The organism is Paraburkholderia sediminicola (genome assembly GCF_046027355.1).
In the GTDB taxonomy this organism is placed as follows: domain Bacteria; phylum Pseudomonadota; class Gammaproteobacteria; order Burkholderiales; family Burkholderiaceae; genus Paraburkholderia; species Paraburkholderia sediminicola_B.
In genome coordinates this window covers 287,949-343,511 of the sequence record NZ_JAQQEK010000006.1, presented here as the reverse complement: position 1 = coordinate 343,511, position 55,563 = coordinate 287,949, and the positions used below count along the sequence as shown (strand labels likewise).

Annotated in this window: 57 protein-coding genes and 4 pseudogenes (2 of these 61 running past the window's edge); 24 read left to right on the top strand and 37 right to left on the bottom strand. The window is 62.2% G+C overall.

Translation table 11 applies throughout. The features are described from left to right. Positions 1-68: the 3' portion of a LysR substrate-binding domain-containing protein gene (locus PQR42_RS13720; protein ID WP_074764203.1), read on the top strand. The gene continues 865 nt to the left of window position 1, outside the view; only the last 68 of its 933 coding nucleotides appear in the window; the start codon falls outside the window, past its left edge; the stop codon is at positions 66-68. Between the two features lie 67 nt (positions 69-135). On the opposite strand, the gene PQR42_RS13715 is transcribed toward PQR42_RS13720, so the two are convergent. Beyond that, positions 136-1,524, bottom strand: coding sequence for an 8-oxoguanine deaminase (locus PQR42_RS13715; protein WP_408384273.1), 1,389 nt, complete (start codon positions 1,522-1,524; stop codon positions 136-138). Between the two features lie 537 nt (positions 1,525-2,061). Between PQR42_RS13715 and uraH the strand changes: the two genes are divergently transcribed. The 4 genes from uraH (at position 2,062) to PQR42_RS13695 (ending at position 5,825) form a co-directional block, all read left to right on the top strand. Continuing rightward, positions 2,062-2,415 carry a hydroxyisourate hydrolase gene (gene uraH, locus PQR42_RS13710; protein ID WP_095419140.1) on the top strand — a complete coding sequence of 118 codons (354 nt, stop codon included), beginning with the start codon at positions 2,062-2,064 and terminating at the stop codon, positions 2,413-2,415. A 337-nt stretch (positions 2,416-2,752) separates the two neighbouring features. Next, positions 2,753-3,946 (top strand): urate hydroxylase PuuD, encoded by a 1,194-nt coding sequence (locus PQR42_RS13705; protein WP_408204296.1) that lies wholly within the window; start codon positions 2,753-2,755, stop codon positions 3,944-3,946. A gap of 266 nt (positions 3,947-4,212) precedes the next feature. After that, positions 4,213-4,479 (top strand): helix-turn-helix domain-containing protein, encoded by a 267-nt coding sequence (locus PQR42_RS13700; protein WP_011488637.1) that lies wholly within the window; start codon positions 4,213-4,215, stop codon positions 4,477-4,479. Next, entirely contained in the window at positions 4,476-5,825 is a 1,350-nt protein-coding gene (locus PQR42_RS13695; RefSeq protein ID WP_408384275.1) for a type II toxin-antitoxin system HipA family toxin, read from the top strand. Before PQR42_RS13700 ends, PQR42_RS13695 begins: the two co-directional genes overlap by 4 nt. Before the next feature lie 121 nt (positions 5,826-5,946). Here the strand turns inward: PQR42_RS13695 and PQR42_RS13690 are convergent, their stop codons facing one another. The 10 genes from PQR42_RS13690 to PQR42_RS13645 all read right to left on the bottom strand — a co-directional run bounded on the left by PQR42_RS13690 (position 5,947) and on the right by PQR42_RS13645 (position 15,088). Then, the gene (locus PQR42_RS13690) at positions 5,947-6,459 is read right to left on the bottom strand and encodes an ureidoglycolate lyase (protein ID WP_408384277.1); all 513 of its coding nucleotides are present in this window, start codon (positions 6,457-6,459) and stop codon (positions 5,947-5,949) included. Next, a complete protein-coding gene (gene alc, locus PQR42_RS13685; RefSeq protein WP_408204293.1) occupies positions 6,456-7,469 on the bottom strand; it encodes an allantoicase in 1,014 nt (337 codons plus the stop codon). The genes PQR42_RS13690 and alc overlap by 4 nt, the downstream gene beginning before the upstream one ends. Positions 7,470-7,541: 72 nt before the next feature. Beyond that, entirely contained in the window at positions 7,542-8,063 is a 522-nt protein-coding gene (uraD, locus tag PQR42_RS13680; RefSeq protein ID WP_408176129.1) for a 2-oxo-4-hydroxy-4-carboxy-5-ureidoimidazoline decarboxylase, read from the bottom strand. After that, the gene (puuE, locus tag PQR42_RS13675; protein WP_408204292.1) at positions 8,060-9,010 is read right to left on the bottom strand and encodes an allantoinase PuuE; all 951 of its coding nucleotides are present in this window, start codon (positions 9,008-9,010) and stop codon (positions 8,060-8,062) included. Before puuE ends, uraD begins: the two co-directional genes overlap by 4 nt. Before the next feature lie 238 nt (positions 9,011-9,248). After that, complete coding sequence (locus tag PQR42_RS13670) at positions 9,249-10,115, bottom strand: aspartate/glutamate racemase family protein (RefSeq protein WP_408384279.1); 867 nt, start codon at positions 10,113-10,115, stop codon at positions 9,249-9,251. Positions 10,116-10,141: 26 nt separating this feature from the next. After that, positions 10,142-11,623: an NCS1 family nucleobase:cation symporter-1 gene (locus tag PQR42_RS13665; protein WP_408204290.1), complete on the bottom strand. Its 1,482-nt coding sequence runs from the start codon at positions 11,621-11,623 to the stop codon at positions 10,142-10,144. Between the two features lie 335 nt (positions 11,624-11,958). Then, positions 11,959-12,699 (bottom strand): GntR family transcriptional regulator, encoded by a 741-nt coding sequence (locus tag PQR42_RS13660; RefSeq protein WP_408204289.1) that lies wholly within the window; start codon positions 12,697-12,699, stop codon positions 11,959-11,961. Between the two features lie 313 nt (positions 12,700-13,012). Continuing rightward, positions 13,013-13,939 carry a muramoyltetrapeptide carboxypeptidase gene (gene ldcA / locus PQR42_RS13655; RefSeq protein ID WP_408204288.1) on the bottom strand — a complete coding sequence of 309 codons (927 nt, stop codon included), beginning with the start codon at positions 13,937-13,939 and terminating at the stop codon, positions 13,013-13,015. Positions 13,940-13,967: 28 nt separating this feature from the next. Beyond that, positions 13,968-14,546, bottom strand: a complete 579-nt coding sequence (tadA, locus tag PQR42_RS13650) for a tRNA adenosine(34) deaminase TadA (RefSeq protein WP_408384617.1) — start codon at positions 14,544-14,546, stop codon at positions 13,968-13,970. 140 nt (positions 14,547-14,686) lie between these two features. After that, positions 14,687-15,088: a DnaJ family domain-containing protein gene (locus PQR42_RS13645; RefSeq protein ID WP_132374168.1), complete on the bottom strand. Its 402-nt coding sequence runs from the start codon at positions 15,086-15,088 to the stop codon at positions 14,687-14,689. A 262-nt stretch (positions 15,089-15,350) separates the two neighbouring features. Between PQR42_RS13645 and PQR42_RS13640 the strand changes: the two genes are divergently transcribed. Continuing rightward, complete coding sequence (locus tag PQR42_RS13640) at positions 15,351-15,584, top strand: hypothetical protein (RefSeq protein WP_408204286.1); 234 nt, start codon at positions 15,351-15,353, stop codon at positions 15,582-15,584. Positions 15,585-15,628: 44 nt separating this feature from the next. Here PQR42_RS13640 and PQR42_RS13635 read toward each other — a convergent pair whose 3' ends face one another. Beyond that, positions 15,629-16,234, bottom strand: a complete 606-nt coding sequence (locus PQR42_RS13635; protein WP_408204285.1) for a 2'-5' RNA ligase family protein — start codon at positions 16,232-16,234, stop codon at positions 15,629-15,631. 332 nt (positions 16,235-16,566) lie between these two features. On the opposite strand from PQR42_RS13635, the gene PQR42_RS13630 reads away from it, so the two are divergent. Then, the gene (locus PQR42_RS13630) at positions 16,567-17,775 is read left to right on the top strand and encodes a putative DNA modification/repair radical SAM protein (protein WP_408384282.1); all 1,209 of its coding nucleotides are present in this window, start codon (positions 16,567-16,569) and stop codon (positions 17,773-17,775) included. A 9-nt stretch (positions 17,776-17,784) separates the two neighbouring features. Beyond that, positions 17,785-19,254 carry a UdgX family uracil-DNA binding protein gene (locus PQR42_RS13625; protein WP_408384284.1) on the top strand — a complete coding sequence of 490 codons (1,470 nt, stop codon included), beginning with the start codon at positions 17,785-17,787 and terminating at the stop codon, positions 19,252-19,254. 62 nt (positions 19,255-19,316) lie between these two features. On the opposite strand, the gene PQR42_RS13620 is transcribed toward PQR42_RS13625, so the two are convergent. From PQR42_RS13620 to PQR42_RS13585, 8 genes are all read right to left on the bottom strand, one after another. Further along, positions 19,317-19,832 (bottom strand): Ohr family peroxiredoxin, encoded by a 516-nt coding sequence (locus PQR42_RS13620; protein ID WP_408384286.1) that lies wholly within the window; start codon positions 19,830-19,832, stop codon positions 19,317-19,319. A 23-nt stretch (positions 19,833-19,855) separates the two neighbouring features. Beyond that, positions 19,856-20,611, bottom strand: a complete 756-nt coding sequence (locus PQR42_RS13615; RefSeq protein WP_408493648.1) for an SDR family oxidoreductase — start codon at positions 20,609-20,611, stop codon at positions 19,856-19,858. Positions 20,612-20,852: 241 nt separating this feature from the next. After that, the gene (locus tag PQR42_RS13610) at positions 20,853-21,863 is read right to left on the bottom strand and encodes a LysR family transcriptional regulator (RefSeq protein ID WP_408204280.1); all 1,011 of its coding nucleotides are present in this window, start codon (positions 21,861-21,863) and stop codon (positions 20,853-20,855) included. Positions 21,864-21,965: 102 nt separating this feature from the next. Continuing rightward, positions 21,966-22,373 (bottom strand): cupin domain-containing protein, encoded by a 408-nt coding sequence (locus PQR42_RS13605; protein WP_408384290.1) that lies wholly within the window; start codon positions 22,371-22,373, stop codon positions 21,966-21,968. A gap of 71 nt (positions 22,374-22,444) precedes the next feature. Beyond that, positions 22,445-22,924 carry a carboxymuconolactone decarboxylase family protein gene (locus PQR42_RS13600; protein ID WP_408204278.1) on the bottom strand — a complete coding sequence of 160 codons (480 nt, stop codon included), beginning with the start codon at positions 22,922-22,924 and terminating at the stop codon, positions 22,445-22,447. 186 nt (positions 22,925-23,110) lie between these two features. After that, a complete protein-coding gene (locus PQR42_RS13595; protein WP_408384292.1) occupies positions 23,111-23,992 on the bottom strand; it encodes an RNA polymerase sigma-70 factor in 882 nt (293 codons plus the stop codon). A gap of 11 nt (positions 23,993-24,003) precedes the next feature. Next, complete coding sequence (locus PQR42_RS13590; protein ID WP_408204276.1) at positions 24,004-24,441, bottom strand: hypothetical protein; 438 nt, start codon at positions 24,439-24,441, stop codon at positions 24,004-24,006. A gap of 195 nt (positions 24,442-24,636) precedes the next feature. Continuing rightward, positions 24,637-25,539: an AraC family transcriptional regulator gene (locus PQR42_RS13585; RefSeq protein WP_408384294.1), complete on the bottom strand. Its 903-nt coding sequence runs from the start codon at positions 25,537-25,539 to the stop codon at positions 24,637-24,639. A gap of 98 nt (positions 25,540-25,637) precedes the next feature. Here PQR42_RS13585 and PQR42_RS13580 point away from each other — a divergent pair, with 98 nt between their 5' ends. After that, positions 25,638-26,381 (top strand): SDR family oxidoreductase, encoded by a 744-nt coding sequence (locus PQR42_RS13580; protein ID WP_408384297.1) that lies wholly within the window; start codon positions 25,638-25,640, stop codon positions 26,379-26,381. Positions 26,382-26,686: 305 nt separating this feature from the next. On the opposite strand, the gene PQR42_RS13575 is transcribed toward PQR42_RS13580, so the two are convergent. Further along, on the bottom strand, positions 26,687-27,205 hold the full coding sequence (locus PQR42_RS13575; RefSeq protein ID WP_408384299.1) for a hypothetical protein: 519 nt from the start codon (positions 27,203-27,205) through the stop codon (positions 26,687-26,689). A gap of 30 nt (positions 27,206-27,235) precedes the next feature. Then, positions 27,236-27,694 (bottom strand): annotated as a pseudogene (locus PQR42_RS13570) (UdgX family uracil-DNA binding protein); the annotation flags it as partial. A gap of 289 nt (positions 27,695-27,983) precedes the next feature. Between PQR42_RS13570 and PQR42_RS13565 the strand changes: the two are divergent. From PQR42_RS13565 to PQR42_RS13555, 3 genes and pseudogenes are all read left to right on the top strand, one after another. Continuing rightward, positions 27,984-28,583: a ParB-like protein gene (locus PQR42_RS13565; RefSeq protein ID WP_408204273.1), complete on the top strand. Its 600-nt coding sequence runs from the start codon at positions 27,984-27,986 to the stop codon at positions 28,581-28,583. Positions 28,584-28,635: 52 nt separating this feature from the next. Further along, entirely contained in the window at positions 28,636-29,508 is an 873-nt protein-coding gene (locus tag PQR42_RS13560; protein ID WP_408384300.1) for an endonuclease/exonuclease/phosphatase family protein, read from the top strand. A 154-nt stretch (positions 29,509-29,662) separates the two neighbouring features. Then, a pseudogene (locus PQR42_RS13555) lies at positions 29,663-30,520 on the top strand (YihY/virulence factor BrkB family protein). 193 nt (positions 30,521-30,713) lie between these two features. Here the strand turns inward: PQR42_RS13555 and PQR42_RS13550 are convergent. Further along, complete coding sequence (locus tag PQR42_RS13550; protein ID WP_408204271.1) at positions 30,714-30,977, bottom strand: DUF2934 domain-containing protein; 264 nt, start codon at positions 30,975-30,977, stop codon at positions 30,714-30,716. 74 nt (positions 30,978-31,051) lie between these two features. Between PQR42_RS13550 and PQR42_RS13545 the strand changes: the two genes are divergently transcribed. Next, positions 31,052-31,375, top strand: coding sequence for a hypothetical protein (locus PQR42_RS13545; RefSeq protein ID WP_408384302.1), 324 nt, complete (start codon positions 31,052-31,054; stop codon positions 31,373-31,375). Between the two features lie 327 nt (positions 31,376-31,702). Beyond that, positions 31,703-32,047: a hypothetical protein gene (locus tag PQR42_RS13540; RefSeq protein WP_408204269.1), complete on the top strand. Its 345-nt coding sequence runs from the start codon at positions 31,703-31,705 to the stop codon at positions 32,045-32,047. Between the two features lie 373 nt (positions 32,048-32,420). Here the strand turns inward: PQR42_RS13540 and PQR42_RS13535 are convergent, their stop codons facing one another. Together PQR42_RS13535 and PQR42_RS13530 are read right to left on the bottom strand one after the other, a co-directional pair. Then, positions 32,421-33,086 carry a protein-L-isoaspartate(D-aspartate) O-methyltransferase gene (locus tag PQR42_RS13535; protein WP_408204268.1) on the bottom strand — a complete coding sequence of 222 codons (666 nt, stop codon included), beginning with the start codon at positions 33,084-33,086 and terminating at the stop codon, positions 32,421-32,423. Positions 33,087-33,286: 200 nt separating this feature from the next. Beyond that, positions 33,287-34,471 carry an acyltransferase family protein gene (locus tag PQR42_RS13530; protein WP_408384304.1) on the bottom strand — a complete coding sequence of 395 codons (1,185 nt, stop codon included), beginning with the start codon at positions 34,469-34,471 and terminating at the stop codon, positions 33,287-33,289. A 104-nt stretch (positions 34,472-34,575) separates the two neighbouring features. Between PQR42_RS13530 and PQR42_RS13525 the strand changes: the two are divergent. Then, a pseudogene (locus PQR42_RS13525) lies at positions 34,576-35,042 on the top strand (sodium-independent anion transporter); the annotation flags it as partial. 117 nt (positions 35,043-35,159) lie between these two features. Here PQR42_RS13525 and PQR42_RS13520 read toward each other — a convergent pair. The 4 genes from PQR42_RS13520 to PQR42_RS13505 form a co-directional block, all read right to left on the bottom strand. Further along, a complete protein-coding gene (locus PQR42_RS13520; protein ID WP_165923826.1) occupies positions 35,160-35,318 on the bottom strand; it encodes a hypothetical protein in 159 nt (52 codons plus the stop codon). 27 nt (positions 35,319-35,345) lie between these two features. Then, the gene (phbB, locus tag PQR42_RS13515; protein WP_408384305.1) at positions 35,346-36,089 is read right to left on the bottom strand and encodes an acetoacetyl-CoA reductase; all 744 of its coding nucleotides are present in this window, start codon (positions 36,087-36,089) and stop codon (positions 35,346-35,348) included. A gap of 157 nt (positions 36,090-36,246) precedes the next feature. After that, positions 36,247-36,816 carry a TIGR01841 family phasin gene (gene phaP, locus PQR42_RS13510; RefSeq protein ID WP_408204264.1) on the bottom strand — a complete coding sequence of 190 codons (570 nt, stop codon included), beginning with the start codon at positions 36,814-36,816 and terminating at the stop codon, positions 36,247-36,249. A 235-nt stretch (positions 36,817-37,051) separates the two neighbouring features. Then, the gene (locus PQR42_RS13505) at positions 37,052-37,249 is read right to left on the bottom strand and encodes a hypothetical protein (protein ID WP_408204263.1); all 198 of its coding nucleotides are present in this window, start codon (positions 37,247-37,249) and stop codon (positions 37,052-37,054) included. A 1,252-nt stretch (positions 37,250-38,501) separates the two neighbouring features. On the opposite strand from PQR42_RS13505, the gene PQR42_RS13500 reads away from it, so the two are divergent. Further along, positions 38,502-38,789 (top strand): hypothetical protein, encoded by a 288-nt coding sequence (locus PQR42_RS13500; RefSeq protein WP_408384307.1) that lies wholly within the window; start codon positions 38,502-38,504, stop codon positions 38,787-38,789. A 350-nt stretch (positions 38,790-39,139) separates the two neighbouring features. On the opposite strand, the gene PQR42_RS13495 is transcribed toward PQR42_RS13500, so the two are convergent. Then, positions 39,140-39,412 (bottom strand): hypothetical protein, encoded by a 273-nt coding sequence (locus PQR42_RS13495; protein ID WP_132374139.1) that lies wholly within the window; start codon positions 39,410-39,412, stop codon positions 39,140-39,142. A 295-nt stretch (positions 39,413-39,707) separates the two neighbouring features. Here PQR42_RS13495 and PQR42_RS13490 point away from each other — a divergent pair, with 295 nt between their 5' ends. Beyond that, a complete protein-coding gene (locus PQR42_RS13490) occupies positions 39,708-40,427 on the top strand; it encodes a hypothetical protein (protein ID WP_408204261.1) in 720 nt (239 codons plus the stop codon). Positions 40,428-40,551: 124 nt separating this feature from the next. On the opposite strand, the pseudogene PQR42_RS13485 reads toward PQR42_RS13490, so the two are convergent. Continuing rightward, positions 40,552-41,430 (bottom strand): annotated as a pseudogene (locus PQR42_RS13485) (GlxA family transcriptional regulator); the annotation flags it as partial. Here PQR42_RS13485 and PQR42_RS13480 point away from each other — a divergent pair. Continuing rightward, positions 41,406-41,636 carry a hypothetical protein gene (locus PQR42_RS13480; protein WP_408204260.1) on the top strand — a complete coding sequence of 77 codons (231 nt, stop codon included), beginning with the start codon at positions 41,406-41,408 and terminating at the stop codon, positions 41,634-41,636. The pseudogene PQR42_RS13485 and the gene PQR42_RS13480 overlap by 25 nt on opposite strands. A 166-nt stretch (positions 41,637-41,802) precedes the next feature. Here PQR42_RS13480 and PQR42_RS13475 read toward each other — a convergent pair whose 3' ends face one another. From PQR42_RS13475 to PQR42_RS13465, 3 genes are all read right to left on the bottom strand, one after another. After that, on the bottom strand, positions 41,803-43,284 hold the full coding sequence (locus tag PQR42_RS13475) for a diguanylate cyclase domain-containing protein (RefSeq protein WP_408384308.1): 1,482 nt from the start codon (positions 43,282-43,284) through the stop codon (positions 41,803-41,805). Between the two features lie 569 nt (positions 43,285-43,853). Beyond that, a complete protein-coding gene (locus PQR42_RS13470; protein ID WP_408204258.1) occupies positions 43,854-44,336 on the bottom strand; it encodes a cupin domain-containing protein in 483 nt (160 codons plus the stop codon). Positions 44,337-44,455: 119 nt separating this feature from the next. Beyond that, positions 44,456-45,403: a LysR substrate-binding domain-containing protein gene (locus PQR42_RS13465; protein WP_408384310.1), complete on the bottom strand. Its 948-nt coding sequence runs from the start codon at positions 45,401-45,403 to the stop codon at positions 44,456-44,458. 97 nt (positions 45,404-45,500) lie between these two features. On the opposite strand from PQR42_RS13465, the gene PQR42_RS13460 reads away from it, so the two are divergent. Together PQR42_RS13460 and PQR42_RS13455 are read left to right on the top strand one after the other, a co-directional pair. Further along, on the top strand, positions 45,501-47,558 hold the full coding sequence (locus PQR42_RS13460; RefSeq protein ID WP_408384312.1) for an FAD-dependent oxidoreductase: 2,058 nt from the start codon (positions 45,501-45,503) through the stop codon (positions 47,556-47,558). A 42-nt stretch (positions 47,559-47,600) separates the two neighbouring features. Next, complete coding sequence (locus PQR42_RS13455) at positions 47,601-49,184, top strand: ABC transporter substrate-binding protein (RefSeq protein ID WP_408204255.1); 1,584 nt, start codon at positions 47,601-47,603, stop codon at positions 49,182-49,184. A 97-nt stretch (positions 49,185-49,281) separates the two neighbouring features. Here the strand turns inward: PQR42_RS13455 and PQR42_RS13450 are convergent, their stop codons facing one another. After that, the gene (locus PQR42_RS13450; protein WP_408204254.1) at positions 49,282-49,704 is read right to left on the bottom strand and encodes a hypothetical protein; all 423 of its coding nucleotides are present in this window, start codon (positions 49,702-49,704) and stop codon (positions 49,282-49,284) included. A gap of 277 nt (positions 49,705-49,981) precedes the next feature. On the opposite strand from PQR42_RS13450, the gene PQR42_RS13445 reads away from it, so the two are divergent. Together PQR42_RS13445 and PQR42_RS13440 are read left to right on the top strand one after the other, a co-directional pair. Next, complete coding sequence (locus PQR42_RS13445; RefSeq protein ID WP_408384314.1) at positions 49,982-50,449, top strand: GNAT family N-acetyltransferase; 468 nt, start codon at positions 49,982-49,984, stop codon at positions 50,447-50,449. Then, a complete protein-coding gene (locus tag PQR42_RS13440; protein WP_408384315.1) occupies positions 50,446-51,120 on the top strand; it encodes an FMN-dependent NADH-azoreductase in 675 nt (224 codons plus the stop codon). Before PQR42_RS13445 ends, PQR42_RS13440 begins: the two co-directional genes overlap by 4 nt. Before the next feature lie 99 nt (positions 51,121-51,219). Here the strand turns inward: PQR42_RS13440 and pdxR are convergent, their stop codons facing one another. After that, positions 51,220-52,749: a MocR-like pyridoxine biosynthesis transcription factor PdxR gene (gene pdxR, locus PQR42_RS13435; RefSeq protein WP_408384316.1), complete on the bottom strand. Its 1,530-nt coding sequence runs from the start codon at positions 52,747-52,749 to the stop codon at positions 51,220-51,222. A gap of 190 nt (positions 52,750-52,939) precedes the next feature. Between pdxR and PQR42_RS13430 the strand changes: the two genes are divergently transcribed. Next, the gene (locus PQR42_RS13430; protein WP_408204250.1) at positions 52,940-53,692 is read left to right on the top strand and encodes an SDR family oxidoreductase; all 753 of its coding nucleotides are present in this window, start codon (positions 52,940-52,942) and stop codon (positions 53,690-53,692) included. A gap of 104 nt (positions 53,693-53,796) precedes the next feature. After that, positions 53,797-54,507: an SDR family NAD(P)-dependent oxidoreductase gene (locus tag PQR42_RS13425; protein WP_408384318.1), complete on the top strand. Its 711-nt coding sequence runs from the start codon at positions 53,797-53,799 to the stop codon at positions 54,505-54,507. A gap of 318 nt (positions 54,508-54,825) precedes the next feature. Here the strand turns inward: PQR42_RS13425 and arsH are convergent, their stop codons facing one another. Beyond that, positions 54,826-55,563, bottom strand: the 3' portion of a protein-coding gene (arsH, locus tag PQR42_RS13420; RefSeq protein WP_408384319.1) for an arsenical resistance protein ArsH. 27 nt of this gene lie beyond the right edge of the window; the window shows 738 of its 765 coding nt (coding positions 28-765); its start codon lies beyond the right edge, outside the window; it ends in the stop codon at positions 54,826-54,828.

Here is a 55,563-nt window from a genome sequence, read left to right as displayed (position 1 = left end):
CCGACGAAGTGCGCTGGCTGCGCAGTCTGGTCGCCGAAGCGACCAAGACGTTGATCGACAAGCCTTAAAGTCTTTGCGTTTGTGGGTTATCGGCGGCGCTGTGCGTCTCATCACCGATAACCCTGCTCTCTTCCGTTACGCCGCAGCTTCGTAAAGCGTCTTCGCCAACCGGTTGTGCTGCTCGATGACCGGTCCGAGTTCCAGCGTCGTCAACTGTCCTTCCTTCACAACCACCTTGCCGCCGATCACGCTATAGCTCACTTGCGACGGCGCGCAGAACACGAGCGCCGCGACCGGGTCATGCAACGCGCCCGCGAACAGCGGTTGACGCAAATCGAACGACACGAAATCCGCCGCCATGCCGGGCGCCAATGCGCCGATGTCGTCGCGATTGAGCACCTTCGCGCCGCCGAGCGTCGCGATTTCCAACGCCTCGCGCGCGGTCATTGCATCCGGCCCGAAGCCGACTCGCTGCAATAGCAGCGCCTGACGCACTTCGGCGACCATCTGCGCGCCGTCGTTCGACGCCGATCCGTCGACGCCCAGACCCACCGGCACGCCCGCCAGACGCATGCGCCTGACCGGCGCGATGCCCGACGCGAGCCGCATGTTCGAACACGGACAATGCGCGACGCCGGTGCCGGTGCGCGCGAACAGTTCGATGCCCGCGTCATCGAGTTGCACGCAGTGCGCATGCCACACGTCGCGACCGACCCAGCCGAGGTCTTCCGCGTACTCTGCCGGCGTCATGCCGAACTTCTCGCGGCTATACGCGATGTCGTTGACGTTCTCCGCCAGGTGCGTATGCATCGACACTCCATACTGCCGCGCCATGACCGCCGATTCACGCATCAGATCGCGGCTCACCGAGAACGGCGAGCATGGCGCGACCACCACGCGCAGCATCGCGTAACGCCCTTCGTCGTGGTACGTCTCGATCAGCCGCTGCGTGTCCTTCAGAATGTCCGCCTCACGTTCGACCACCGAATCCGGCGGCAGGCCGCCGTCTTTCTGCCCCACACTCATGCTGCCGCGCGCCGCGTGAAAACGCATGCCGATCCGGCGCGCCGCCGCGATGCTGTCGTCGAGACGGCTGCCGTTCGGATAGATATACAGATGGTCGCTCGAAGTCGTGCAACCGGACAGCAACAGCTCGGCCATGGCTGTCAACGTCGAGACTTCGATCATCTCCGGCGTGAGGTTCGCCCACACCTTGTAGAGGCTGGTCAGCCAGCCGAACAGTTCGGCGTTCTGCGCGGCGGGAATCGCGCGTGTGAGGCTCTGATACATGTGGTGGTGCGTGTTCACGAGGCCCGGAATCACCAGATGCCCGCGCATGTCCAGCACTTTGTCGGCGGTTTGCGGCAATTCCGCCGTCGGTCCGACCGCGACGATGCGGTTGTCCTCGATATACAGGCCGCCGTCGCGCAGTTCGCGCCGGGCGCCGTCCATCGTGACCAGCACGTCCGCGTGCTTCACCAACATCGTTTTCCTGGGCTTGTTAGCCGCTTGTTCCATCGTCATTCGTTTCTCCGCTTCATTGCTTCCGTGCAAAGCCGTTCGAACGCGATGTGACGGCACGCTACCGTGCCGCCGCGTCTCGTCGAACGCCGTTGGCCCGGTTACCCAGCGTGTATCCGCCGTCTTCGGGTGTGCGCCGCGGCTGAATCGTCGTCGATTCGCGTTTGCTGCAACGCACAGACGTAACCTTCGACGGCCAAAATAATGCTGACAACTCACGCCAATGCGATACCCAAGTTCACGCCGTCGATATAGTGGGCCTTTTTTGGCGCCGGTACGATCCCCGGTAAGGCAAATGCGCTGTAATAGTCGAAGGAATCGAGTCGTTGCGGCTTTCAGCAGGCTATCCGTCATGCGCCAGCTATTATCTTTCCTATCTCGCGCGCGCTGAACGGAACAACCTTTTTACAATGGCTGTCACGGCGCTCGCTTCAATTCGCCGACGGGTATGTAGCCACTGACGTGGAGCCTCGATCCGCCGCAAACGTATCTGGATCGGGCTGCCGCCGAAACCTCGCATTCACATAAGGAAAATTGCGAATGGGAAAGCTCACTACCCACGTGCTCGACACCGCGAACGGCCGTCCCGGCGCGGGCATCAAGGTCGAACTCTTCGCGCTCTCAGGCGATACGCGCCGCGCGCTCAAAACCACCCTCACCAATGACGACGGTCGTTGCGACCAGCCGTTGCTCGAAGGCGACGCGCTAGTGGCGGGTGAATACGAACTCGTGTTCGGCGCCGGCGACTACTTCGCGTCGATCGGCACGAAGGTGCCGGAGCCGCGCTTCGTTGATCGCGTCGTGTTGCGCTTCGGCGTGGCCGATGCCAGCGCGCACTATCACGTGCCGCTGCTGGTGTCGCCGTGGTCGTACAGCACGTATCGCGGCAGCTAGGAGACGTCTGCCACGAGGTATGGGAAAGGTGTTGGACAAAGCGACGTCGAGTTCGCGCAGCATGCCGGTCGCGCTCGATTGCATTGCGCAGATGCTCATGGAGACGCATGCGAGCACCCGCGAAACGCAATCGGACGCATGCGGCTCGACCCGATTTGATCCATACGCGACCCAACCGACGACCCAATAAAAAACGGCGCCGTGCGAACTGAGCGCATCGCGTCTTCACCCCGCAGTCTGCGCAGTGACGTTCTGCCCTGCCAACGACCCGTCAGCCGGGCACCAGAAGGCACGCCACGTCATTGCGTGTACAACGAATCAGAAGTGGAGGAGTTTCATGGAAGGCTTTATCACAGACTGGTTGAATCTGGCGATTCGCTGGTTCCACGTCATCGCCGCGATTGCATGGATCGGCGAATCGTTTTATTTCGTCGCGCTCGACAACAGCCTGAAACCGCCGACAGACCCGAACCAGCGCAAGCGCGGCGTGTTCGGCGAACTGTGGCACGTGCACGGCGGCGGCTTCTACAACATGCAGAAGTACACCGTCGCGCCGCCGGAAATGCCGGACGATCTGCACTGGTCGAAGTGGCCGTCGTACACCACGTGGCTGTCGGGCTTCGGTCTCTTCACCGTGCTGTATCTGTTCTCGCCGAGCACTTACCTGATCGACAAGAACGTGCTGGATATGGGTCCGGTGGTCGCCGTCGCCTCTGCGCTCGGCTTCCTCGCCGCCGGCTGGATCGTGTACGACTCGCTGTGCCGCATCCTCGGCAACAAGGACAAGGTGCTCGGCATCTGCGTCGGCGTGTACGTGCTGATCGCGGCGTGGCTCGCGTGCCATATCTTCGCGGGCCGCGCGGCTTACCTGATCATGGGCGCGATGCTGGCAACGATCATGTCGGCCAACGTGTTCTTCGTGATCATTCCGGGCCAGCGCAAGATGGTCGACGCCATGCTCAAAGGCGAAACGCCGAATCCGATCTACGGCAAGCGCGGCAAGCAACGCTCGGTGCACAACACGTATTTCACGTTGCCGGTGGTGTTCGCGATGCTGTCGAACCACTACGCGATGACCTACACGCATCCGTATAACTGGGCCGTGCTGCTGGTCATCATGCTGGCCGGCGCGTTGATCCGTCAGTTCTTCGTGATGCGTCACCGTGGCCAGGTGCTGTGGTATCTGCCGCTGGTTGGCATCGCGCTGATGTTCGTCGCCCTCTTCTGGACCATGCCGAAGCCGATCGTGCCGCAAGCGCAAGCGGCGAATGCGCCGACGGTCAAGGTGGCCGATATCGCACCGGTGCTGCAGCAGCGCTGCGTGGCGTGCCACTCCGCGCATCCGACGATGATGGGCAGCGCCCCGGCCGGCGTGCTGCTGGATACGCCGGATGAAATCTCGCAGAACGCGCAGCGGATCTATCAGCAAGCGGTGACGCTGAAGGCCATGCCGCTCGGCAACGTGACGCATATGACCGACGAGGAGCGGATGAAGATCGCCGCATGGTTCGAAGGTGGCGCGGTGAAGTAATGACCGGCCCGGGGCGTGCTGCCCGGCGCGGCGATGGATGAAGCAAGATGAAGCGGGCTTTCGCGCGAGCGGAAGCCCGCTTTTCTTTGGCCGCCTCGGTGCCGACTCCTCAAAGGCGACATCAGTTATTTTGTAGCCCATGAGCTACAAAATAACTGAATCCGGTCAAAATGTAGCCCGTAAGGCACAAATCTCATCGGTAATTTTGTGTCTCATGGGCTACAATAATGAACGAATTCGTCAAAATTGATGCCGTGGGGCTACAAATGACTAACCTCGCCGATGTATCGGACATGCTGAAGGCCGTGCGCCGCGAAAGCAATCTGTCGCAAGAGGAACTGGCGCACCGGGCAGGCGTCGCGCGCACCACCGTCGCGCGTATGGAAACGCTCGCCAAAAACGATATGAGCGTGTCCGTGCTCGTGCGCCTGCTCGAAGCGGCAGGCTACGACCTCAAATTCGTCGCGCATGGACACGGGCGCACGCTCGAAGACATCCTCGCCGAACAACGCAATCCGGACGCGAACTCATGAGGCTCGACGTTCAGGTACTGGGCAAGAACGTCGCCACGTTATTTCGCGAGCGCGACGACTACGTCCTCAAATACAACCGCGACGCGAGCGCGGCGGACTTCGTCAGCCTGACCATGCCGGTGCGCGAAGAGGCGTGGCGCTGGCCGCGCGACCTGCATCCGTTTTTCCGGCAGAACCTGCCGGAGGGTTACCTGCTGAACCTGATTCGCGAGCAATTCGGGCCGCTGCTCGACGGCACCGACCTGTCGCTGCTCGCCGTGGTCGGCGCCATGGGGATCGGCCGCGTGACCGTGACACCCGAAGGCGTCGCGCCGGGCACGGAACTGCAAGCGCTCGACGTGCAGGACATTCTGCACGGCGACAACACGGCTGAACATTTCGCGCGGCTCGTGCGCGAGTACGCGCGCGCGGCCATCTCGGGCGCCGTGCCGAAGTTCATCGCGCCGCAAGGCGACATGTCCAGCACGTCCACGCCGATGCCGCTCGGCAAACCGACCATCCGGACGAGCCGCCACATTGTCAAAGGCTCGGACGACAGCACGCCGTTCCTCGGCTTCAACGAGTTCTACTCCATGCGCGTGCTGGAACGGCTCGGCGTCGCGCCGGTCGCGCGCACGCAGATGTCGGACGATGGCCGGGCGCTGATCGTCGAACGCTTCGACGTCGACGCACAGGGATTGCCGGCCTACGGCGTCGAGGACATGTGCGGTTTATTGGGTTTGCCGCCGCACGAAAAATACAACTCGACCAGCGAGAAAATGCTCAACGCCGCGCGAGCCTATCTGCTCGATCGCGACACCATGCGGCAGCAACTCGAATATCTTGGCTGGCATCTGCTGACGAACTACGTCGTACGCAACGCGGACTGTCATACGAAGAACGTGGCGTTGTTCTATACGTCTGTCGACGATGTCGCGTTTACGCCCGTCTACGACATCGTCACAACACAGGCGTACCCGCGTTTCGCGGCCAATCCGCCGGGCTTACCGATCGATGGCCGCAAAACGTGGGCGGCCGGCAAAACGCTGGAGCGTTTCTTCAACACGCGTATGGGTATTGCGCCGCGGCAATACGCGCAGATGGTCGAGGCGTTGTGCGATTCGGCCGTCTCCGTCGGTCATGAGTTGATCGAAGCGGCGCGCAACGAACAGCAATGGCACGCCGTCGCGAAGCACATGCTTCACGCCTGGGACGACGGCATGGCGTCCTTGCGCTCGCCGAAGAAGAGTCTGCAATTCAAGGGACTCAAACCGGCGATCGAGGCCGCGGGTTTTTCCGCGCCTGAACCGGCGGAACGCGCGCGCGAAGTGATCGGGCATTCGCCGCTTCTTGCCAAACGTAGCTAAACGCGGAACGACAGCGTCGCGCTACCTTTGTGGTTCGCCGCAAAAACAAAAAACCCACAGCATCAGTGATGCTGTGGGTTCTTTTTAAGGCAATCTGCTCGCTATGTCATAGCGATAAAACTCAAACCGCCACCGCGCTCAACGCATCTTCCGTGAGCCACAACGACTCCGCAAGATCCTGCTCATTGAGATTGAGTCCATCCCCGCCACGATCGACAACGATAAAGTCGCTCACGTCGCCCAACGCGATCAGCGGATGGTGCCACACGCCCTTCGCATAGTTCACGCCCTGCCAGCCGCTTGTCACGAACGCACGAATCTTCGACGCATCCAGCTCGCCCGCCGGCGCCACGACCACCAGATACGGCTTGTCGTTCAGCGGCACGAACGCCTGACTGCCAAGCGGATGCCGTTCGAGCATCGTCACTTCGAACGGCAGCGTACGCGGCTGCCCGCGAAACAGGTTCACAAGCGTGCGGCCGTTCTCGTCGGTGACGTCCACTTTCGCGAGATCGTGAAAGCGAATCGTCGTGCCGAGGTTGATCGGAATCTGCTTCGCGCCTTCGAGTTCGATCACGTCGCCGAACGCGGCGAACGCTTCCTTCGTCAACGGTTCGATCGCGAGCGTTTTCATGATGCGAGCGTGCCCCACAGACGCAGACGCGACACGCCGCCGTCCGGAATGATGTTGAAGCGCACGTGCGTCACCGGACCCAGTGCCGCGATTTCGCTTTCGAAATAGTGCTGGTTGTCCATCTTCAGCTTCTGTTCGCCGAGCAGCACCGGCCAGAACATGGCTTGCGTGATCAGCGAGCTGTCCGTGCCGCCCGTCACGTACGCGGCCTGAATCGAGCAGCGGTCCGGATAGTTGCCCTTGAAGTGCGCCGTATCGACTTCGATCTTCCTGATCACGCCCGGCTGCGCCAGTGCGACGATCGCCCAGTCGTTGCCCGGTTCGCGACGGCGGCGCGTTTCCCAGCCGTCGCCCATGTTCACGCCGCGGCCCGGCATCAGGATCGTCGACGCCGCACCGAAGTGCTGGTTGTTCGCCGCGACCAGATACGCGCCGTTTTCCATCGCGGCCAGATCGAACTGCTCCGTGCGGCTCGCGCCGGCCCAGTCGACTTGCGGTTGACCATACACACGCAGACGCGCGATACCGCCGTCCGGATAGATGTTCACGCGCAGATGCGTGTACGCGTTCGCGTCGCTGACTTCGTGATAGTGATGGCTATTGCCTTGCAACGTGGTCGACGGCACGATTTCGGTCCATTGCGTCGACTGGTTCGGCGTGCCGTCTACTACATTCGCAGCTTCCACCGACGCCGCCGGCGGGAAGTTGCCCGTGAAGTGGCTGGTGTCGAGATCGAGACCCTTGATCACGCCCGGCCGCGCCAGTTTCACGACGCACCAGTCATAGCCGTTGGCGCGCTTGCGGCGCGTTTCCCAGCCGTCCATCCACTTGCCGTTGTCGTCGTACTTGCCCGGAATGAAGACGGCCGGCTCCGGATTCAGCATGCGCTCCTTCGGCGCGAAGAAATCGTCGCTGGACTCGAGCGCCTGCGCGCCCAGGCGCGGGTCCGCCAGATTCACATAGCGGCGCGTGAATTCCGGTGCGTTGGGGTCGAGAATCGGGAGTGCCATCTTTGTCTTCCTTAGTGTTAGTCAGTGCTGAAAAAACGTTTCGGTTCGAGGTCCGCGACGCGCGGCAAAACCTTACGCGTCGATCAGGTCGTCGAGCCGGAAACGTGCGATGCGGTAGATCTGATCGAGGCTCGCGCGCAGTTCGTCGGCGCGGCTGTTGTTCACACGCGCCTCGAAGTTCGCGATGATGCCGTGACGGTCATAGCCGCGCACGGCGAGGATGAACGGAAAGCCGAACTTCTCGCGATACGCGGCGTTCAGCGCGAGCAGCTTGTCGAATTCTTCCTGCGTGCATTGCGCGAGGCCGGCGCCGCTCTGCTCACGCGTGGATTCGGCCGTCAGTTCACCGCGCACGGCGGCCTTGCCGGCGAGCTCCGGGTGGGCGTTGATCAACGCCAGTTGTTTCTCTTCCCCCGCCGTCTCGACGATGTTCGACATCTTGCGATGCAACTCGTCGATGCTGGCGAAAGGCCGTTGCTGCGCGGCGATTTCCGCCACCCACGGCGAGTGCTCGAAAATGCCCGACAGCGCTGCCACGAACGCGTCGGTCGAGGTGCTGTTGAGTTGGTCCAGAGTGTATTGCATCGCCTTCATGCCGCAGCCCCGCGGTTGTTTTGTTGGTAAGGATGATGTTCGCGCCAGTGGCGCGCAATATCGACGCGCCGCGTCACCCACACTCGATCGTGCTGTTCGATATGGTCGAGAAAACGTTGCAGCGCGCGGAAACGCCCAGGGCGTCCCAGCAGACGGCAGTGCATGCCGATGGACAGCATCTTCGGCGCTTCGTCGCCTTCTTCGTAGAGCACGTCGAATGCGTCGCGCAGATACGTGAAGAAGTGGTCCGCCGTGTTGAAGCCTTGCGGGCTCGCAAAGCGCATGTCGTTAGTGTCAAGCGTGTACGGAACGATCAGTTGCGGCACTTTCGCGCCGCCGGTGACGTCGACGTCCATCCAGAACGGCAGATCGTCGCCGTAGTAGTCCGAGTCGTACAGGAAACCGCCATATTCAGCGACCAGACGACGCGTGTTGGGACTGTCGCGGCCCGTGTACCAGCCGAGCGGACGCTCACCCGTCACACGCTCGATCGCTTCCATGCCGAGACGCATGTGCTCCGCTTCTTTCTCCGGCGCCATGTCCTGATAGTGAATCCAGCGATACCCGTGGCAGGCAATCTCATGCCCGAGTTCGACGAAGGCACGCGCCAGTTCCGGATGCCGTTCGACCGCCATCCCGACGCCGAACACCGTGAGCGGCAAGCCGCGCTTTTCGAATTCGCGCAGGATGCGCCAGACGCCTGCGCGCGAGCCGTATTCGTAGATCGACTCCATGCTCATGTGGCGCGCCGGAAAAGACGCGGCGCCGACGATTTCCGACAGAAACTGCTCCGAGCCGGGATCGCCGTGCAACACGCAGTTTTCACCGCCCTCTTCGTAGTTCAGGACGAATTGCACCGCGACACGCGCTCGACCCGGCCAGTTTGCCTGCACCGGGTGGCGGCCGTAGCCGATCAGATCGCGTGGGTAGTTCGGGTCGAGTGGCATGGTTTGACGAATGCGTGGTGACGGTACGTAAAATTCGCTTGGAACTCACGTGGCATGCACGTGGCGTTGGCGTGAGCTTGCGTGCTGCGTGCAAACGACTCACGCAGGCGCGGGTGGAAAAACACCAGAAGCAGTACCGAAAGCAGCAGAAAAAAGCCTTTCAGGCAGCCCGCGCCGAGTTGGACCAGTGTAGCGAAAACACCCGGGTGCGCCCATACACCCGGGCAGATAGTGCGTGTCAGACTGAATGTATGTGCGGCCCCGATTCTGTAGTGTTTACCCGCAATAAATCGGCCGTTCCCGCGGTTTGCGGCACATTTGCGGCGGAAATAACAGCATAACCGCGCGGCATAAGCGGATTCGGATCAGCGTCGGTCGGGCTGAAGGATGCCAGCGCGCCGTCGTAGCGCTTGGCCAGCGGCCGCGCGTAATCGCCGCGTTTGGCCGTCGAGAGACGCAGCGCGACCAGCGCCTCGGTCCACTTCACAGCCGCTGTCACGCCCTCGATCACCGGCGCGCCGAGCGCGTCTTCGATCTCCGCGCACAGCTCGGCCATGCCCGCGCAGCCGAGCACAATCGCGTCCGAACCGTCTTCCGCGAGCGCGCGCCGGCACTCGTCGAGGATGATGCGACGCGCCGCCGAGCCCGGCTTGTCGAGATCGAGCACGGCGACGTCGGTGGCGCGCACGTTGCGGCAAAACCGCTTCATGCCGTAGCGCTCGGCGAGGTGCCACGCCATGCCGCACGTACGTGCCAGCGTGGTCACCACCGAGAAGCCCGGCGCCAGCACGCTGGCCGCGTGCATGGCCGCCTCGGCAATGCCGATCACCGGGCCGCGCGCCAGCTCACGCGCGGCGTACAGACCGGGATCGCCGAAGCAGGCGATCACGTAACCGTCGCAGCCTTCTCGCTCGCCGGCGGCGACTTCGGCGAGCAAGCCCGGCGTCGCGAGCGCTTCGTCGTAATAGCCTTCGATCGACGGCGGCCCCATGGTCGGATTCACCGCGATGACTTCGGTGCCCGGCGCGGCGACTTCGCGCGCGCAGCGGCCCATCGCTTCCGTCATGCGTTGGGTCGTATTCGGGTTGATCAGTTTGATGCGCATATCCACTCCTGTTGCGTCCGCAAAATTCAGCGTGCGAGAACGCGATAGAACAGCGCAGCGAGCCCCGCGCCGATGAACCACGAGAAATTCGCCATACCGTCGAGTGCCGGGACCATCACGCAGATCACCGCGATTACTGCGGCCGGCAGCAGCGCGGCAACAGCCCGGTAGTTGACGCCGTTGCGATACCAGTATGAACCGGTGGGCGAGACCGTGTACAGATCGTCCAGAACGATCTTCTGACGCTTCACGAGGAAGTAATCAACGATCAGGACACCGTACAAAGGTCCGATGAAACTCCCGAGGACGTCGAGCGTGTAGTGGATCACGGCCGGGTTGTTGAACAGATTCCACGGCGTGATGAAAATCGACGCCACCGCCGCGAGCATGCCGCCCATGCGCCAGCTAATGAGGCGCGGCGCCACGTTGGAAAAGTCGAAAGCCGGCGAGACGAAATTGGCGACGATGTTGATACCGATAGTCGCGATCGTGAAGGTCAGCGCGCCGAGAATCACCGCGGTCGGATAGTCGATACGGCCCACGGTTTCGACCGGGTCCGTGATCAGCTCGCCGAACACCGGCAGCGTCGCCGCGGTCGTGATCACCGTCACCAGCGAGAAGGCCAGGAAGTTGACCGGCAGCCCCCAGAAGTTGCCACGCTGCACGCTGCGAAAGCTCTTGCCGTAGCGCGAAAAGTCGCCGAAATTCAGCATCGGTCCGGAGAAGTACGACACCACCAGCGAGATCGCCGTGATCATCACCGGCACCACCTGCATGCCGTGATATTTGACGCCGCCCAGGTTGATGCCGATGTTGCGCCATCCCGCGCGATACACCATGTAGCCCGCGAGAATGAACATCACCACGTAGACCGCGGGACCGGCGAAGTCGATGAACTTCTTGATGGTTTCCATGCCGTGCCAGAACACCAGTGCCTGCAACACCCACAACAGCATGAAACCGGTCCAGCCGAGCGTGGAGAGTCCCATGAAGCCATGATGATGAACATCGGCGTAAGGCAGCAACTGCGGTACGAACTTCAACACCACGATCACCAGCGCGCTCGACGCCAGATAGGTCTGAATGCCGTACCACGCGACCGCGATCAGGCCGCGAATCACCGCGGGAATATTCGCGCCGAGCACGCCGAAGGTCGCGCGGCACGCCACCGGATACGGCACGCCGTTCGCCTGGCTCGGCTTGGCGATCAGGTTGCACAACAGATTGACGATCGTGATGCCGACCAGCAGCGCGATCAGCACTTGCCAACTCGTCAGGCCGAGCGCGAACAGACTGCCCGCGAACACATAGCCGCCGACGCTGTGCACGTCCGACATCCAGAACGCAAAGATGTTGTAAGCGCCCCAGGTTTGATGCCGCAACGGTGCGAGATCCTCGTTGTAGAGGCGGTCGCTGTAGCCTGCGGGCATCGACGGTTCGCTGGGGGCGCCGTCGTCTGCATAAGTGGGAATTGCGGGGTTGCCGGGCGCTGCACTGAACTGAGCCATGATTCCTCCTTGGAATAGGGACCGTCGATAGCGAATCGAAGGACATTGCATCGGCCATGCCAGTCGCGCCCGCCTCGTCCGTGTGAAACGAAGGGTCTTGGCGCGTCTGTCCGGCCGTGCCGCGGATGTCTCCGTACTTGAAGTACTTGTGGTTATCGCACCACCGGCAGCCGCGAATTCCCGGCGATGCGTTACTACTCGAAGTCCGTCGCCCGGCGGCGGACACGCGTGCACAAGCCGGCAGCGCTCACGCCGAGCCGCCTTGCAACGCTTGATTCGTTCAGTTCAATTCAGTGCGGCGCGCACCGGTAACGGGCGCACGCCGGCCGCCTGCCTTAGCCTGGCGCGGACTTCGTCTTCGATGAATCTCGGGCTGCACCGTTGAGTGCGCCGAACACTTCATGCAGATCGGCCGCGCCACGCGCGGGGCGGTCCAGCATCTTCAACTCGACGCTTTGCAGATGGCGCGACATCAAGGCCGCCGCCTCTTTTGCATCGCCGGCGTCGAGCGCGGCGAGAATGGCTTCGTGGTCCTCGAACGAGCATGGGCTGCGTCCAAGCGACTCGTACAGCGCGGAAATCAGCGTGGAGCGCGCCACCAGACCGTTCAGGCAGTCGCACAACACGGCGTTCCCGGTGAGTCCAGCCAACTCGGTGTGAAATTCGCCCGACAGACGAATCCACGCCGGAAAATCACGTGTTTCGAACGCTTTGCGTTCCCGGCCGATCATGCTGCCGATGCTCTTCAAACGCCGCATGCCGTGACCGGTGCAAATCTTTTCCACCACCGCCAGCTCGATGATGCGGCGCATCTCGAACACTTCGTGCACTTCCTGCAGCGACGGGCTCGCGACGAACGCCCCGCGATTCGGTTCGAGATCGACGAGGTGGTCGGTGGCCAACTGCGCCAGCGCCTGTCGGATCGGGCCGCGCTTCACGCCGAATACTTCGCACAACTGCGCTTCTGTCAGCTTGGATCCCGGCGCGAGCCGATGCTCGAGGATCGCGGCGCGGATGCGCTCGGCGATCACTTCGGGTTTCGAACTATTCGCGGCGGCGGACTCTGTGTCGGACATGATGTTCGTCTCGGTATGTAGGTCATCATAGGATGGACATAAAGATTGTCAACAATTTCTGTCTTGAATTTCGACAATCTTCGCGGTGAAGGCAAGCTGGCGGGCAGGCGGCACCGCTTACGTGCCTAGTGCTGTCTCAGTACGAGTTTAATTAGGTAAGGCGGAGGTCGTCTATTGGTGGCGAATTTTGTCAACAAAATTGAGGGACCTTCACGAGGCGTTCTGTCGGCGGTAGGCGGCAGAACTTGACCGTTAGTTGCGTTATTTGCCTTAAAAAGAAAGCGGCAAACGCCCGCTTCCCTTCTCCGCCGGTTCAGGCGAGGTACGGATAGCCCGACAAACTCAGTTTAAACCCATGCGCGTCGGCGACGAGATGCGCGTCCGCGCCCACCGGCAGCGTCAGCATGTTGCGGACATGCCCGAATTGCAGGCCAGTGACGACCGGAATGCCGATCACCGACCTCACCTGCTCGATCATGGCCTGCAGGTCGTAGCCATTATCGTAATCGTAGGGTTTGGCGCCGGAGAAATCGCCCAGCACGAGCGCCTGTTGCTGCGCGAGGATGCCGGACAGGTGCAACTGATAGATCATCCGCTCGACCCGGAACGGTTGCTCGTTGACGTCCTCGACAAACAGGATGCCGCCCTGCACCGGCGGCATATACGGCGTGCCGATCAGCGATGCCAGCACCGCCAGATTGCCGCCCCACAACATGCCCGAGACGTCGACCGGTTGCGCTTGCGGCGTGTTGCTCGAGATCGTCATGGTCGGCTTCGTCAACGCCGACCAGAAGTGCTGCATGGTGAATGCGCTGAGTTCCTCCGCGCCGAAGTCGCTCATCACCATCGGACCGCCAAAGGTCTTCACGCCGGCGCGCGCCAGCAGCGCAAGCTGGATCGCGGTGAAATCGCTGTGTCCCACCAGCGCGATCGGCTGATCGGTCAGCCGCCGCTGCAGCCCGTCGTAATCGAGCCCGTGCAGGATGCGCACCGCGCCGTAGCCACCGCGCACCGCCAGCACGATGTCCGGCAACTTACGCGACGGATCGGCAAGCCGGTTCAGATCGGCCGCACGCTCGCCATCGGTGCCGGCAAAGCGCTGGTAGCGACGCCGCGCCGCTTCCACGCCCTCGACGCGGTGCCCCTGCGTATGGAAGCGCTGCAACGCGCGATGCAGCACCTCGGGGTCATGCGGATACCCGGACGGCGCGATCAGTTCGATGGTGCGATGGACGGTCATTGGCAAGACCTTGTTGGACGTTGTTGTTTTAGAGCGACTCAGCCGGGCCCGGTTCGCCGCCTGCGGCGGCACGTGCCGCCGCGCGTGCTACGCGGCTCGCGCGCCGCCGCTCGGCAAAGAACGACTTGAGCGCGGCGCCACATTCATTTTCGAGCACGCCGCCGATCACCGTGGTGTGATGATTCAACTGCGGATTACCGAACGCATCGACGACACTGCCGCACGCGCCGGTTTTCGGATCGCGCGCCCCGAACACGACGCGGGCGATGCGTGCGTGCATGATCGCGCCCGCGCACATGAGGCACGGCTCGAGGGTCACGTAGAGTTCGCAGCCCGGCAGACGGTAGTTCTCGACGGTTTGCGCCGCGGCGCGCAACGCGGCCATTTCCGCATGTGCCGACGGGTCGTGCCCACCGATCGGGTGATTGAAACCTGTGGCAATGACTTCTTCGCCGCGCACGAGAACTGCACCGACGGGCACTTCGCCGGCAGCGCGCGCCTCTTCGGCGGCGGCTTGCGCCAGCGCCATGAAGCGGCGATCGCGTTCCGAGACTTCGGGGACAGCGGAAGATGCGGGCGGCTCGCCAAGGGTGGGATCTGAATTCACCGAGGCGGCAGCAGCATCCGAATCGGTCGTAGCCAATTCAGCGACTCCGCTAACTGAGGCTTGAGAACCCAGCACATTCAGCGCACCGTGAGACTCGACAGAATCCGAATCCGGCACGGCGGCGTGGGCAAGCGGCTCGCTCACTGCGAACCCGCGTCTGCCGTATTGAGGTTGCCGGCGCGTTCGGACAACCGCTCGGCAATGCGCCGGCAGTATTCGCGCGGCAGAACCAGCGGGCCGCCGCGCAACGATTCAAGTGCCATATCGAGCGCCAGCATGCGCGCCTGGAGACGGCAACGGGTAGCCTGGTCGCTCACGGCATTCAACTCCGCTTGCAGGTCGCGCAACGCGCGCAACTGCTCGACAGCGGGCGGCACGAAGCCCGCATTCTTCAAAATCCGGTTGGCGACGCGCACTTCTTCGGGGACCAGAGCATCGTCGTCCAGCGACAGCGGCGCGCCCGCGCCCGGTAACTCGTCGAACTCACCTCGCGCTGCGGCGGCGGCAATACGCTGTTCGACTAACGCATCAAGCAATTTCATCTGCAATCCACTACGTTGCGGCCCAAGCATTCTATCAGGGAGCGCACGATCGTTCCGCTTCTCGAACCGACGAAACCTCCTACGTTTTCAGATTCTGCGTATTTGAGGGCCCTAGGGTCGTGCGCTAGCCTCAGCGATTCGCGGCCGCTCTGCATGCCGCCCCATTTTCCCCGCCGAAACCTTCAAAAAAACTTTCGACGAACGACGCCGTTCGCACCTTTGCTCGCGGCGCCCCAAAGCCACTGACCTTATGAAATCCCAAATGATCGACTCGAGCCTCAACCACGCCACCATCACTTTCGACGCCGGAATCAGCCCGCATCCCGCCGCAGACTCCGCACACCTCGACGAACGCACTCTCAAACCGAGGTTGCGCGCGACGCTAGCCGCCGTGACCGTGTCGCTCGCGCTATCCGGTTGTGGCGTGTTCTGCGGCGGCGCAGGCGGCAGCGGTGGTGGCTTCGCCGGCGGTTGCGCGACCGGCATGCGGTTCTAGCCCGGCGCCCGTCGGCACGCCGCCGTCACCTTGGAGGACGCGCGCTACGACGCGGTGCCCGCCAAAGTCCATCGAGCCAGCGCGACATGCCGCGTACGCCCGAGCAAGCTGTGCATCAACGCAAACTCACGCACATTCCAGCAGACCGGTTCGACGGGACGCGCCGCGGCCCACGGCATGCCGTACGCCAGCGTGACGTGCGGCGTGTAGTGCGCCGCGGACGAGACTGCGTGATCCCCCAAACCAGCATTCTGCAATGCATGGCCCAAGGCGTCGTGCAGCATGTGCAGGCCGGCGACGCCCTCGCCTCCGCCCAGCACCAGCGGTCCCGGTCGCGGCTTCGACGCAAAGCTGACCGCCGTGTCGAATTCGACGCTAAACGGCTCCATTCTGATCGACGCAGCCGCTTGCATCGCCGCATCGACTCGCTCCTGCGGCAAACCGCCCGCGAAATTTCCCAGGTGATGCAAGGTGACATGCAGACGACCCGCCGCAAGCGGCTTACTCCGCGCGCGCGTCTCCCCGCAAAGCTGTTGCGCGAGCTTCGAGATGCTGGCCGCTGTGGTGGCATCGGGAAAGACGGCGAAGAACAGACCGTCTGTCGGCGTTGGCGGCGCCTCGAGCCCAGGCAACCAGAGTTGTTCAGGCATGGCGTTCCTGACCGGAAAAAGCCGGCATGTAGATGAGTCTCCGTTCATTGTGCGGGCTCACCCGCGTACCTGATCTATTCAGACCGCTCGACTGTGCGAGGTTCCACGATCGCCTTGTTATTCATCCCATCGCGACATCTGGAGAAGTAGTTTGCTGCAAGCGAACACCACGCCATTCGGCATTGGCTCAATTCCCGTTGTATCGCTTCTGCCCGCCCCGCATGTTCACCGGGCACGCCCCGTGGACCAACGCCCGTTTCCCATTAAAAACCGCTTGCAGTCGCGACCCGCCCACGTACAATACTGTACATCCATACAGTATTGGCGGCAACGTGGAACTGCTCAAAAAGCTGGAAGTGTTGGCCGACGCGGCGAAGTACGACGCGTCATGCGCAAGCAGCGGCGCACCCAAGCGCGGCTCTCGCGGCATTGCCGGTTTGGGCGCCAGCACCGGCGCGGGCATTTGCCACAGTTTCACGCCAGACGGGCGCTGCGTCTCCCTGCTGAAAATTCTGCTCACCAATTTCTGTTTGTACGACTGTCAGTACTGCGTCAACCGGCGCTCGAGCAACGTGCCACGCGCGCGCTTCACGCCCGAGGAGGTCGTCGAACTGACGCTGGATTTCTATCGGCGCAATTACATCGACGGGCTGTTTCTGAGTTCCGGAATCATTCGGTCGTCGAACTACACGATGGAACAGCTCGTGCGCGTCGCCCAGTCGTTGCGTGAGGATCATCAGTTTCGCGGCTATCTTCATCTGAAGACAATTCCCGACGCCGATCCACAGTTGATTGCGCAAGCCGGGCGCTACGCCGACCGGTTGAGCGTGAACATCGAGCTGCCTACGGACGGTAGCCTCGCGCGGCTCGCGCCGGAAAAGAACGTCCGCACCATCAAGCTCGCCATGGGCTCGATCCGTCTTGCGCAGGAAGAAGCGCATAGCGACGCCAGAGCGCCGAAGTTCACGCCCGCGGGCCAGAGCACGCAGATGATCGTCGGCGCGGATCAGACGAACGACAGCACGATCTTGCAGACCGCCGCGACGCTCTACGGATCGTACAAGCTCAAGCGCGTGTACTACTCCGCCTTCAGCCCGATTCCCGATAGCCCTTCCGCACTGCCCGCTCAGGCGCCGCCGTTGTTACGCGAACATCGGCTGTATCAGGCCGATTTCCTGATGCGCGGCTACGGCTTCAGTGCGGACGAGTTGTTCGAGCAACCCGGCAACCTGTCGCTCGATATCGATCCGAAGCTCGCGTGGGCGTTGGCGCATCGCGACCAGTTTCCGGTCGACCTGAACCGCGCGCCGCTGCGCATGATCGCGCGTGTGCCGGGCATCGGCATGCGCAACGCGAAACGCCTGGTCGAGTTGCGGCGCTCGCGCCGTGTGCGCTACGAGGACCTCGTGCGGCTGCGTTGTCCGCTGGAGAAGATCAAGCCGTTTGTCGTGACGCAGGACTATCGCGTGGCGCTGCACGATGCGTCGTCGGCTCGATTGCGCCGGGTGTTGGCGCCGCCGGTGCAACTGGCGTTGTTGTGAAGCGTCGCGATGCGTTCCATCGTTATAGAAGATCATTTCGTCGCGTGGCGCGCCGCGTCGCTTGGCGCTCTAGGCGAAGGCCTCGCGCCGGAGACGATCGAATGGCGCGTCAAGCAGGAACCTGAGGCGTCGCAGGAGCAGGCGCTGTTCGACTATGGCGCGACATCCGAGCAAGCAAAGCCCCGACCCACTGCCGTTCATGTTTCGAAGGAACTGGCGGCGCTATTGCAAGACGCCGCGCTGTACCGCGAATCACAGCGCTGGGCGTTTCTATACAAGGTCCTATGGCGTTGGCAACACGGCGACCGCGCGGTCGCCTCGCCGGCAGACGCAGATGGCGCACGGCTCCATCGCATGGCCAAAAGCGTGTGGCGTGCCAGGCACGACATGATCGCGTACGTACGGTTTCGCAAGCAGACATCCGCGTCAGCGGTGCAGACACCCGAATACATCGCCTGGTACGAGCCGGAGCATGATGTGCTGGCGTGGGTCGCGGAACACTTTGCGCAACGCATGGGACGCTCCACCTGGATGATCACGACGCCACGCGGCGCGGCCTTCTGGGACGGTCAGCAACTGCATCTGGAGCAACGCCGCACCCTGCCCGCCGACCATCGTAGCGATACCGCGGACGAAGCCGAGGCGCTATGGCTCGCCTATTACCGCAGCACGTTCAATCCGGCTCGGCTGAACGAAGCGGCGCTCGAACAGCACATGCCGGTACGCTTCTGGAAAGGTCTGCCGGAGGGTCATCTAATCCCCGCCATGATCAGTGAAGCGAAAAGCGGCGCGCGCCGCGTGGCGCAGGCGAGCGGCGTCGGCGCGCTGGGCGGCAAAACCATTCCGATCGAAGCGGACATGGCGCAACCGGTCCGCGACCAACCCTCGTCGCTCGATACATGCCGGCGCTGCGACTTGTGGCGTAACGCGACGCAAGCTGTCGGCAGTTCGGGGCCGAGCGACGCGCGCATCATGCTGATCGGCGAGCAGCCAGGCGATCAGGAAGATCTGAGTGGTCAGCCGTTCGTCGGGCCGGCCGGACAACTGCTGACGATAGCGATCACGCGCGCCGGGCTGTCGCGCGACCAGGTTTATCTGACCAACGCGGTGAAGCATTTCAAATGGGAACCACGCGGCAAACGCAGGCTTCACAAAACGCCGGGACAGCGTGAGATCGAAGCGTGCTCTTACTGGCTCGAGCGTGAATTGCACACGGTGCGCCCGGCGGTGATCGTCGCGCTTGGCGCGACGGCGCTCACTGCCTTGCTGCGCGGGAAAGTCAGCCTGAGAGACCATCTCGATGCGCCGTTCAGAGTGGAAGGCGGCTGGGGCATCGCCACCTATCATCCGTCGTTCGCGTTACGGCAACAGAATGACGCAGACCGCGACAAAGTGCTGGCCGAGATCAGCAACGCGCTGATCCGGGCGCGTGAGCTGGCCGAATCCGCCACGCTGACTGCCACGAAACCGCAGCAGTAAAAAGAGCCCCCCTTTCCGATGTCCATAGAACATCTCACCTCTGGGAACATCTTCACGCAACGTCACGATTCCCCGGCGTCGTCTTGCGGCGCCAGCGCGACGACATTCCCGATTCCCTGCCGCGCCATCTTGGTGTAGGGGCAAAAGCGTTCGGTGTTGCGAACCAGTTCCTCGGCAACGACACGCTCGACACCGGGCAATCGAATACGCGTCTGCGCGCTCAGGATGAACAGGCCGTCCATCGGGTCGCGGCCAAAATCCACGGTGACTTGTACCGAGGCATCGGGAATCGGAATGCTCGCCTGTGCCGCAAGCAGACTCAGCGCGCCATGAAAGCAGGCCGCATAACCCGCCGCGAACAGTTGCTCCGGATTGGTGCCGCCGCCAGGCCCGCCCAGCGCCTTCGGCAACCGCAAGTGGACTGCGAGATTGCCGTCATCAGAACGGGCGATGCCCGACGCGCGCCCGTGACCCGCGTCGCCGCCTGTTACGGTGACGGTGGTCGAATACAGCGTTTGGGGGGCGCGCCCGTGATACTTGTCGAGCAGCGTCAGCGGCGGTGGACGCAATGTGGTCATGGCGCGCCTCGTCGGCTCGTGGCTTATTTCGCGGCTTGCGTCTGGGCGAACCACGCGTCGAAGTTCATCGTACCGAGACGCGGGTTGGCGCCGGGGACGAGCGTGTCGTCCTGCAACTTTGCGCCGAAATAACGGGCTTGCGGGTCTTCGGCGACCTTGCGCGAGTCGTGCGTCGCCAGGAGGAAACGCCGCACCATGTCGGCGAGCCGCACGCGTTCCGGGCCCGCGATCTCCGCGATGCCGTTGCGCGGTTCGCCGGCGGCAAAGTCCGCGACGGCTGCCGCCACATCATCCGATGCGATCGGCTGGAAGAATGCCGGAGACAGCCTGATGGTCTGGCCGTCGCTACCCGATTGCGCGATGCCGCCAAGAAACTCGAAGAACTGGGTCGAATGGACGATCGTGTACGGCACGCCCGATTCGCGGATCAGCTTTTCCTGAGCGATCTTGCCGCGGAAATAGCCGCTTTCCGCGAGCCTGTCGGTGCCGACGACAGAGAGCGCGACGTGATGCTGTACGCCCGCGGCAATCTCCGCCGCAAACAGATTGCGTCCGGCCGTCTCGAAGAACTCGAGCACGGCGGCATCTTCGAACGACGGTGAATTGGCCAGATCGACCACGACATTCGCGCCCGTCAATGCCTCTTTCAGGCCTTCGCCAGTGATTGTGTTCACGCCCGATGCGGGCGACGCGGCAACGACCCCATGACCGCGCGCGCGAAGATTCTTGACGACTTTACTGCCGATGAGTCCCGTGCCGCCGATCACGACGATCTTCATGATGTCTCTCCATGAGCTTGTGCGCGGCTCTCGCGCCGCCGCCAATTGTTCGACTCCGGCTTGCATCGCATTGCTGATAGTGCGGATGAATTTGCCGGTGCTTTGCCGAACGGGCCGCGATTCGCGTGCCGTCCGTACAGAAAGCATGGTAGGCATGCACTGCGTCATGCGGTAGGGCCGCAGAGGGACGCACCGTGTTGCATGACGAGCACCAATCAACGCAAAGGTCGTTCAGATGCCGTCACGCGACCGTCGACAACGACGATCGCGTCGTCATCGTAGTCAGACACTGCAGGTCGAGCGCTCTCGTGTGCTCGGTCATGTAATCGACGAACACGCGGACCCGCGCGGGAAGTTGCTTGCGGCTGAGATAGCAGATGTAGTGGCCACCATCTTCCGGCGCGTGCTGCGCGAGGCAACTGACCAACTGCCCGTCGCCCAGCCGGTCGCAGACCTGATACGCCGGCAACTGCGCGATGCCCAGCCCGTCCAGCACCGCCTGCACGATCAGATCCGGGTCGTTGAATGTGTGCTGTGCAACGGTCTGGCGCCGCTGCGGCAGACCGTCGACCTTGAACTCCCACTCACTGATGCGGCCGGACGCGGTCAGGAAGTTGATGCAGCGATGATCCGCCAGCTCATCGACATGCCTCGGCAACCCGTGTTGTCGTGCATAAGCGGGCGACGCGCAGACGAGCATTTGCATCGGAATCAGCTGGCGCGCCACGATGCCGCTGTCTTCCATGCGCCCCTCGTGGAACGAAACGTCGACGCGATCGGCCGTGAAGTCGGCGGGTCGATCGTTCAGCAGGAGTTCGAGGGCGATCTCCGGATAGCGCGTATGAAAGCCCCGCAGCAGCGGCGCGACGATCTTGCGGCCGAAGCCCGGCGTCGAGACGATGCGCAGATGGCCGCGAGGCGGCCCGTTGCGCAGTTCCCGCATGTCTTCCAGCGCCTGGGCGATGCGCTCTATGCCGGGCTGACAGTTCTCGTAGAAGAGCTCGCCCTCGCGCGTCAACGACGTGCTGCGCGTTGTGCGCAGGAAGAGGCGCGCGTCGAGCTGAGCCTCGAGTTTCTGCACGTTACGGCTAACGGAGGAACGCCCGATGCCGAGGCGATCGCCCGCGCGGGCGAAGCTGCCTTCGTTGGCAACGGCGAGAAAAGAAATGACGCCGGCGTAGCTGGTCGCAAAACTGCTTGCGAACGGGTCGGCGGCGCCGGCGATAGGACGGCGTGGTGGATTGTCTGACATGGAAGCGCGGTTCGTAAAGTCCATAGCGACTAGACGTATCAGCGCTGCCATTTGTGACACAGTCCGCCATTTTTTTAAACCGGATGCGGCGCGCAGAGGCGGCTATTTCTCCGGAACGAGAACGGGCGCGCCCTTGTCCTTCAGCAATAGCACGAGGAACCTGGCCGGCTTCGTCTGGCTTGCGTTGCGTCCGACCGTGTGAACATCGTTTGGACCTTCATAGAAGGTCTGTCCGGGTGTCAGCGTGACTGCCTTGCCGCCCTTGACCTGCATCACGATCGATCCTTCCAGTACATAGATAAACCCGTGCGCATGATGCCGATGGACGGGATCCGCCGCGCCCGGCGGGTACTCGACGGCGATCATCAAGGCTTCCTTGCCCGGATAGTCGTCGAGCGGCTGCGTCATTAGCGGCGTGACGATTGCGGCGGGCGCCTCGGCGCGGGCCACACCCAACGACGCGCCCACGACGACGAGCGCGGCCAGAGCAGTATTTCTCAAACGAAGCATGATAGTGTGCTCCTGCGTAACGCGGCCCGCCCGCGCGGGCCCAAACTGAAGAAGCGGCGAAACGCGTCCGCTCAGACGAGGTTCGCCTTATCCAGACCGAATGCCTTGTCGGACGAACCCGGCACCGTCTTGAACGCGACGTTCGCGCGGTTCCATCCGTTGATCGCCATCACTTCGAACGTCAGGTCCGAGAGTTCCTTTTCGGAGAACTGGGTACGCACGCGCTCGTAGATTTCGTCGGACACGCCGTGTTCGGGAAGCCTGGTCAGCACTTCCGTCCACGCCAGCGCGGCGCGTTCGCGCGGTGCGAAGAGCGTCGACTCGCGCCACGTCGCGAGGTGATGGACACGCAACTCGCGCTCGCCGTGCATGCGCGCTTCCTTCACGTGCATGTCCAGACAGAATCCACAACCATTGAGTTGCGACGCCCGGATCGATACCAGGTCGCGGATCGATTCTTCGATTGTGCTGTCTTTCAGGAGATTGCTGAGTTCGAAAAACTTCTTGAACAGTTCCGGCGATTGCTGCACATAGTTGATACGCTGCGTCATGATTTCTCCTGGCGACGATGAGTGGCCACCCTGCCTTGCGGGTGCCGTTAGCGGCAATGAGCCGCACGAATTCATCGTAGGCCAGGGCGGCGTGTCACGGTAGGCCGATGGACGCGCTCACGGTGTTGCCCGGGAGACACCAATCGACGTGTCGGGGCGCACCCGCGTCAAAAGAGAGATCGGCGTTCAGCCGTTGGCGTGTGCTGCCGCGATGCGTGCGAGCTTGTCAGGGTTGCGCTGCACATGGATGCGAACGATGCGCTCGCCGTCTGTTTCGAACGACTGTGCCGATTCGAGTTTGCCTTCAATAAAACGCAACAGGGCCCATTGACCGTTGAGCACCACGAGCTTGACGCTGAGTTCGCCGCCATAACGCCGCGACGACGCGTAGAAAAGCTGCGCGATGCGCCGGCCGCCCGCCATCGGTTTCGGGAAGCTCGGGACTTTGCCGCCGCCGTCGCCGATCAGCATCGCGTCGTCGGCCAGCAATGCGTTGATCGCGTGGAAGTCGCCGCGCTGCAGCGCCTGCGCGAACGTTCGCAGCAAACGCAGATGCGTCTCGCGCGGTACCACATAGCGCGGACGTTCGTCGCGTAGTTGCGTTTTTGCACGGCTTACCAGCTGACGGCACGCCGCCTCCGTCTTGCCGATGGCTTGTGCGACTTCGTCATAGTCGGCGTCGAATACCTCGCGCAGCAGGAACGCCGCTCGTGCCTCCGGCGTCAGCCGCTCGAGCAGCGCCAGAAAAGCCACCGAGACGTCGTCGGCGCGCTCCGTGGCCTCCTCCGGTGTGGCCGGTATGTCCGTCATCTGCGGTTCGGGCAGCCAGATGCCCGCGTAGTGTTCGCGTTGAATCTTCGCCGCGCGCAAACGGTCGATGGACATCCGCGTCGTGACCGCGACCAGCCACGCCTCCGCGTTATCGATGGCTTCACGGGCTGTCGCATGCCAACGCAGCCAAACGTCCTGCACGATATCTTCAGCCTCGGCAACCGACCCCAGCATGCGATACGCAATCTTCTGCAGTCGCGGGCGCAGCCCGTTAAAGGCGCGTGCGTCGTCGTCCATGCACCGACTTCCTATTTTTCCCGCAGCGACGCGACATATTGCTTGGCTGCTTCGTTGCCATGCGCGAGCGCCCGTGACGCAAGAGAAAACCCCACCTGAGTTTCATGGGCGACTGCGCTGCGGTCTTCATCGAAGACTTTTGCCGCGCGCCGCAGATGTTGCGCCGCCTGCCCATGAAGTTCCGACGCCGCTGCATGATGTTGCGCAGCAGTCAGGCCGCTATCAACGGACCCGGCCGGCAATGGAGCGCCTGAATGCTTGGCGGCGAGATTGGACTCTTCGATGGCATACAGTGCATGGCCTTGCGCCAACACGGCCTGATGAGCGGCGTGATCGTAATTCTTGGCCGCCTCGTAGTACTGCGATGCCTCCCGATGAAATCGCGCTGCCTGCTCGTGATGCGATGCAGCAGCATCGAGATGGACTTTTTTACCCTGCTTCGTATTCATGGCAGATCCTCCTGGAGCGGCCTCGCTCTGCAGCAATGCCGGAGACACTCGAAGCTGACTGGTACAGGCCTGATTGGCAAGAGCGTCTCGCGCCGAATGCATGACTTGTTCTAATCGACGTTGCAATTCACCGCGAACAAATACTACCTGAAAATGTGCAGGCAACTCGACCGCATCCGGCGTACGTTACCGGCGTCACGTGTCCCCCTGCTCGTGCGCGTACTGGGTCGGCGGTAGTCCGACATAGCGAGTGAACGCGACACTGAACGCACTCGCCGAACTGTAGCCGACGCGCTCCGCTATTTTCGCGACGCCGCTGTCTTTGCGTCGCAGCAGGTTCTTGGCCAAGGCCATGCGCCAGGACAACAGGTATTCCATCGGCGCGACGCCTACCGCGCGGCTGAAGCGTTCGAAAAATGCCGAGCGGGAAAGCGCGGCTGCTGTCGCCAGTTGCGCAACCGTCCAGGACTTGTCAGGACTTTCGTGCATTTGACGTATGGCCAGCGCAAGACGTCCGTCGGCGAGTCCGCGCACGAGGCCGGGCGACGCCGCAGTTCCCGTCGACCGCAGCGCTTCGATGAACAGAACCTCGAGCAGGCGCGCGAGCACGACGTCCCGCGCGGGCCGCTGCTCGCGAGACTCGTCCCTCACGAGCTTCACCAGGGTGGCCAGCCTGCGCTCGCCCCGAACATGCACGAGATCAGGAAGAAGCGACACCAGCAAGGCCGCGTCCGGCGAACCGAACACGCAGTGGCCGACGAGCAGTTGAACGTCAGCCGGGTCGCCCTCGACGCCCAGCCTGAATCCGCCATCGAGCAACGCGACGGGCGAGGTATCGGTGTCCTCCGGCTCAGGCGGCTCGAGACTCGACATCGTGAAGCCGCATACCTCCGGGATCAGAACGAAGTCGTCTGCCTGAAGGATGATCGGCTCGTGCCCGTTCGTGACGAGCCGGCACGAACCATCGAGGATCACGCAGTAGAACGGCTGCCCGGCTTCCGGGCGGCGAACACGCCAGCGACCCGCGCCGCTGACCACCTTCGAGAACGTGGCGGCCGGCTGCAGCAGCGTGACGATCTCGGCGAGAGGATCGACCATAACCGGACTCCTTCGAATGAAAACTGGACGATCGATTATAGCAAGTCCGGTGGCGGCGACTTATCGTGTGGGTACCGCCACCCTCTATTGGAAACTCCATGAAAACCGTCCTGATCACCGGATGCTCGTCCGGATTCGGCCTCGAAACCGCCCGCTATTTCCTCGATCGTGACTGGCGCGTCATCGCCACCATGCGCATGCCGCGCGAGGATGTCCTGCCGCGCTCCGAGCGTCTGCACGTGCTCGCCCTCGATGTGACGGATCCGGAAAGCATCCGTCACGCCGTGGATGCGGCCGGGCCGCTCGACGTGCTCGTCAATAACGCGGGAATTGGCGTGCTGAACGCCCTCGAAGGCACTGCGATGGACATCGCTCGTGAAGTCTTCGAAACGAACACCCTCGGCACGATAGCGATGACCCAGGCGGTTCTGCCTCAGTTTCGCGAACGGAAAGGAGGCGTCGTCGTCAACGTCACCTCGAGCGTGACCTTGAGGCCGCTCCATCTGCTCTCCGTTTACACCGCCAGCAAGGCGGCGATCAACGCGTTCACCGAATCCGTCGCGCTGGAACTCGAACCATTCAATGTGCGCATGCGCCTGGTCCTGCCGGGACGCGCGCCGGAGACTCGCTTCGGCGAGAACGCGCAATCCCGCATGCAGAGCGGCGTTCCCGAAGCGTACGCAGATCTGGCGCAGCGCGTCTTCGCCCATTGGCAGCAGGAGTCGGCGATCACACGCTCGCTCGATGTAGCGCAAGCCGTGTGGCGCGCAGCGAACGACCCATCCAGTCCGCTTCGCATCGCCGCCGGTGCTGATGCTGTCGCGTGGGCCAATTCACGGTGAAGCGGGCGCGCAAACGCCGGCGTATGTCGTCGCGCCAGGGTTGACGTTGCTATCCGAGCGATTTCCGACAATTCATGCTGCAGCCAGCTATAGCTGCGCCGGCAGTTAAAAGCGCAATGACCCGTGATGCGGACGAGAGCGGACCACGAGATTTGTCACGCGTCCGACGCATGGGTCGTTTCCGCTTGTGAAAGCGGTTGGCGCCCAGGTCCGGGAAAATCGCAAACTGCCTGTCCCCTCTTGACCTTGGCGCGCCGACAGATCTCTATGCCGCGTTGCGCCAACCTCTTGCCTCGAGTGGGCTGTCACGACTTCTTCGTACGCGGCAGCGCCGCATTCAGAAACGGATTGAAGCCGCCCGATCCCGCCGGCGTATCGACTTTGTTCGAGCGACGTCGCTTGCCTGGTTGTGTGCTGCCGGACAACTGCGCCAGCAGTTCATCCGCGCCCGCGCCCGCGTCTTCGTCTGCGTCTGCGTCGGCCGTTTTTCTGCTTCTGGCGCGCCGCGGTTCAGCCTCTTTGGCCGTTCCACTCGCAGCGCTAGTCGAGAGCGCGGCTTCCGCGATGTGTTCGACCACCGTCATGAACGACGTTGAAGCCGACTGCAGATCATCGCGCGGAAGCATCGTCTGTACGACGATTTCATGCAGTGAGCGGCCATCGACGGAACGGCCGGCGGAAGTGCCATGCCAATCGACACCCGCCTGCGCGAACGCGCCAATGACACGCTCGAGCACCGCGGGCGAGAGTACGCCGCCGTCGTAGAGGCTAATGACCATTCGCTCGAAAATTGCAAACGGAGTTGATGGGGAAGCTTTCGGCACGAGTTCTCACTCCTTGATGGTCCCGTTGTTTATCGCCTCGCAGTCAGGCGGCCCATACGCAACGATCACGTGCGCCGCTGTACTCCGGAGTTCCTGTTCAAGCCAGTAACCGCATGCTTCGATCTCCCGCTGTCCGGGCGTTTTGTGCATGCGACGCTTGCCACGCGGCGTCCACTTGAAATGTTTGACGGCGTTCGTGACATAGACCTCTTTGCGTTCCAGCCCGGCCTCTTCGAGCGCTTTATCGAGCAGTGCTCCCGCCGGTCCAACGAACGGTCTGCCCTGCACGTCTTCGGCATCCCCTGGCTGCTCGCCAATCAGCATGATCGTCGCGCGTTTCGGTCCTTCGCCGGGCACCGGTTGTGTCGCATTGCGCCATAGCGCGCAACGGCGGCACTCGTCTAATGTCGCCGGTTGCTGGTCTCGCTCGACATTCGGATCGGGCTGCGTGCTGCCGCGGGTACGGCGCGTCGGTTTGTCTTCAGACATGGTCGGTTTTTGGGGAGCCGCAAAACGTTGCGAGGCGTCGAAGGATGCAACGTCTGCTATTCGTGATTGCATGCCGCTATGGCTTGATCTGGAAGCAAAGCACAGGCCCGGCTGATTGACGTTCACCGCACGGCGCGACAATGCGTGAGCATCGGTAATGGCGGATGCCGCGCATGCATCCTGCTCCTTGGCTCCGACGGCATGCATCTTGCGACACGCTCCGAACAGCGCCAACTCTGGTCGACCGCCTTGCATGGGACCAGAGTAAGACCGTCGACAGGAGACCGGCATGACCACACTGAAAATCGAACGCCTACGCCCCACCCAGCTGACACACGGCGCGCGGGAGGTCCGCGAAAAAATCAAGCAATACAAAGCGCTGAGCGGGCACGATCTGGAGATGGCCATCGCCGAAAAACCGATACCCATCGTCTACGGTCCCGGCGACGCGCCGTTTGCGATCGATCATCATCACGTGGCCGCCGCGCTCTGGCACGTGGGCGTCAAGTCCGTGCCGGTCGTTTTGGTCAGGGATCTTTCCTCTTATTCGCAGGCGTCTTTCTGGCTCAGCATGGAAAACGAACGGTGGACGTACCCGTACGACGCCGAAGGCAGACGTCGGCCGTTTTCCGATTTGCCGAAACACATCTGGGCCCTGCCCGATGATGAGTACCGCAGCCTCGCAGCGGCGGTCCGCGATGCCGGCGGCTATGAGAAAACCAGTGTCCCTCTGGAAGAATTCCGCTGGGCGGACTTCTTTCGCTCGAATCTGTCGCGGCCGGACAGCGACGAGAAATTCGCCGCGCTAGTGAGCAAAGCGATCAGACTGGCAAAGAGCAACGCGGCGCTGGGATTGCCCGGCTACCTCGGTCCGGATACGGACGGCTAACCTCTACGCCAAAGGGACCTGCAGGCGTAAGCCGAATGGAGAAGAAACCGCCATGAAACTCGTCGATTGGAATGTTCAATGGGGACGCGGCGTGGACGGCCGGGTCGACCTCGCCCGAATCGTGCGCGAAGCGCGTGCACTGTGCGATTTCGACATCCTCTGCATGCAGGAGGTCACGCGCGGTTTTCATGAGGACCCGGCGTCGGGCGGTTTGGCCGGCGGGCCATCCGCCGATCAATTCGCCGAACTGGCCGCGTTGCTTCCGGAATTCACGGTGCTCGACGCAGTGGGCGCCGATCTTCCGGCGCTCGGCGCGAGCCACCATCGGCGTCAGTTCGGCAATGCGATCATGACGCGCTTGCCCGTCAGGCAAGTGTTTCGCCACTCCCTGCCCTGGCCCGCGGATCCCACCAAGCCGTCGATGATGAGAGGCGCGCTCGAAGCCGTGATCGAAACCGATATTGGCGCGATACGGGTGGTCTCCACGCACCTCGAGTTCTATTCGGAGAAGCAGCGGCTCGCGCAGCTCGCCAGATTGCGCGAACTGCACAGGGAAGCGTGCGACCACGCGCGAGCGCCCGCCAAGGCAGAAAAAATCGACAGCCCGTTCTCCGACACCGCACGGCCTACGAGCGCGGTCGTCTGTGGTGACTTTAACAGTGCGTTCGAAAGCAGCGCGTATTGCCGGATGCTTGAACCAATTGCCGACGCCCCCCGTTTTATCGATGCGTGGGCCAGCGCGCACCCTCGCGAGCCGCGCGCCCCGACAGTGGGTTTATATGATCACGAGCAGTGGCCGGAGGGTCCATTCGCCTGCGATTTCATTTTTGTAACCGAGGACCTGACATCGCGCATTGCAGCTTGCGAGGTCGATCCGGACAGCGAGGCCTCGGATCATCAGCCGATGTGGCTCGAATTGCACTAGGCCTCGACGAAGAAGGAGTGTCTGACGTCCCGCGGCTCGGAAATTGCTCGACGCCAGGACACTGAAGGCAACGAGCCGGCGGGAGAGCAACATGGAATATCAGCGACGCAACGCGGGCTCCCGATCCAGCTGAGCAGGCAGCGCAGTGGCCGTCATGAGGGACGCCGTCGAACGATTTTCGTCGGATCGGTGCGCGATGATGGGCGCGAGCATCGGTTTCTACTCCGCGTTTTCGCTGGCTCCGACTTTACTGATCGTCCTCGCGATTACGGGCTGGTTCGTCGGCCGCGACATCGCGCAGGGGCAATTCTTCGGTCAGATCAGGCAGTTGCTCGGCAATGAGGCCGCCAGTGCGATGCAGGCTGTCGCCGAACACGCGCATCGTTCGAGTGGTAGTGGCATGGCGGCGGCGTTCTCTGTCGTGCTGCTTCTCGTCGGGGCTTCGGCGACGTTTTCCTGCCTGAATACAGCACTCGATGTCGTCTTCGCGGCGAAATCGCCTCAAGGCCTTGCCGGCCTGGCATGGGTGATACGGGCGCGACTCGTCTCGCTCGGCCTGCTCATGGGGCTCAGCTTTCTGCTGGTGGTCTCGCGCTGGCCTCGACGCCGCGATACAGACAGCCGGCAGTGCTGTTTTCGGTAGCTCGACGCTTAGCGTTGTTGCCGACGCGTCGCGCAGTCGATTTTTGGCCTCGTGATACTGACTTTCGGACTCGGCGCGCTGATCAAGTGGCTCCCCGACAAGCGGGTCAATTTCCGTTCCGCGTTGATCGGCGGGGCCGTCGCGGCGTTGCTGTTTACCGTTGGCAGGCACCTGTTCGGTTTATACCTCGCGCACGCTGGAACGGCAGGCGCATTCGGCGCAGCAGGGTCGCTCGCTGTACTGATGATGTGGTTATATTTTTGCGCCATCGTTTTTCTTTTCGGCGCGGAGGTCACTGCTTCGCTATGTCAAACGCCGAAAGACGGTAATGCCGCGGACGTCAAGGCTCGCTTGAACGCAGCGCATTGAACGAACAAAAAGACGACCGGCGAACTGGGCATCCGAGGCCGCAAGCTTCCGGTGTCAACTCTCTATAGCGCGTCAGCCGCATCAACAGCAGCGCGATCCTGTCTACTCCGACAATGTAGTTCGCATGGTCGGATTGGGCAGCGCCGAGCCGTATTTGCGAGCCACGTCCTGGAACCCTCCGGCAGCGCCGACGCTACCGTTTTCCTTGAGTTGCTGCATCCGCATCGCCGTCTGGCGCGTCCTGCAGTTGGTCTTCCGGCGCGATCCGCCCGCCCCGCTCCCGTTCCGCCGATTGATCGGCGCTGAGTTCGGGACTGTCCTGCGCATCATCACCCTCGGCTTCGATCTGCCGGCGCGCTTCCTCCCAGTGCTTTTCCGCGTTGCTGTCCGGTGACGGATCGTTTTCCCAGAGCTGATACGCCCGGGTACGAATGCGGGCTTCGAGATCGTTGTCCATGCTGCGTTTCTCCATAAAATGCGCGCGGCAACGCGCTATAGATGGCGTGCGGCAATGCGAGCCGGGATCGCTGCGTGTCCGGCGCCTTGCTGTCGTTCGCTGCTCGGCCCACGCGCGATGGCCATGAAGGTGAGACGCGCGCCCACCAGAGCTACTGGCTCGCGCCTGATGCGCCGCCGCTCATGCCACTCGCGGCAGACGGAGCGCTCATTGCTCCCGTGCTGCTGCCGGCATCAGCACCTGCACCGCTACTGCTGTTGTCGGCGCGCTTGCAGCCGGCTGCACCCATCGTCAGTATCACGATTGCCGTGAGCACCATGACGTTCCTGAAGTTCGATTTCATCGCAGAATCTCCTGCATGGTTCGTGGTCGCTGCCAGACAACACCGGCCCCTTTAATGGCGCAATAAACATGCCCAAAGATGCATCGCGAAGATGCGGTTTTCACACGGCCTGGGATGCGTCGCACAAGTTGCAATGCAGCGTAAAAATTCGCTGGCATACGTGTTTCTTCTATAAACCGCTAAGGGATTGAGCCGTCCATATCGCTGGTTGCCCTTCTCCTCGACCGAGCAGGCAGCATGGCAATGACACGCCACGCCCCGGCGCGCAGTCCTAACGTTCGATGAACTCGCGAACTATAACGATACTCATACAGCGGACGTCCTGCGAGCGGCCGATCGGCTCTGGCTCCAGTCCCGCATGACCGGCCATCCGGAGTTCAGAATGCAATCGACCGACGAGCAAATCGAAGCGGCACCGGACGATCCCGCCGCAAAGGGGATGACGGCTCGGGACAGCACACCGCTCCAGCACGATCGTTACCGGCTCACCGTGCGTGCAAAGGCAGGCAACTTGAGGGTCGTTGCCGCGTGGCAGGTTCTCGGTTGCGAGGCGCCCCAGGCGGACCACGTTCGGATCCGTGTGGATCGCCGTCACTGCTTCGAAGAAATGACCATTACGTTCGCGGCGGTGTCACCCGATACACTCGCGGCGATGGTGGGCCGCCTGATCGCGCTACCGTGGGCGCTCGATGCGTACTTTTGTCCCTGCGCATTGCCTCAGGGGTAAGAGCTCTTCCGCTGGATTGCGCCTCCTGACGAGTACCTCACGCGCACGCGCGCCGCGGTCGATGGATCGCGTGAAGAACTCACGAATCCGTGTCCGCCCTCGGCGATGACGCACTGTTGCCAATGCCGTTGTGTCCACCCGGAATAGCGATTCCGCTGTCGTCCTTGCGCGAGCATCCGCTACACGACGCGGCGATGACAACGATGAGAAGAATTTTCGTCAATGTGCTGACCATTGTGATCTCCACTCGCATAGCGCACCCGGCATCGCGCGCGGCCGCTGAACATGCGCGGGCGTCGCAGCCAGTTCACGGACAGATGCATCGGGCGGACTCTTCGTAGACGCTTCGGATGATATCTACACCCGCACCGACTTACTTCCCTGCGATATCGCCCCAGCCCTGAGCACCAATCAACGGTACAAAACGCACAAGGTCGAGCATTTCCTCGTGGTAAGTCGTGCTGCTGTCGCGAGTCAGCCGGATCAGCCGCTGATGCTCCGGACCCGGACCCACCGGCATCACGATCCGGCCGCCTATCTGCAGTTGCGCGCTCCACGCGGGCGGCACGCCCGGGCCGGATGCGGTGGCGACGATTGCATCGAACGGCGCACGCGCCGGCAGCCCGAGCGTGCCGTCCGCGGTGTAGACGTTCACGTTGTCGTAGCCGAGCGTGCGGAGCCGTTCCATAGCGCTCTCAGCCAGTTGCGCATGACGCTCGACTGTATCGACGCGTGCAACCATTTCCGCGAGCACGGCCGCCGCGTAGCCGGAACCCGTGCCGATTTCCAGTACACGGTCGTCCGGCTTGAGCCGTGCCGCCTGCAGCATCCGCGCGACCATGAACGGTTGCGTGATGGTCTGGCCGGCTTCGATCGGAAGCGCTGCGTCCGCATAAGCCCACGCGCGCAGATCGGGACTCAAAAAGGCCTCGCGCGGCACGCGCCGCATCGCGTCGAGAATGCGCGGCTCCACAATGCCGCGCGCGATCAGTTGCCGCTCGACCATCGTTTCGCGCGACACCGCTAGATCTTCATGCACCGTGCTTCTCCCCTCGTTGTGCAGCGGCTCGCTGTCCGGGGGCTGCCTAACCATACATCACCATAGCGCGGAAAATGCCAGAAGACATGACCTGAGAAAGAAGACACGTGTGTTCGCGGCAGAATTCCGATTTTGATCCATGACCCGCCTATCTTTTTCAGCAACTGACGTGCCTCACGGTCGCTTGCACGTCCAGCTCATCAGGCCCGGCTACGCCGATGAAAGCGCCGGTCGACATGGGTGAGGATGCTGCGCGACAGACGCGTCGCGCGTCCCTGAATCATGCGGTCGGAGGCGCGCGAGAACACATACGACGCGGCGAGCACTGCCAGCACGGTCGCGACGAAGAGCACAAGCGACGTCTCCCGGCCGCTCTGCCCGAACACGCCTTCGAAAAAGTGCAACGTCACGTAGACGCAAATGAAGTGCCACAGGTAGATACCGTAACTTTCTCGGCCGAGCGCGTCGGCACAGCGGCGGATGTAGGCGCCGCGAGCATTGTCGCCCGGCGCGGGGCGGTTGCGCGAGCAGACGAATAATAGAAACGCGACTGCGCTGCAGGCGGCGACAACCGGCGCGAGTTCATGTGCTTTCGCAAGCCACACGCCGAGCGCCGCTGTCGCGAGCGCGAAACCCGAGCCGAGCGAATAAATCAGCCACGCCGTGCGCCGCGTCACGCTGGACGTGCCCGTCAGATGCGAGCGGAACGCGTACCACGCCCACATTCCAACGATGAAGCATGGCCCTTGCACCGGCGGCCAGAAGTAGCTGAACGAGTTGTTCGTTACATGACAGTCGAGCGTGCCGTGACAGTCGCCGATCGACAACGCCACGACCGACAGTGCCAGCAACAACACCGTCGCGATCAGCAAGCGCGTGCGGTTCATCGCGACGAAAAACAGCAGCGGCGCGATCAGATAGAACAGCATCTCGACACCGATCGACCAGCCGCCCGGCACCACGTTATTGATCGCAGTCGGTGACAGCGCATGCAGAAACAGCACGTTAAGCAGGATATCCGTTGCGCCGTGGGCACCGAGCACCCATGCGGGTTCGTAACCTGAGCGCGTCGCGCCGTAACTGATCAGTCCATACACGGCGATCGCGGCGTAATACATTGGGGCAATGCGAAAGAAACGCTTGATATAGAAACGCAATGTCACGTGACGCGGGCCCGCGCAACGTTCGTGGTCCGCTTCAAGTGTCATAAAAATCGTGATCGCGCTGATCACGAAGAACAACTGCACGCCGTATTGGCCCATGCGCGCCAGCAGCGTGACGCTGTGCGGCAGATTGGGAAACTGGAACGACAGGTGTACTGCAACGACACCGACGATCGCGAGCGCCCGACCGACGTCGAGCGCGGCAACACGTCCTTTTTCCATCGATACATCCTCCTCGCGGTTCGTGCCGGCCGATCAGGCGACGGCGAGCTTCGTGGACAAGGCACGCTCCGAGGAAGTTCCTACCTTTTGCCACAAAATGGGGCCTCGGCCTGCTCGAGGTGCGCGGCGTGTGGCGGCTTTATCGACTGAGTGCAAGCGAGATTGTGCAATCGATCGCGTGTCTGGTCGGTGTCGCGATGGTCGGGCTCGTTATGCCGCGATGGGATGCGCCGCTCTTCTTCGCCAACACGGAGATTTTTTGCGAGCGCATGCTGCAGCCCGTGCGCGAAGCACCGGCAAAAACCGCGTGGATCGTCATCGCAGCCGAACCGGTGACAGCGTCGACCTCAGCGCCGCCGACACGCTCGCCTGCCTCCATGACGAGCTGCTCGCATTGAACGTGACGCTATGCTTCGCGGAGTTGAAAGGGCCTGTGAAAGACAGCCTGAAACATTACGGTCTGTTCAAGATGTTCGGTGAGCGACACTTCTTTCCTGCTATCGCGCAGGCGGTGAAGCGCTATCTGGGATCGCATCCGGTCGGATGGCACGATTGGAAGGATCAGGCGTAGGCGTGTCGCGCTACCAAGGAAGTGTGTTTCATTGCGCCGGCTTCGGGGATTCTGCCGGTCGCGAGGACCGGCAGAATCCGCGGGCGGTCACCGCACCTGGAAGCGCGGTAGCGCAGTTCAATGCCGGGCGCTGCTCCAATGCCGCCAGTAGTGATGGTGCCCCATCTGTCTGAGTCGTTTTCGACGCATTTGCTCCTGGTGATAGTGAGCGGCGACGAACACGGCTGCCGTCGCCATCACGAACGAACCTACGGCGATTGCCACTGCTTCATTCATCGGAACCTCCATTGCTGACTATCCGCTTCATTGCAGGTGTTGACCGCCATTGATTGCAATGTTGGCTCCGGTCACGAAACCGGCTTCGCGCGAGCATAGGTACAGCACGAGTGCGGCGACCTCGTCGGGCTGTCCGAGCCGGCCGACCGGAATCTGCGGAATGATCTTCGTCTCGCGGATTTCCTCGGGCACCGCCATCACCATCTTCGTCGCGATATAACCCGGCGAGATAGTGTTGACCGTGACGCCTTTCTTCGCCACCTCGAGCGCCAGCGATTTCGTGAAGCCATGCATGCCGGCTTTCGCCGCCGCATAGTTGGTCTGACCGAAGCCGCCCTTGGACCCGATGATCGACGACACATTGATGATGCGGCCCCAGCCACGCTCGACCATGCTGTCGCATACCGGCTTCGTCATGTTGAACACCGAATCGAGGTTGGTTCGGATTACCGCGTCCCAATTGATCTTGTCCAGCTTCTTGAAGCTCGCGTCGCGCGTGATGCCGGCGTTGTTGATCAGGATATCGACCGGTCCGACTTCGGCTGCGATTTGCGCCGCGCATCTGTCGCACGAGTCGTAGTCGGCGACATCGACCTCGTATGCGCGAAACTGTCGCCCCTGCGCTTCCATCCGTGCGAGCCACTCGTTTGCACCGGTGTTGGCCGGCGAACAGGTGACTACGACCGCATACCCGGCGTCATGCAGCTTGATGCTGATTGCTTCACCAAGTCCGCCCATTCCACCCGTCACCACCGCGATCTGCTTTGCCATCGAATCGTCCTCGCAAAAAATCGGCCTCGTAGATATCTGGAGGCCACACTGCATTCAGTCAAGAACTTGATGTATCGGAAATGGACTGCGCCACTCCTTAAGTATTCCTTCCTATAAAATGAGAACGGCAACGCGGGCATCGCTGCCCGCGTCGGCCTTATCCCTTCGCGCCGGCGGCTACGGGAACCTGCTCGGCGTTGCGCCGCGCGGCCTTCGACGCCGTGGCTGTCACTGCATCGAAATTATTACCGGCGACCTGCACGGCCTGTTGCCCGGTCTTCTGCAGCGTTTCGTACAGGGTCGTAGTGGCGCCGATCGCGGACTTCCACGCTGCGATCGCTGCTTCGGAACCTGCCGGAGCGTTCTTCGCGGCTTCCTCGATGAAGGCCTGCACACGTGCGTTGTACCGCTCGTACTGCGCCTGTGCGAATTGAGTGACTTCAGCCTGCGTAGTCGAGGCGATATCGAATACTTGCCGGCCGTATGACAGCGATTTTTCCGTGAAAGGCCCGGTGAAACCCGATTGCAGCGCGAACCACTGCAGCGGGTCTGTCGTGCCGGGCGCCTTCGTCAGGTTGTCCTGCGCCTCGGCCAGCGTGGACCTGACGACCTGCAGGTTCAGCGCGGCCAATTTTTCGGCGCCTTCAAAGACCTTCCCGGTCAACCCGAAGAATGCGTCGAGGCTGGCTTTGGCGGCAGCGGCTTGCTCGGGACTCGATAGAGCCATGGTTGAATTCCTCAAAATTCGATCCGGTGCACGAAACCCCCGATCGGACGGGTGTGTTGCGACGGATCGCGATGGTGGATAAATCAAAGCGCAAGGACGCCTGTCAGGCAGAATGCGTCGCGAGAACTTCGACGGTCGTTACATCAACAGGCACTACAAACCAACCCGCAACCGAGACGTTTCATTCATGACTGTTTCTTCGGCGCGCTCGCCGGGAGGCGCACGCCGCAGATAGTTAGCGCATCCGGGCGACGGCCTTGAGAATGGAATCGCCGTCGCTTGTGACGTGAGCACGCGGGCGCCCTGAGGCAAAGTTTTCCAACGATATGAGTTGCCGCTCCAGCAGCGTATCGAGTTCAGCGCGGCCCAGTTCGATCTGGTCCGGTGCGTCCTTGATGAGCATCAAGGTGGCGAATTCATGGGGACTCAACATAGCGTCTCCTCGATTTAGTCTCTCTGCGCGGAGAGCATTAGTTACCTCTCCTGCGTGAATGCCGGCAAATATTCCTGCCGCCCCCTCCGCGAAGCAATCATGCGAGAAATCGAATCACGGAGACGCCATCATAACCGCTCAATTTTTGAACGCAATATGTGAAATGCTTTTTTTACGGCCTTCGGTTTTCTTTTTATATCGGAGGGCAACGCGTTGCATCTTCGTTCTGTCAAGGCCATTAGGGAAACGCCCGACTGGCTTGGATTCTATTTATTCGGATTGCATAATACTGTTTTAATAGCCCACTTACTTAACGGCACCTATTCAACGGCAATCTATTGGTCAATTTATATGTGAATATCGTATTTATAGGCCGCCAGCCTGTTGTTATCATTACCCCAAAATTGCGAAATATTTATGACAGCGCATGTATTAGTCTCGTTGCGTCGGGTATGACACGCGGGCTACCGTTCGGGAGCGCTCGGTGGGGCATGCCGGCCTACTGTCGTTTCGCTGAGAGCAGTCAAATACTGGCTTGGGCCGGTACGTTGTGTGTCTCCGACAGAGGTATGATGGTTGTTGCTGGACACGTCTGCGTAGGAGGAAATCATGCCCTCAACCCCGACCACACGACCCATTCACCGGCCAGGAATTCCGGACCACCCCGTCCACGGCGTTACGCCGGGCACCCGGTCGACGGCTCCTAAACCTGCGCCGCGCACTACGGTCGATGTCCCTGATGCCGCAGAAGCGGAGCCGGTGCCGCACGAACATTTGCCGAGCAGGTCGGACGACAATTGAGCTCCGCGCGTGCTTAGCGTAACGCCGCCCGGCCGTGGTCGTGGTCCGTGCAGCCGACCTGGACAGGCATGAGAAGCTCGCCGGCGTTGACAACGCGGCGGGCACTTCAGGGTCTGCGCGTGAACGTGCGTTGCAGTCAGCGAAACGAACCGCAAGGTTTGAGATCGCTCAGACAGAATTTTTTTGCAAACCTCGCGTCTTTTCCAGAACCAGAAGCACCGCTGTCAAGTCTCACGGATACCTTCTGCACACCGCTGGCCCCTGCTCCGCGCGGCCAGTTCGACCACGAATGATCTATAAGAATATCGCGTCGCGGAGTCGACGGGCTGCGTGCTGCCCGGCAAGCCGACCCCGATGTCGGCGTTTCACCCGTGGAGGTTTAGCGAATACAGCCCGATAAATCCATGCTTTGTCGGTTCGAATCGCGATTAGCCAAGTATCGGAGGCAATCATGAAGTACGAGTACGGCGGCTGGGTCATTGACGCAACCCCGGATTTTTCGCTTGGTCAGTTCTTCGCGCATGCGCGGATCATCCGAGCGTCGCCTGACGACGATGTGGACACTGAAATGCACATCGAGCGCAATCTTGCCTGGTTCGAAACCGAAGACGAGGCAATCGAGGCCGCGCGGCAATGGGCGATTGAGTGGATCGACGCGCGCGACGATAACCTCGCCGTTACGGCGGCTGCTTCTTTGAGCCGGCAGAACGATATGCCGGCGAAGGCGCCGGCCAGATGACAGTTCGGATGCCGTGGCCCTGATGCCGGACGCTGGCCCTGTGGCCATTGCGCAACGCCTGCGTCAGCGAAGACCCATCCCCCTCCACGGCAGACGTGGCAATGCGGCCGCTCGCAAATATTCAGACGAGACACCTTATTGCTTCAGAAACACGGATGTGTAGGATGGAATCAACGTCAGCGCCCCATGCGCGGCGTGTGTGTTCGGGCCGCAGCGATGTCTGCGGCTTTTTTTCGTTTCAGGAATCTTGCCAGTATTTGCGCGAGCCATCCGGCGGCATTGACTTCGGCGGTACAAAGGCCGGCGCACGGACAATCCGCCAATCGGAATTGTTGAGTAACCAACTGTCGTCAGCGCGCGAACGTGTCGTCCACAACGCGTTGCCCGGCGCTATACCCCGCCATGAGCGCCTCGGCCTGTGTCGGGAACGGTTGCTGGATGGTCGCCCCGAGGCGGATCGGCGCAACCACGGGGCGCGTAGCGCCCACCGCACCCATCGTTCTGACTTGCACGACGGCGACGAAGCCACGCGGGGGCAGCAGCGTCACGCTGCCCGCAGTCTCCCACACCGGCTCTAGTTCCACGGTGACCTCAAAGCCTTTGTACCCGTAGATTCTTTTCATTGACGATCCTGCTTGTTCTACCCGGTCCTGAAACCGTCGAATGCCCCTGCAGGAAAGTATACATCGCACTTGCAGCGTGGCGGCGAAGGGAATTACCGAATAGTTCCGGCCGCGATATCGGGTTCGAAAACTGTTGCCGTCCTGACCGCGCTGAAGAGTCGCCTCACATGGCTCAGAGCCTGTGTGCGATGGAGGCGGCGAGCACATGCGTCATTCACATCATCCGCTTGACGGTCCTCGATTTGCGCGCACACTGCATATCTACAGAGACTGCCTCCAAAAAAGGAGCTCAACGATGACCAAGCCTTTTCAGCAGTGGAAAGTCTTGCCGCATGGCAAGCTCACGGAAGTCGACGAAAACGTTCTCACGGTGACCGGCGAACTCCACATGCCGCTTACCGACCTGCCGCGACGTATGACCGTGGCGCGTTTGAACGATTCACGACTGGTCATATTCAGCGCAATTGCGCTGGATGAACTCGAGATGCAAGCGCTCGAAGACTACGGGCGCCCCGCCTTTCTGGTGGTGCCCAACGACCATCATCGGCTGGACGCGAAAATCTGGAAAGAGCGCTACCCGCTAATGCAGGTCGTTGCGCCCGAAGGCTCGCGGACGAAGGTGGAAGAAGCGGTGCACGTCGACACGACGGACCCCGCCTTTGGCGATCCGAACGTGCAGTTCGTGACCGTCCCAGGAACGCGTGGACATGAGGCGGCGCTCGTCATACGCACGCAGAACGGCACGACGCTGGTGTTGAACGATCTGGTCGGCAACATTCGCCATGAATCGGGGTTCGGCGGCTGGTTCCTGCGCATGATGGGATTCGCGGGAGACGAACCGCATATTCCGAAGCCGGTGAAGCTGATCCTCGTCGCGGATAAAGAGGCGCTGCGCGCTCAGCTTCTGGAGTGGGCGGAACTTCCATCGCTGAAACGCATTCTCGTGTCGCACGGATCGGCCATCGAAGATGATCCGGGCCAGACTCTGCGCGCTCTGGCGAACTCGTTGGCGTAAGCAGAAGCACACGACTGCAGCGGCGTGCGGAACGTTACCGCGCCGAAAGCGGACTCTGACCCACGACCGGGCGTGGCCGCCTGAATCACGGCGATTTCCACCTCGTATGCCGAAGTGAGCGCCGTCAGCGCAGGTCGGCGCGAAGATCGCGTACTCCCCGTCCCAGGCGCTGACGCAAAAGTGTTCGTAACGTCGCTCCGTCGACATAACCGACCTCGGCTGCGATGGCATCGAGGCCGAGACCGCTGCCGTGCACGAGAGACTGTGCACGTTCGACACGCAGATCCTGGAAGTAAGCCAGCGGCGATTTGCCGAGCACCTCCTGACACCGGCGTTGCAATGACCGCGCGCTCGTCGCCGGTGCGTTGGCGGCTTCCTGTAGCGAGAACCCGGCCTTGAGATGGTCTCGCGCCCACCGTTCGAAGCGAAGAATAAGCGGATCCGCCTGCGCCAGATGATTGGGAATGATGTAAGGCGCCTGCGAGGAGCGAATGTCGGCAAGCAGGTAGCGAGAGACGAGGCCCGCCAGCTCCGGGCTAGCCTTGCGTATCAACCACGGGGCGAGATCGAGATGCCCGATCGCTGCGCCGGCCATCACGCCCACGTCTGTCGGCACCAGCATGCGGGACTCGTAGAGCAAGACATTCGGGTAGCGTTGCCGGAACAGCGGACCGAGCCACCACGTCGTCGTCGCTTCCCGATGATCGAGCAGGCCGGTTTCCGCCAGAAGGAATGTGCCGATGCAGGACGCGGCGATATGCGCGCCTTCGGCATGCCATTGCAGCAATTGCGCCTTGGCCTTCCTCACGTCCGGTCGATCGAGCGCTGGGATCACCTGCTCCGGCGTCCCGGTATTCAGCGCAGGAACGATGACCCAGTCCGGCTTCAAGCCCGCTGTTACTGCGTGCACGGGTATGACCAGTTCTTGTCCGGACCGAACCCTCTTTCGCACGCCCACGATCGACACATCGAAATAAGGTGTTCCGCCCATTTGCAGGGCCGAGAAAGCTCTACCTCGATGGCAAGATCGAACAGTTCTGGTTCCGTGAGAATGCGGCCGGCGTGATCTTTCTGATGGAAGTCCAGTCGGTCGAACACGCCAAGGCGGCAGTGGATGCGTTGCCGCTCACCGCTGCTGAACTGATGAAGTTCGATCTGTTGCCGGTCGGCCCGCTCGCTCCGCTTGGCATGCTGATTCAAGGCAAGTAAGCATTGCCAGGAGGGCGATCCATCTCAGCTTCGCGATCCTAACGAACAGTCAAATAAGGTTGCGCTGAAGATGGATCGCCCTTTTCGATGAGCCGATCCAGAAAGATACCCAGCTATGCACGACCTGATTGAATCTTCCATCGAAGCGCCCCGCGTAATGGAAGACTCACCGGGCAAAAATACGGTCTGTGCTTAAGTCTATTCGACAAGCGGGATCGCGATTCTTGGCTTGGTACATCGCGAAGTCCGCCTTCCTGATGAGTTCACTTGAGTCCTCGCCGGCTTTCAGAATAGCGATACCGAAGCTCGCACCGACCGTTTCAACACCCCAACGTGAATCCAGGGGAACCTCCAGAGCAGCCGTCAATTCGGTGACCATCTGTTCGACCACGCCGGTTATGGCATCAGTATTGAGTACAAGAAGGAACTCGTCTCCGCCGAGGCGCCCTACTACACCACGCGTCTGTACGGTAGCCTGCAGCCGCGCCGCCACCATAGCCAGAATTTCGTCGCCGCATTGGTGGCCGTACGTATCGTTGAGCTCCTTGAAGTTGTCCAGATCGACAAAAATGACAGCGACTTTTCCGACCGCACCCGGTGCCGCGATCGCCTCATCGAGCAGGTCCACGATTTTGCCGCGGTTCGGCAAATCCGTCAGTCGGTCCGTTTGAGAAAGACGCCGCAATTCTTCTTTGCCGTTGAGGAGTTTGACGATCAGAGCAGTAATCCAGGTCGACAGTGCAGCGAGCATCACCGTGATGGTCGAGGCCATCGTCACATACACGCGACGCATCCTGTAGTAATCGTCCAGCGCCTCATCGACGGAAAGACCGGCGACGACGGTCAAACCGTATTTCTCGAGATGGCGGCTTGCCACCACACGTTCGACATGATCGATCGGATCGGAGAGGTCGGCCAGCACCGTCTTGCCGAGTGGGACATAGCTACTCGGCAGCGCCTCGCCAGAGCGGCTCGGCGAATTACCCGCACGACGCGACAACATGAACCCACGACCGGACAAAACGGCGATCATGCCACGCTCGCCCAGCGCAGCATTGTTGTAGAAGCCATCGGTCAGATAAGCCGGATCTTCCGAGACGATCACTACCCCACCGAAACCTCCATCGGGGCGATCGATACGGCGAGTTGCCTGAACGGACCACTGCCTGGAAATACGTCCAATCACAGGCTGGCTGATGAAGAGCCCGATGTTCACCGGGGAAAGGTGCACCCGGAAATGTTCCCGGTCCTTGAGATCAACCGTACCCGAAAACGGCAAGGTCGATGCAATCACGCGGCCATCGGCACCCGCAATGGTGACCTGTAGTGCCGTGTCCGCGGTAATCAGCCCGTATGCACGATACGCTCCAAGGTCGAAGGTTTGCGGCGTACGTTCGTATCCGTATTTGACCAGCAACGCGATCTCGTCGACATCGTGGACGGTCTTCAACGTATGGGTTTCTAAAGCATCGGCCAGCGTGCGGGCAGCCACGCGCGTGTCGCGCATCACGGAGGCTTTCTCGACCTGCAAGCGCAACAGTATGGTCACCCACAATATGCCGAGGACCAGAACGGTCAGCGCGGGCACCAGAACTAGCGCGTGGCGGGAGGATCTGATGCTGTTCGTGGCGTAAATTGTTCGATCCATGGGTCATTTTCACACTGCACAGGCGAACGCGAGTCTCTCAGTGCACCGAATGATCAGGACGTTTCGGCAGCACGCTTGACGACGCCAGCACGATTCCTGGCTTTTCCAAATGAAGCGACGGGCCGGCCGTTTTTTAGGTCGCGCAATGCTTTAACGACAAACCTCGCAAAAAGTTTATTGTTTTCGTCGAAATAAAAAAGGACGATCGTATTGTCTGAGGATAGATGGAGTACCAGGGGCCCACCAAGCATGGAACTGATAACGAAGCAAGCCACGCCAGGCTTGGCAAAGAATTCAGCGAGAATAATCGCGGCTCTATACGGGCGAAACGAGAAAATTTCTATATTCCATTGATATTCCGGCGATTCAACTCCCGTTATAAATTAATTTTGCAATTGAATGATTTTTCCATTATCAAAATAGTCGCACGAGATGGCCGAACGCACGGCTCAGCGGCCCGATCCTCCCGCGTTTGTCTTCGCATACGTATCGCCGACGATCAGATGCACGATCTCGTCGCCATTAGTCCCGGCCACGAGGCATGCGCCGGCGACCGATCCCCAAACCCGTTAGTCCGGCATCCCGTCATGCTCACCCAGCGGTCTGATCGGCCAATCCGTCCAGCGGTCCACGCGAGTCAGTTCGTGCGCTTCGTTGAGCGGATACCGGATACGGTTGTCTTCGCGCGGCCGCTCACCGATCACCATCAACCTGACTTCGTTGTCGGTATTGTTGATGAACGTGTGGCAGATACCGGTGCCGGCCGGAAACGCAACCGAGTCGCCTTCAGCAAGAGGATGCAGAACGCCGTCGATCCAGACGTCGGGCTTGCCATGAAGCACGTAGACGAACTCTTGCTCGGTACTTTCGGCGTGCGGATATGAGGTGCGCCGACCCGGCAGAAGCCTCACATGATGAATGCCGATCCGCGTGATACCCATCGCGGCGGACAGTGGCGCGTCAAGGCCCATCGGCTCGGAATCGCCGCGATAGCAATGCGCATGGGGTTCTTCCAGTTCGGTCCAGTGTTTGATGAAATCGGGGCGACCCATCGCCTGTTCTCCTTGGGGACGAGAAACGATGATAACGGGTTACGGAGAGCGTTCGACGAAACACCGCCATTCGCCGCACGGGCGCCGATCGACTCGCACATTCGGCCGTGCTGCCAGCATCAATTCGATGTCCCACTCCTTACCCTCTCCAGCGAAGCCAGTACCGGCGCGACCTTCGCCAGCTCCGCGCGCATCTCGTCGATCAGCCATTGCGCCACCAGGCGCACCGATCCCGATGGCTCGCGCGTACGGCATTCCAGCACGTAATTGCAACCCGTCTCCACCAACTGGTCCGACGCGGGGACGACCGCCCCGGTATTGAGCGGCGCGGCGACCGCGAGGAGCCACCCGAGCAACGCCCCATGTCCGAGCATCGCGGCCTGCAGCGCGAGGCCCGGATCGGAATAGCCGGCGTGTTTCGCCGATGCGTGGTTCATCACCCGCGTCAGCTCGAAAAAGTCGGCCCAGGTATGCGTCGTCGGTTCGAGGTGAATCAGCGTGTGGCCGCCCGCCTGACGCGGCGCGTCGAGGGGGCCGTGCTCGGCGAGATAGCCCGGGCTGCACACGGCAATGATCAGTTCCGGACAGAAACAGAGCGCATCGTGCTCGGAACCGGGCTTATGCAAACGAATACCGAGATCGGCGCCGTCGAGCGGACCGTACAGGCGGCTCGCCATCACCTGCAAGCGCAGATTCACCGAGGGAAACGCCTGCTGAAAGCGCTCGAGGCGCGGCAGCAGCCACTGCGACGCGAACCCGCTGGAGATGGAGAGCGTGACCGTTTCGCTCTCTTCCTTGCGGCTCTTCAGTTCGGTAATCGTGTCGCTCACCTGGCCGAAGCCCAAGGCCACCGCGACGTGCAGTTTCGCGCCCTCGTCGGTGAGGGCAAGCCCGGTTTTCGTGCGCGCGAACAGCTGGAAGCCGAGCGCGTCTTCGAGACGCGCCACCATGCGGCTCACCGCGACCGGCGTCACGTTCAGTTCGAGCGCCGCGCGCGTGAGGCTCATGTGACGCGCGGCGGCCTCGAAAACGAGCAGCGCCTGAAGCGAAGGCAGTCTAAGTCCCATCTGCTAACACCATGTTATCCCCGTTGACGAACATGTAAATTGACGCGCTTTCGGGCCAACTCTACTTTGTCGGCAGACCCATCGAGAGAGTCCCGACATGACAGAACAAAACGCGGACGACGCGCGGCCGGCCGCTTCGTCCGATCCCCTGCTGCAACCGCTGACACTCAAGCATCTGGTGCTGAAGAACCGCGTGATGAGCACGAGCCACGCGAGCCGTCTCATTCAAAACGAATTCCCGCAGGAAGTCTATCAACGCTATCACGAGGAAAAGGCCAGGGGAGGCATCGGGCTCACCATGTTCGGCGGCTCGTCGAACGTGAGCATCGACAGTCCCAACACGTTCCAGCAGATCAACATGGGCGTCGACGAAGTCGTCCCGCATCTGCGGCAGTTCTCCGAACGCGTGCACGCCCACGGCGCCGCGCTGATGTGTCAGATCACCCATCTCGGCCGGCGCGGCGATCCCTACGCCGAACCGTGGCTGCCGATGCTCGCGCCGTCGCCGCGCCGCGAAACGCTGCATCGCGCGATCCCGCAAGCGATGAACGAGCACGACATCAAGCGCATCGTGGCCGACTTCGGACGCGCGGCGCGCCGCTGCCTGGAAGGCGGGCTCGACGGCCTGGAGACGCACGCGGGCGGCCATCTGATCGGGCAGTTCCTCAACCCGGCCGTCAACCTGCGCACTGACCGCTACGGCGGCTCGGCCGCGAACCGGTGCCGCTTTGCGATCGAGGTTCACGAGGCGATCCGCAAGGAAGTCGGCGATGCCTATCCGGTTGGCTTTCGCTTCGCGCTCGAAGACGGCTGCAGCTTCGAAGACAGTCTGGAAATGGCCCGCATTCTGCAGCAAAGCGAGCTTTTCGACTTCTTCAACGTGGTCTACGGACGCATGGACACGAAGATGTCGCTGGTCGTCAACAGCATGCCCGGCATGTTCATGCCGTCGGCGCCCTGGCTCTCCAAGGCCGCCGCGTTCCGGCGCGCGGTGCGGCTGCCGGTCTTTCACGCCGCCAAGATCGCCGATCTCGCCACCGCGCGCTATGCGATCGGCGAGGGCCTCATCGACATGGTCGGCATGACGCGCGCGCACATCGCGGAGCCGCATCTCGTGCGGCTCATCGAGACGGGCCGCGAGGAGACCGCGCGCCCTTGCGTCGGCGGCTCACATTGCCGCAATACGAAGGCGACCTGTATCCACAATCCGGCGACCGCGCGCGAAACCTTCCTGCCGCACGACATTGCGCCGGCCGCGACGCCTCGCCATGTGCTGATCGTCGGCGCTGGGCCGGCCGGCCTCGAAGCGGCGCGCGTGTGCGCGAGCCGGGGCCATCGGGTCACGCTGCTCGAAGCGGCTGACCGCGCAGGCGGACAAGTGCTGCTCGCAGCGTCGGGAAGCTGGCGCAAGGATCTGATCGGCATCGTCGACTGGCGTCTCGCCGAACTGGAACGGATGGGGGTCGACATTCGCTACAACCAGTACGCCGAACTCGGCGACGTACTCCAGGAGCGCCCGGACGTGGTGATCGTGGCAACCGGCGGCACCCCCGATCTCGATGCGCTGCCGGGCGGCGAATCGTGCCGCTCGGTGGTCGATGCGCTGTCGGATACGCCGCCCAGAGCCGGACGCGTGCTCGTCTACGACGGCACCGGCCGTCATAACGCGTATCTATGCGCCGAGCGCTTCGTGTCGGCGGGCCTCGACGTGCGCCTCGCCGTGCTCGACGCATTGCCCGCGCAGGAAACCGGCGGCAAGGGCGACGACCTCGTGTGGCTTCGCAACCTCGAAAAGTGGCAGGTGCCGGTGCGCGCTCATCTCGAACTCGTCGAAGTACGGCGCGACCAAGCGGGCATGCTGCGCGCGATCTTCAGGCATCAGTTGACCGACGAATTCGTGGAGCTGGAGGCGGAGCATGTGGTCGTCGAACGCGGGACTCTCGCCGTGGACGATCTCTTCGAGGCCGCCCGCGTGCACTCCGTCAACGACGGCCAGATGGACCTCGCCGCGTTCGCGCGCGGAAAGGCGCAACCGGTCCTGCAGGCCGCGAACGGCGACGCGCAGTTCCATCTTTACCGGATCGGCGACGCGGTGGCGTCGCGCGACATCCATACAGCGATCTATGACGCGTATCGCCTCTGCGTCGCGATGTAAGCGAACACCCTTCCCGCTCGATCAGAACTCAAAGGACAGACCATGGCCATGCCTCTCGACAGCGATAACCCCGACCTCGAACGCAGGCGCGCCGTAACAACGCTTCTCGCGGCAGGCGCCGCCGCAACCGCAGGCTGGTCCGCATGGGCCGGCGCGGCCACCACTGCGGCCGCCGCAGCGAAGCCGCGTCAAGGCGGCATCATGCGCGTAGCGACGGCCAACCAGTCGCAGTCCGATTCGCTCGATCCCGCGAAGGCCTCGCATACCGCGGACTATTCGCGCATGTTCATCTTCTACAGCGGCCTGACCGAGTTCGACAGTAACTTCAAGGTGCAGAACGCACTCGCCGACTCGTTCGACACCAGTGATCACAAGCGGTGGACCGTCAAGCTCAAGCCGAACGTGCATTTCCACGACGGCAAACCGCTCACGGCGGACGATATCGTGTTCTCGCTCTCGCGCCACAAGGATCCGATGACGGCGTCGAAAGCCAAATCGATTGCCGATGCGATCGACTCCGTCAAGGCGACAGGGCCGCTGCAAGTGGAGATCGTGCTGAACGCGCCCAACGTCGATCTGCCCGCGCTGCTCGCCGTGCCGCATTTCGTGATCGTCGCCGCCGGTACGAAGGATTTCTCCAAGGGCAACGGCACGGGTCCGTTCGTCTGCAAGGAATTCACGCCGGGCGGCCGATGCGTCGGCACGCGCAATCCGAACTTCTGGAAGCCGGGACTGCCTTATCTCGACGAAGTACAACTCGTCGGCATCGTCGACGATGCTGCGCGCCTGAACGCATTGCTAGCGGGCGACATTCACCTCGTCTCGCCCGTGCCCGCGCGGGACGTCGAGCGCCTCAAGCGCGCGGGTGGCTTCGGCGTGCTGGAAAGCCAGTCGGGTCTCTACACCGATCTCATCCTGCGTCAGGACGCGACGCCCACCCGCAACCCCGAGTTCGTCCAGGCGATCAAGTCCCTGCATGATCGCGAGCGCATTCAGAAGACGCTGCTGCGCGGCTATGCGACCATCGGCAACGATCATCCGGTTCCCGCATGGCACCCCTATTATCTCGCCGGACTGCCGCAGCGCACCTACGACCCCGACCGCGCGAAGTCGCTCATCAAGAAAGCGAACCTGTCCGGCACGGCGGCGGAAATGGTGGCGCCTCCTTCAATCGAATCCGCACTCGATTCCGCGCTGATGCTGCAGCAGGCCGCGATGCAGACCGACCTCAAACTCGACGTGCGCCGCGTGCCCGCTGACGGCTACTGGTCGACGCACTGGATGAAGCATCCCATGACCTACGGCTCGATCCTGCCGCGGCCGACGCTCGATCTGCTCTATACGCAATTCTTCAAGTCGGATTCCGTGTGGAACGAGTCGGGCTGGAAGAATGCGCAGTTCGACCAGCTTCTGGTGCAGGCGCGCGAGGAGAAGGACGAAACCAGGCGCAAGCAGATGTACGGCGATATGCAGACCATCGTGTACGAGAAAGGCAGCATCATCATTCCTGCGTTCATCAACTTCATCGATGCGCATAGCAGCCATGTCAAAGGGCTCGTCGGTTCGCCTTCGGGACGCTTGATGGGCTACCGCTTCGCGGAATTTGCCTGGCTCGACGCTGCCTGATCGAGCGTTCGCGCGGACGCAAGCCTGCCTGCGTCCGCAGCTTTCGTACCGCTGGTATTGGCACGGCGTCGATACCGTCGAGCCCGATCGTCGTCGCTCAGAAGCGGTTGGTATAGGAGATCGCGATGGTGTGGCCGCGCGTATCGCGACTGAGGGTGATGGCCCAGTTAGTCAGCAATGCCCCCGACAACGCGCCCGCTATGTCAGCAACCAGATCCTTGTAGGAAAAGCCGCTGCTACGGCAGGTGCCGTCGATGCCTTCCTTGATCAAGCCAGGCACCGTGCCGATGAGCGTGCCGTAAATGACGGGATGCTCAGTGTCGCGTGTGAGGTAAGCGCCGAGCGCACCGAAAGGCGCTGAGACCGCGAAATGCTTCAGCTTATCGCTTTGAAACCAGCCATCCGATGTTTGTAAGCGGTATCCGCCGCGTCCGCCGTCGCAGTCCACATCGGCGTGCGCGGCAGTGCTTACCGCGAGCATCATCGCGAGCGCGATGCCGTGTCTCCATGTTGTCAACATGTGTTACTCCCCGTTTATTTTTTTTCGACTTGGTTTTTTATGGGGACGCGCACCGGGCCGGTACCCGTATTGCGCCGTCACCCAAGTCTTGTGTTCTACAGGGGCGATGCGCGGCACAATGTGCGCTGGATGACGAAACTTCCGCCACGTGTGTGCGCTGTGCCGCAGAGATGGACGGCGGCGTCCGCCGGATGGCTCAGTCGAATTGCTGATTCTTGGCTCTATTGACCAGGCCGTGCGCGGGGTATCGTGAGCGTCATTGCTTATGGAGACGCATATGCCCGCCTCGCTTCGCTTCGTTCACCTCGACACGCCCGATTCGCTGCTGCCCGCATTCGACGTCATGCGTCAGTTGCGCCCGCATCTGACCGACGCGCACTCGTTCGCCGCGCAGGTGGCCAGACAGCATGTCGAAGGCTATCGCCTGCTCGCCGCGTCCGACGCGGGCAGCGTCGTCGGCCTCGCCGGTTATCGCACGCTGACTAATCTGCTGTATGGCCGCTTCGTCTATGTCGACGACCTGGTCATAGATGGCAGGCAGCAGCGTGGCGGCATCGGCGCACAACTGCTCGACGCGGTACGGCAGATTGCGCGCGAAGCCGGTTGCGCGCACTTCGTGCTCGACACGGGCCTGCACATGCCGCTCGCGCAACGCTTCTATTTCCGCAATGGGCTGCTCGCTCGAGGCATGCACTTCGTCGAACCGCTCGCCCCGCTTTCCCATCCTGCCGGGGTCACGTCATGAGAATTTTGCTGCTCAATGCCAGCCCGCATGGCGAGGCGAGTCACGGCTACCGTTTCGCCGACGAGATCGTCGGCATGCTGCACCGGCACGCCGCGCCCGCTGCATCGGCCATCCAGGTGATCGAACGCGACCTGGCAGCCGCACCGCTGCCACCGGTCGCCCGCGGCTATGCCCGCGCGGTCACGTCGCGCACGCCGGATAAGGCGCAGTTCGAGGTCTCAGAGCAACTGATCGGTGAAATTGAAACGACGGACGCGCTCATTATCAACACGCCGATGCACAACTTCACGGTGCCGGCCGCGCTCAAGCTGTGGATCGATTACACGTTGCGCATTCATCGCACGTTCGCCTCGACGCCGGAAGGCAAGGTTGGACTGATGCGCGACCGTCCGAGCATCGTGATCGTCGGTTCGGGCGGTGTCCATAGCGGCGAACGCGCGCGGCAGCCGGATTTCCTGACGCCGTATCTACGCTACGCGCTCGGCTCGATCGGCATCCACAGCGTGCAGTTTCTTCTCTTGCAGGGGCTTGTGATGGGCGAAGCGACGGTGGCCGAGGCGCTCGCTGCGGCGCGCGCCCAACTGACCGGCGATGCAGTGTTCGCTTCGCTCGCCGCACTGGCCGCCGGCAACGCGAGGACGGCGGCGGGAGCGGCTGCGCGGAGCGCATAGAGCACGCCGGGCGGAATGCGTTCAGACAGCGCTCTTGTCGCAGCGTGCGAAGGCGTTCCGCGCTGCGCCAATTCGCGATCCGGACACGTGCCACGCGCGTCAGCCGTCCAGACACGCCCGCAGCGTTCGTGCGAGACGGCCTGCTTCGTCCGCATCGACGATGTTCGCGAAGCCGATCACGAGGCCGCGCAGCGTGCGCCGCGCGCGGCTATTCGCGTACCAGATCGAAAGCGGCAGCACCGCGAGCCCCGCCTCGCGGGCGCGAGCGGCGACGGCGACGTCGTCGACCGGGCCCGCGAGGCCCTCGGCGAACCGCACCGCGAACTGAATTCCACCTGGCGGCAAATCGACAATCAGCCGTTCGCCAAACGCCTGCTCTAGCGCGTGCACGATCAGCACACGCCGCTCGGCGTACAACGCGCGCATGCGCTTCAGATGCCGCGCAAAATGCCCCTGCCCAATGAAATCCGCCACGGCCGCCTGCAATAGCGTCGGCGATCCGGCGTTCATGCTGCGCGCCACCCGCCCGACGCGCTCGACGGCCCGCTCCGGCACCACCGCATACGCGAGCCGCAAACCGGGAAACATCACCTTGCTGAAGGTGCCGCAATAGATCACGCGATCGCGCCGGTCGAGGCTCTTTAAAGCCGGCAAGGGCCGGCCCAGATAACGGAACTCGCTGTCGTAGTCGTCCTCGATGATCCAGCGGGACGCTTTGCCTGCCCAGTCCAGCAGCGCCATGCGTCTTGCGAGCGACAGCGTGTGCCCGAGCGGGCTCTGATGCGACGGCGTGACCACGGCGAAGCGCGCCTGCGCATCCAGCAGCGTGCCGCGCTCGACGTCGATCCCTTCGCCATCCACCGGCACCGGCACGAGCTGGACGCCGGTCTCGGCCAGAAAACCGCGCGCGAGCAGATAGCCGGGATCCTCGAACCACACGCGATCGTTCGGGCGGGCGAGACTGCGCAACACGAGTTCGAGCGTTGCACGGTAGCCGCCGGTAACGAACACCTGTTCCGGCAGACAGGTCACGCCGCGCGACAGCCCGAGATAGGTGGCGATATGTTCGCGCAGCGGCCGGTAGCCGGCCGGATCCGGGTACCCGAGCATCGCGCGTCCGCCGCTGCGCGCGCGCTGCGCAACGAGCCGGTTCCATACCTTGCCAGGAAATGCGTCGAGCGCGGGCAGCCCCGGTTGCAACGGCTGCGGCTCGCCGCTCATGGTGACGGTGACGGCCAGCTGGCGCGCCGCCGCTTGAGCATCGCGCGATTCACCCGGCGTCTGCGGCGTGCCTGCTCCTTCAGTGCTTTGCCGACCGCGCGCGTCCTGAACGCCTTGCGCACGCGACGAGCGCAGCACCGATGCCGGCAGCGACGCCGATACGAACGTGCCCGCCGCGCCGCGCATCTGCAGGTAGCCCTCGTCGACGAGGATCGTGTAGGCGAGCTCGACCGTACCGCGCGCCGTGTTCAGTTGCGTGGCGAGGCCGCGCAGCGCGGGCACGCGATCGCCGGGACGCAGATGGCCCGCGGCGATCGCGGTCCTGAAACGCTCACAGATCTGCAGATAGATCGGCAACTGCTGCTGCCGATCGATTTCGATGGTCAATGCGGGAGTCGTTACGGTCATGACGGTCTCACGGGCAAGGGGAGCGGCAAACGACTTGGACTAGTCAGACCGACAGTTCTTGTCACTTTTCGATAGAACATGATTGTTCCACAATGGCCTCACGCGATGCGACGGCGGCGAACACTTTCATGCGGTACGACAGTCGCCCGGCGCCCCGCGCGTTCATTTACTTTCATCTGGAGAATCTGCCATGAAAATCGTCGTAATCGGTGGGTCCGGCCTGATCGGATCGCGTCTCGTGGCGCAACTCAGCGAGGCGGGCCATGAAGCGCTCCCCGCGTCGCCGCGTACCGGCGTGAACAGCGTGACGGGCGAAGGCCTGAGCAACGCGCTCGCGGGCGCGGACGTCGTCGTGGATGTGACGAACGCGCCGTCATGGGAGCCGCAGGCGGTACTCGACTTCTTCCGCACCTCGGCGCGCAACCTCGGTAAAGCCGAAGCGGCTGCAGGCGTGCGCCATCACGTCGCGCTATCCATCGTCGGCTGCGACCGCTCGCCGGAGAACGCGTATTTCACTGCCAAGGTCGCGCAGGAAGAGGTGATCAAAGCGGCGGGCGTGCCGTACACCATCGTGCGCGCGACGCAGTTCATGGAGTTCATCGGCGGTATCGCGGATTTCAGCGCGGTCGACGGCACGGTGCGCATCGGCGAAGGACTGTTTCAGCCGATCGCCGTAGACGATGTCGTGGCGAACCTCGCGCAGGTCGCGCTCGCTGCGCCGCTGAACGGCACCGTCGACATCGCCGGCCCGGACCGCGCGCCCTTCGCGGAGATCGTCACGCGTTATCTGAAATCGGTAGGCGACGCGCGCCCGGTGGTGACGGATCGTGAGGCGCGGTACTACGGCGGCCTTGTCGAGGAACAATCGCTCGTGCCGCTCGGCGACGCGCGGATCGGCCGCGTCAGTCTCGACCAGTGGCTGGCACAGGCGAAGAAGGGTTGATTGCAGGTTTAAGCGAAACCTGAATCAACGTGTCTACATTTGCATTGATCGGAGCCGCCGGCCCGGTCGGCGTTGAAACCGAATAAAAATCTTCCGGGTAAAGCATGAGCACGTCACAAAAGGTTGTCGTCGTTACAGGCGCATCGCAAGGCATAGGCGCCGAAGTCGTCAAGGCGTTTCGCAAGCTCGACTATCGCATTGTTGCGACTTCGCGTTCGATCAAGCCCTCGGAAGATCCGAACATCCTGACGGTTGCCGGTGATATTGGCGATCCGGCAACCGCCCAACGGGTCATTGCCGAAGGCGTCGCGAAGTTCGGCCGGATCGACACACTGGTGAACAACGCCGGCATTTACATCGGCAAGCCTTTCACCGAACACACCGCGCAAGACTACGCCGCGGTGGTGAACGTGAATATGACGGGCTTTTTTTACATCACGCAGCTTGCCATCGCCGAAATGGAAAAGCATTCGAGCGGCCACGTGGTTAGCGTAACCTCCAGCACCGCCGACAATGCGATCAGCGGTGGATATTCTGTACTGGCAGCCCTGACGAAGGGTGGTCTGAACGCCGCCACGAAGTCGCTGGCGATTGAGTACGCGAAGAAAGGGATTCGCGTGAATGCTGTCGCGCCGGGGATCATCAAGACGCCGATGCACGCGCCAGAAACCCATGACGCGCTGGGCGCTTTCCATCCGCTCGGGCGCATGGGCGAGACGAGCGATATTGCCGACGCGATTCTGTTCCTTGATTCGGCACCGTTCATCACGGGAGAGATTCTGCACGTCGACGGCGGCCAGAGCGCTGGTCGCTAAACTTACTCGGGCACCGCAAGCCGGTGCCCTTTCGTATCCCTGCACCAAAGACATCGGTCGAGAGTTCTTGCACGCGTCAATTTCCTCGTGCGAAATCCATGTGCGATGCGCAATACCAGGTTGCCCCTTCTTCAGTCTGCGCCATGAACATGTCACGAACTGGCAAACGGGCCAGGCTCACCCCGCCCTGTTGGACAAGTACCTGACGGTCGAATCCCTTTCCAATGGGATTTTCCGGCGAACGGGATTACGAGTTGGATACCTTCTTCTGAGCTCGATTGAAGGCAACGGCTGCCTTCTTCGCGATCCTGCCGGACGTTACTCAGTTTCGCTGTCGTCGGTGTCCCCATTGGCGCTCACCGTTGCCTGATTCATGGCCGCGGCCGCCAGCGTCGTTGCAAGCTCCGGGTGCGCTTCCTTTCGCTCGCTGTAGCGATCGTTCAGGTAGTCGGAGCGGTCACGTACCAGGAGCGTAAACTTGTACAGTTCTTCCATCACGTCGACGACGCGATCGTAGTACGCCGAGGGCTTCATCCGGCCATCGGCATCGAACTCCTGCCACGCCTTCGCCACCGATGACTGATTCGGGATGGTCACCATGCGCATCCATCGGCCGAGAATGCGCAACGCGTTCACGGCGTTAAACGATTGCGATCCGCCACACACCTGCATCACCGCGAGCGTACGGCCCTGCGTGGGGCGAACCCCACCGCTTTCAAGCGGTAGCCAGTCGATCTGGTTCTTGAATACGGCCGTCAGCGTTCCGTGACGCTCCGGGCTGCACCACACCTGCCCTTCCGACCACTCCGAGAGTTGGCGCAGCTCGACCACCTTCGGGTGATCGGCCGGCACGCTGTCCGCGAGCGGCAAGCCGTGCGGATCAAACACCCGCGTTTGCGCGCCGAAATGGCGCAGGATGCGTTCCGCTTCGAGCGCGAGAAGCCGGCTGTATGACGTGGGGCGCAGCGAGCCGAAGAGCAGGAGGATTCGTGGGCTGTGCTGCGAAACCGTGTGCGGTTCGAGCTTCTGCAGATCCGGCGAGTCGAGGTGCGGTGC

Bases quoted from the DNA above. Each gene is read 5' to 3' on its own strand.
- PQR42_RS13560 (WP_408384300.1), top strand. From the start codon at position 28,636: ATGAAACTCGTCGATTGGAATGTTCAATGGGGACGCGGCGTGGACGGC.
- PQR42_RS13635 (WP_408204285.1), bottom strand. From the start codon at position 16,234: ATGCCTGAACAACTCTGGTTGCCTGGGCTCGAGGCGCCGCCAACGCCG.
- PQR42_RS13495 (WP_132374139.1), bottom strand. From the start codon at position 39,412: ATGAAAAGAATCTACGGGTACAAAGGCTTTGAGGTCACCGTGGAACTA.
- PQR42_RS13585 (WP_408384294.1), bottom strand. From the start codon at position 25,539: ATGGTCGATCCTCTCGCCGAGATCGTCACGCTGCTGCAGCCGGCCGCC.
- phaP (WP_408204264.1), bottom strand. From the start codon at position 36,816: ATGGCTCTATCGAGTCCCGAGCAAGCCGCTGCCGCCAAAGCCAGCCTC.
- PQR42_RS13580 (WP_408384297.1), top strand. From the start codon at position 25,638: ATGAAAACCGTCCTGATCACCGGATGCTCGTCCGGATTCGGCCTCGAA.
- PQR42_RS13605 (WP_408384290.1), bottom strand. From the start codon at position 22,373: ATGCTTCGTTTGAGAAATACTGCTCTGGCCGCGCTCGTCGTCGTGGGC.
- puuE (WP_408204292.1), bottom strand. From the start codon at position 9,010: ATGCCACTCGACCCGAACTACCCACGCGATCTGATCGGCTACGGCCGC.
- PQR42_RS13590 (WP_408204276.1), bottom strand. From the start codon at position 24,441: ATGAATACGAAGCAGGGTAAAAAAGTCCATCTCGATGCTGCTGCATCG.
- PQR42_RS13665 (WP_408204290.1), bottom strand. From the start codon at position 11,623: ATGGCTCAGTTCAGTGCAGCGCCCGGCAACCCCGCAATTCCCACTTAT.
- PQR42_RS13690 (WP_408384277.1), bottom strand. From the start codon at position 6,459: ATGAAAACGCTCGCGATCGAACCGTTGACGAAGGAAGCGTTCGCCGCG.
- PQR42_RS13450 (WP_408204254.1), bottom strand. From the start codon at position 49,704: ATGTTGACAACATGGAGACACGGCATCGCGCTCGCGATGATGCTCGCG.
- PQR42_RS13440 (WP_408384315.1), top strand. From the start codon at position 50,446: ATGAGAATTTTGCTGCTCAATGCCAGCCCGCATGGCGAGGCGAGTCAC.
- PQR42_RS13670 (WP_408384279.1), bottom strand. From the start codon at position 10,115: ATGCGCATCAAACTGATCAACCCGAATACGACCCAACGCATGACGGAA.
- PQR42_RS13695 (WP_408384275.1), top strand. From the start codon at position 4,476: ATGAGGCTCGACGTTCAGGTACTGGGCAAGAACGTCGCCACGTTATTT.
- PQR42_RS13610 (WP_408204280.1), bottom strand. From the start codon at position 21,863: ATGTCAGACAATCCACCACGCCGTCCTATCGCCGGCGCCGCCGACCCG.
- PQR42_RS13600 (WP_408204278.1), bottom strand. From the start codon at position 22,924: ATGACGCAGCGTATCAACTATGTGCAGCAATCGCCGGAACTGTTCAAG.
- PQR42_RS13505 (WP_408204263.1), bottom strand. From the start codon at position 37,249: ATGTTGAGTCCCCATGAATTCGCCACCTTGATGCTCATCAAGGACGCA.
- PQR42_RS13540 (WP_408204269.1), top strand. From the start codon at position 31,703: ATGCAATCGACCGACGAGCAAATCGAAGCGGCACCGGACGATCCCGCC.
- PQR42_RS13640 (WP_408204286.1), top strand. From the start codon at position 15,351: ATGATCGACTCGAGCCTCAACCACGCCACCATCACTTTCGACGCCGGA.
- PQR42_RS13595 (WP_408384292.1), bottom strand. From the start codon at position 23,992: ATGGACGACGACGCACGCGCCTTTAACGGGCTGCGCCCGCGACTGCAG.
- PQR42_RS13615 (WP_408493648.1), bottom strand. From the start codon at position 20,611: ATGAAGATCGTCGTGATCGGCGGCACGGGACTCATCGGCAGTAAAGTC.
- PQR42_RS13425 (WP_408384318.1), top strand. From the start codon at position 53,797: ATGAGCACGTCACAAAAGGTTGTCGTCGTTACAGGCGCATCGCAAGGC.
- PQR42_RS13445 (WP_408384314.1), top strand. From the start codon at position 49,982: ATGCCCGCCTCGCTTCGCTTCGTTCACCTCGACACGCCCGATTCGCTG.
- PQR42_RS13500 (WP_408384307.1), top strand. From the start codon at position 38,502: ATGAAGTACGAGTACGGCGGCTGGGTCATTGACGCAACCCCGGATTTT.
- PQR42_RS13475 (WP_408384308.1), bottom strand. From the start codon at position 43,284: ATGGATCGAACAATTTACGCCACGAACAGCATCAGATCCTCCCGCCAC.
- PQR42_RS13700 (WP_011488637.1), top strand. From the start codon at position 4,213: ATGACTAACCTCGCCGATGTATCGGACATGCTGAAGGCCGTGCGCCGC.
- PQR42_RS13530 (WP_408384304.1), bottom strand. From the start codon at position 34,471: ATGGAAAAAGGACGTGTTGCCGCGCTCGACGTCGGTCGGGCGCTCGCG.
- PQR42_RS13455 (WP_408204255.1), top strand. From the start codon at position 47,601: ATGGCCATGCCTCTCGACAGCGATAACCCCGACCTCGAACGCAGGCGC.
- PQR42_RS13660 (WP_408204289.1), bottom strand. From the start codon at position 12,699: ATGTCCGACACAGAGTCCGCCGCCGCGAATAGTTCGAAACCCGAAGTG.
- PQR42_RS13565 (WP_408204273.1), top strand. From the start codon at position 27,984: ATGACCACACTGAAAATCGAACGCCTACGCCCCACCCAGCTGACACAC.
- ldcA (WP_408204288.1), bottom strand. From the start codon at position 13,939: ATGACCGTCCATCGCACCATCGAACTGATCGCGCCGTCCGGGTATCCG.
- uraD (WP_408176129.1), bottom strand. From the start codon at position 8,063: ATGAAGGCGATGCAATACACTCTGGACCAACTCAACAGCACCTCGACC.
- PQR42_RS13470 (WP_408204258.1), bottom strand. From the start codon at position 44,336: ATGGGTCGCCCCGATTTCATCAAACACTGGACCGAACTGGAAGAACCC.
- PQR42_RS13465 (WP_408384310.1), bottom strand. From the start codon at position 45,403: ATGGGACTTAGACTGCCTTCGCTTCAGGCGCTGCTCGTTTTCGAGGCC.
- PQR42_RS13645 (WP_132374168.1), bottom strand. From the start codon at position 15,088: ATGAAATTGCTTGATGCGTTAGTCGAACAGCGTATTGCCGCCGCCGCA.
- PQR42_RS13490 (WP_408204261.1), top strand. From the start codon at position 39,708: ATGACCAAGCCTTTTCAGCAGTGGAAAGTCTTGCCGCATGGCAAGCTC.
- PQR42_RS13430 (WP_408204250.1), top strand. From the start codon at position 52,940: ATGAAAATCGTCGTAATCGGTGGGTCCGGCCTGATCGGATCGCGTCTC.
- phbB (WP_408384305.1), bottom strand. From the start codon at position 36,089: ATGGCAAAGCAGATCGCGGTGGTGACGGGTGGAATGGGCGGACTTGGT.
- PQR42_RS13520 (WP_165923826.1), bottom strand. From the start codon at position 35,318: ATGAATGAAGCAGTGGCAATCGCCGTAGGTTCGTTCGTGATGGCGACG.
- alc (WP_408204293.1), bottom strand. From the start codon at position 7,469: ATGGCACTCCCGATTCTCGACCCCAACGCACCGGAATTCACGCGCCGC.
- PQR42_RS13705 (WP_408204296.1), top strand. From the start codon at position 2,753: ATGGAAGGCTTTATCACAGACTGGTTGAATCTGGCGATTCGCTGGTTC.
- PQR42_RS13715 (WP_408384273.1), bottom strand. From the start codon at position 1,524: ATGACGATGGAACAAGCGGCTAACAAGCCCAGGAAAACGATGTTGGTG.
- pdxR (WP_408384316.1), bottom strand. From the start codon at position 52,749: ATGACCGTAACGACTCCCGCATTGACCATCGAAATCGATCGGCAGCAG.
- PQR42_RS13550 (WP_408204271.1), bottom strand. From the start codon at position 30,977: ATGGACAACGATCTCGAAGCCCGCATTCGTACCCGGGCGTATCAGCTC.
- PQR42_RS13620 (WP_408384286.1), bottom strand. From the start codon at position 19,832: ATGACCACATTGCGTCCACCGCCGCTGACGCTGCTCGACAAGTATCAC.
- uraH (WP_095419140.1), top strand. From the start codon at position 2,062: ATGGGAAAGCTCACTACCCACGTGCTCGACACCGCGAACGGCCGTCCC.
- PQR42_RS13625 (WP_408384284.1), top strand. From the start codon at position 17,785: ATGCGTTCCATCGTTATAGAAGATCATTTCGTCGCGTGGCGCGCCGCG.
- PQR42_RS13460 (WP_408384312.1), top strand. From the start codon at position 45,501: ATGACAGAACAAAACGCGGACGACGCGCGGCCGGCCGCTTCGTCCGAT.